The 41,646-nt window shown below is 70.2% G+C and carries 31 protein-coding genes, 3 pseudogenes and 1 riboswitch (1 of these 35 cut by a window edge); of the genes and pseudogenes, 16 read left to right on the top strand and 18 right to left on the bottom strand.

The genetic code is table 11. From position 1 onward, the window contains the following. The first annotated feature begins 256 nt into the window (after positions 1–256). From EAS64_RS28565 to EAS64_RS47215, 3 genes and pseudogenes are all read left to right on the top strand, one after another. A complete protein-coding gene (locus tag EAS64_RS28565; RefSeq protein ID WP_145857970.1) occupies positions 257–850 on the top strand; it encodes a CYTH domain-containing protein in 594 nt (197 codons plus the stop codon). A 169-nt stretch (positions 851–1,019) separates the two neighbouring features. Continuing rightward, positions 1,020–1,835, top strand: coding sequence for a response regulator transcription factor (locus EAS64_RS28560; protein WP_145857968.1), 816 nt, complete (start codon positions 1,020–1,022; stop codon positions 1,833–1,835). After that, positions 1,835–3,457 (top strand): annotated as a pseudogene (locus tag EAS64_RS47215) (sensor histidine kinase); the annotation flags it as partial. The gene EAS64_RS28560 and the pseudogene EAS64_RS47215, both read left to right, overlap by 1 nt. A 69-nt stretch (positions 3,458–3,526) precedes the next feature. Here EAS64_RS47215 and EAS64_RS46190 read toward each other — a convergent pair. After that, positions 3,527–5,101 (bottom strand): MFS transporter, encoded by a 1,575-nt coding sequence (locus EAS64_RS46190; RefSeq protein WP_246115889.1) that lies wholly within the window; start codon positions 5,099–5,101, stop codon positions 3,527–3,529. 93 nt (positions 5,102–5,194) lie between these two features. Here EAS64_RS46190 and EAS64_RS28545 point away from each other — a divergent pair, with 93 nt between their 5' ends. Together EAS64_RS28545 and EAS64_RS43875 are read left to right on the top strand one after the other, a co-directional pair. Further along, complete coding sequence (locus tag EAS64_RS28545; RefSeq protein WP_145857966.1) at positions 5,195–5,914, top strand: TetR/AcrR family transcriptional regulator; 720 nt, start codon at positions 5,195–5,197, stop codon at positions 5,912–5,914. A 429-nt stretch (positions 5,915–6,343) separates the two neighbouring features. Beyond that, entirely contained in the window at positions 6,344–6,514 is a 171-nt protein-coding gene (locus EAS64_RS43875) for a hypothetical protein (RefSeq protein WP_187366237.1), read from the top strand. Here the strand turns inward: EAS64_RS43875 and EAS64_RS28540 are convergent, their stop codons facing one another. The 4 genes from EAS64_RS28540 to EAS64_RS28525 form a co-directional block, all read right to left on the bottom strand. Then, positions 6,515–7,423: a helix-turn-helix domain-containing protein gene (locus tag EAS64_RS28540; protein ID WP_145857964.1), complete on the bottom strand. Its 909-nt coding sequence runs from the start codon at positions 7,421–7,423 to the stop codon at positions 6,515–6,517. 136 nt (positions 7,424–7,559) lie between these two features. Further along, positions 7,560–11,408 carry an ATP-dependent RNA helicase HrpA gene (hrpA, locus tag EAS64_RS28535; protein WP_145857963.1) on the bottom strand — a complete coding sequence of 1,283 codons (3,849 nt, stop codon included), beginning with the start codon at positions 11,406–11,408 and terminating at the stop codon, positions 7,560–7,562. Positions 11,409–11,573: 165 nt separating this feature from the next. Further along, on the bottom strand, positions 11,574–13,823 hold the full coding sequence (locus tag EAS64_RS28530; protein WP_145857961.1) for a glycoside hydrolase family 3 C-terminal domain-containing protein: 2,250 nt from the start codon (positions 13,821–13,823) through the stop codon (positions 11,574–11,576). A gap of 740 nt (positions 13,824–14,563) precedes the next feature. Continuing rightward, positions 14,564–15,322 carry a transposase family protein gene (locus EAS64_RS28525; protein WP_145857959.1) on the bottom strand — a complete coding sequence of 253 codons (759 nt, stop codon included), beginning with the start codon at positions 15,320–15,322 and terminating at the stop codon, positions 14,564–14,566. Positions 15,323–15,525: 203 nt separating this feature from the next. Here EAS64_RS28525 and EAS64_RS47645 point away from each other — a divergent pair. Then, a pseudogene (locus tag EAS64_RS47645) lies at positions 15,526–15,792 on the top strand (GntR family transcriptional regulator); the annotation flags it as partial. Positions 15,793–15,999: 207 nt separating this feature from the next. Here EAS64_RS47645 and EAS64_RS28515 read toward each other — a convergent pair. Continuing rightward, a complete protein-coding gene (locus EAS64_RS28515) occupies positions 16,000–17,910 on the bottom strand; it encodes an MFS transporter (RefSeq protein WP_246115888.1) in 1,911 nt (636 codons plus the stop codon). Between the two features lie 150 nt (positions 17,911–18,060). Continuing rightward, a riboswitch (M-box (ykoK) riboswitch) is annotated at positions 18,061–18,228 on the top strand. Between the two features lie 268 nt (positions 18,229–18,496). On the opposite strand from EAS64_RS28515, the gene EAS64_RS28510 reads away from it, so the two are divergent. Then, entirely contained in the window at positions 18,497–20,191 is a 1,695-nt protein-coding gene (locus tag EAS64_RS28510) for an NRAMP family divalent metal transporter (protein ID WP_187366236.1), read from the top strand. A gap of 33 nt (positions 20,192–20,224) precedes the next feature. Here the strand turns inward: EAS64_RS28510 and EAS64_RS28505 are convergent, their stop codons facing one another. Next, positions 20,225–21,145, bottom strand: a complete 921-nt coding sequence (locus EAS64_RS28505) for a hypothetical protein (protein WP_145857958.1) — start codon at positions 21,143–21,145, stop codon at positions 20,225–20,227. A 247-nt stretch (positions 21,146–21,392) separates the two neighbouring features. Between EAS64_RS28505 and EAS64_RS28500 the strand changes: the two genes are divergently transcribed. Continuing rightward, positions 21,393–22,034, top strand: a complete 642-nt coding sequence (locus EAS64_RS28500; RefSeq protein ID WP_222849677.1) for an HAD family hydrolase — start codon at positions 21,393–21,395, stop codon at positions 22,032–22,034. A 19-nt stretch (positions 22,035–22,053) separates the two neighbouring features. Here EAS64_RS28500 and EAS64_RS28495 read toward each other — a convergent pair whose 3' ends face one another. Further along, positions 22,054–22,887: a DMT family transporter gene (locus tag EAS64_RS28495; RefSeq protein ID WP_145857956.1), complete on the bottom strand. Its 834-nt coding sequence runs from the start codon at positions 22,885–22,887 to the stop codon at positions 22,054–22,056. A gap of 68 nt (positions 22,888–22,955) precedes the next feature. Here EAS64_RS28495 and pdxR point away from each other — a divergent pair, with 68 nt between their 5' ends. Then, positions 22,956–24,350, top strand: coding sequence for a MocR-like pyridoxine biosynthesis transcription factor PdxR (gene pdxR, locus EAS64_RS28490; RefSeq protein WP_145857954.1), 1,395 nt, complete (start codon positions 22,956–22,958; stop codon positions 24,348–24,350). A gap of 36 nt (positions 24,351–24,386) precedes the next feature. Here pdxR and EAS64_RS28485 read toward each other — a convergent pair whose 3' ends face one another. Continuing rightward, a complete protein-coding gene (locus EAS64_RS28485) occupies positions 24,387–25,559 on the bottom strand; it encodes a thiolase family protein (RefSeq protein WP_145857952.1) in 1,173 nt (390 codons plus the stop codon). A 174-nt stretch (positions 25,560–25,733) separates the two neighbouring features. On the opposite strand from EAS64_RS28485, the gene EAS64_RS28480 reads away from it, so the two are divergent. Further along, positions 25,734–28,304, top strand: a complete 2,571-nt coding sequence (locus EAS64_RS28480; protein ID WP_145857950.1) for a LuxR C-terminal-related transcriptional regulator — start codon at positions 25,734–25,736, stop codon at positions 28,302–28,304. Here the strand turns inward: EAS64_RS28480 and EAS64_RS28475 are convergent. Continuing rightward, positions 28,301–29,020, bottom strand: a complete 720-nt coding sequence (locus EAS64_RS28475; RefSeq protein ID WP_145857948.1) for a class III extradiol ring-cleavage dioxygenase family protein — start codon at positions 29,018–29,020, stop codon at positions 28,301–28,303. The two genes, EAS64_RS28480 and EAS64_RS28475, sit on opposite strands and share 4 nt — an antisense overlap. Next, positions 29,017–29,931, bottom strand: a complete 915-nt coding sequence (gene folP / locus EAS64_RS28470) for a dihydropteroate synthase (protein ID WP_145857946.1) — start codon at positions 29,929–29,931, stop codon at positions 29,017–29,019. The genes EAS64_RS28475 and folP overlap by 4 nt, the downstream gene beginning before the upstream one ends. A 201-nt stretch (positions 29,932–30,132) precedes the next feature. Between folP and EAS64_RS28465 the strand changes: the two genes are divergently transcribed. After that, positions 30,133–31,128, top strand: a complete 996-nt coding sequence (locus tag EAS64_RS28465; RefSeq protein ID WP_222849676.1) for a COG4705 family protein — start codon at positions 30,133–30,135, stop codon at positions 31,126–31,128. Here the strand turns inward: EAS64_RS28465 and glgX are convergent. After that, on the bottom strand, positions 31,125–33,224 hold the full coding sequence (gene glgX, locus EAS64_RS28460; protein WP_145857944.1) for a glycogen debranching protein GlgX: 2,100 nt from the start codon (positions 33,222–33,224) through the stop codon (positions 31,125–31,127). The two genes, EAS64_RS28465 and glgX, sit on opposite strands and share 4 nt — an antisense overlap. Before the next feature lie 64 nt (positions 33,225–33,288). Further along, positions 33,289–34,143 carry a helix-turn-helix domain-containing protein gene (locus EAS64_RS28455; protein ID WP_145857943.1) on the bottom strand — a complete coding sequence of 285 codons (855 nt, stop codon included), beginning with the start codon at positions 34,141–34,143 and terminating at the stop codon, positions 33,289–33,291. Between the two features lie 163 nt (positions 34,144–34,306). Here EAS64_RS28455 and EAS64_RS28450 point away from each other — a divergent pair, with 163 nt between their 5' ends. Continuing rightward, positions 34,307–35,179, top strand: a complete 873-nt coding sequence (locus EAS64_RS28450; protein ID WP_145857941.1) for an oxidoreductase — start codon at positions 34,307–34,309, stop codon at positions 35,177–35,179. Here the strand turns inward: EAS64_RS28450 and EAS64_RS28445 are convergent. Continuing rightward, complete coding sequence (locus tag EAS64_RS28445; protein ID WP_145857939.1) at positions 35,176–35,535, bottom strand: MmcQ/YjbR family DNA-binding protein; 360 nt, start codon at positions 35,533–35,535, stop codon at positions 35,176–35,178. The genes EAS64_RS28450 and EAS64_RS28445 overlap by 4 nt on opposite strands. Before the next feature lie 72 nt (positions 35,536–35,607). Here EAS64_RS28445 and EAS64_RS28440 point away from each other — a divergent pair, with 72 nt between their 5' ends. The 3 genes from EAS64_RS28440 to EAS64_RS28430 are packed head-to-tail and all read left to right on the top strand — an operon-like array spanning position 35,608 to position 37,019. Beyond that, positions 35,608–35,955: a TfoX/Sxy family protein gene (locus EAS64_RS28440; RefSeq protein WP_145857937.1), complete on the top strand. Its 348-nt coding sequence runs from the start codon at positions 35,608–35,610 to the stop codon at positions 35,953–35,955. Between the two features lie 14 nt (positions 35,956–35,969). Then, complete coding sequence (locus tag EAS64_RS28435) at positions 35,970–36,419, top strand: DUF3237 domain-containing protein (RefSeq protein ID WP_246115887.1); 450 nt, start codon at positions 35,970–35,972, stop codon at positions 36,417–36,419. Between the two features lie 9 nt (positions 36,420–36,428). Beyond that, entirely contained in the window at positions 36,429–37,019 is a 591-nt protein-coding gene (locus EAS64_RS28430; protein ID WP_222849675.1) for a hypothetical protein, read from the top strand. Between the two features lie 285 nt (positions 37,020–37,304). Here EAS64_RS28430 and EAS64_RS45095 read toward each other — a convergent pair. Next, positions 37,305–37,415 (bottom strand): annotated as a pseudogene (locus tag EAS64_RS45095) (SAM-dependent methyltransferase); the annotation flags it as partial. 139 nt (positions 37,416–37,554) lie between these two features. Between EAS64_RS45095 and EAS64_RS28420 the strand changes: the two are divergent. Then, positions 37,555–38,049, top strand: a complete 495-nt coding sequence (locus EAS64_RS28420; protein WP_145857933.1) for a hypothetical protein — start codon at positions 37,555–37,557, stop codon at positions 38,047–38,049. Between the two features lie 543 nt (positions 38,050–38,592). On the opposite strand, the gene EAS64_RS28415 is transcribed toward EAS64_RS28420, so the two are convergent. The 3 genes from EAS64_RS28415 to EAS64_RS28405 form a co-directional block, all read right to left on the bottom strand. Further along, positions 38,593–39,516, bottom strand: a complete 924-nt coding sequence (locus tag EAS64_RS28415; protein WP_145857932.1) for a DUF389 domain-containing protein — start codon at positions 39,514–39,516, stop codon at positions 38,593–38,595. Beyond that, the gene (locus EAS64_RS28410) at positions 39,516–40,964 is read right to left on the bottom strand and encodes a chloride channel protein (protein ID WP_145858099.1); all 1,449 of its coding nucleotides are present in this window, start codon (positions 40,962–40,964) and stop codon (positions 39,516–39,518) included. Before EAS64_RS28410 ends, EAS64_RS28415 begins: the two co-directional genes overlap by 1 nt. 87 nt (positions 40,965–41,051) lie before the next feature. Further along, positions 41,052–41,646: the 3' portion of a FadR/GntR family transcriptional regulator gene (locus EAS64_RS28405; RefSeq protein ID WP_145857930.1), read on the bottom strand. Its footprint extends 83 nt past the window's final position; 595 of the gene's 678 nt are visible here — the last part of the coding sequence; its start codon lies off the right edge, out of view; the stop codon is at positions 41,052–41,054.

Raw genomic sequence — 41,646 nt, 5'->3', positions numbered from 1 at the left:
CCCGCAGCAGACGCTGCCACCAGGTCAAGCAAACCGCAGGCTGGACCGTCACCCAGCCCAAGCCCGGCTGGCACCAGTGGACGACCCCGACCGGCCGCACCTACACCCAGGAACCCTGGCGCTACACGGCGTAAGGCGACGGCGTAAGGAGACGGCGCAGGGACAAGGCCCGGCGACGCAGTGTGGAGGCAGGCATGATGCCTCGAGCCTGCCGTCCCTAGACTTGAGCCATCTCTTGTCCCTGGAGGCGCACGCGATGACGGAACATCTGGAGATTGAGCAGAAGTTCGATGTGGACACCGGGTTCGAGCGGCCGTCTTTCGACGGCCTTGACGGGGTGAGCGCCGATCCGCCCGTGTTGTACCTGCTGTCCGCCACGTACTACGACACCGCGGACGGGCGGCTCGCGGCAAACAAGATCACGCTGCGGCGGCGGACCGGGGGCACGGACGAGGGCTGGCATCTCAAGCTGCCCGCCGGCGCCGGGGCCCGCCGCGAGATACGCGCGCCGCTTGCCGCGTCTGAGGAGGAGGTTCCCGATGAGCTCGCCTCACGGGTGGCCGAGGTCACCGAGGACCAGCCGATGAGTCCGATCGCCATCCTGGAGACCCAACGGACCGTGGTGACCCTCCGCGGCCGGGACGGGCAGACGGTCGCCGAGGTGGCCGACGACGTGGTGACCGCGCGGCGGCTGCCAGAGCGCGGCGAGCCGCTGCGGTGGCGGGAGATCGAGGTGGAGGTGCCGGCCGCCGATCCCCCGCTGCAGCGCGCCGCCGCCGACACACTGCTCGCGGCCGGCGCGCAGCCGGCCGGCCACGCTTCCAAGCTCGCCCGGGTGCTTAACGGCTGACTTTTCTCGTGTGTCACCTCTCTGATCTGGCCAAATGCCGGGCCTGCGGGCTCACAGCAGGAAAGGACCGTATTCTCAGAGGAAACCCATACGAAATTCTCGGGGTCGATCGTCGAGGTGCTTGCCATGCTGGGGGGAGTTGGTTTCCCCCGTCTACGAATGAGTGATCATGACGCCTGATGACTCGAGGGGCGCGCCGGACGGCGCCGTCTATCAGCAGGCCGCGGCGACAGCGACTGTCACGGCCACGCCCACGGCTGCGCCCGGACGCGGTGCGGGCACCACGCATGCGGACGGCACCGCGGTGCGGGTGCTGGTGGTTGACGACGAGCCGAGCCTCGCCGAACTGCTGTCCAGCGTCCTGCGCTACGAGGGCTGGTCCGTGCGGACCGCGGGCACCGGAGCCGAGGCGGTCAAGGCCGGCCGGGAGTTCCGGCCGGACGCGGTGGTGCTCGACATCATGCTTCCCGACTTCGACGGCATCGAGGTGATGCGGCGGCTGCGCGCCGAGATTCCCGGCGTCTGCGTGCTGTTCCTCACCGCCAGGGACGCGGTGGAGGACCGGGTCTCCGGGCTGACCGCGGGCGGCGACGACTACGTCACCAAGCCGTTCAGTCTCGAGGAGGTCCTGGCCAGGCTGCGGGGGCTACTGCGCCGGGCGAACCTGGCGCGGACGACAAGCGAGGGTGCGCTCATCGTCGCGGACCTGAGCATGGACGAGGACGCCCGCGAGGTTCGCCGCGGTGGCGAGCTGATCGACCTGACGGCGACCGAGTTCGAACTGCTCCGGTTCCTGATGCGCAACCCGCGCCGGGTGCTGTCCAAGGCGCAGATACTCGACCGGGTGTGGAACTACGACTTCGGCGGCCAGGCTCACGTGGTCGAGCTGTACATCAGCTACCTGCGCAAGAAGATCGACGCCGGCCGTGAGCCGCTCATCCATACCGTCCGCGGCGTCGGGTACGTGCTGAAGCCGGCGGGGTGATGACGTCGGCTAGCCGACTGCTCCCCCGCACGCTGCGGGGCCGGCTCATCGCCGGCCTTGTCGCGCTGCTCGCCATCGCCTCCGCATCGGTCGGCCTGGTCACCTACTTCGCCGTCCGCGGCGCGCTGACCCGCGAGATGGACAGGCAGCTGCAGACCGCGAGCACCCTGGCACGCAACTGCTGGGAGGGGCAGATCAACCATGGCGGCAACGGCCAGGACACAGAGCCTGATGGCGGGACGAGCCCCGGCACCGGGTCCGCCCCCGCGATCCCGGGGAATACCGCGGATTCAGGGAGCGGCGCCCCGTACGGCATCTCCAACAGCTGCCCAGGACTCGGCGAGAATACCTTCGTCGCCGTACTTGCCGACGGGCATTGGCACAGCTCCGCGGTGGGCGACTCGGACTTCGCCCTGTCGAGTGCCGACAAGGAACGCCTGGCCCAGATCCAGCCGTCGCCGCCGCCGGGCCCGGAGACGCCCGACGCGCCGACCACGACGCTCTACCTGAGCGGGCCCAATGGCACGTACGTGCTCACCGCGGTCCGCGACCCGGACGGTGACAAATCCGTCTACTACACCGGCCTGCCGCTGGCCGGAATGCACGACTTCCTCGGCGACGTCGCGCTTGCCGAGCTCGCCGTCTTCGGCGTGGTCCTGTTGCTGGCCGGCGTGCTCGGCACGCTGTGGGTCCGGTTCTCGCTGCGCCCGCTGCGCCGCGTGGCGACCACCGCGTCCCAGGTCGCCGAACTGCCGCTGGACTCAGGCGAGGTGTCGCTGCCCGCCGGGGTGCCAGACACCGACCCGGCCACCGAGACCGGCCAGGTTGGCATCGCGTTCAACCGGATGCTCGGGCACGTGGGCTCCGCGCTGAGGCGCCGGGCGGCGAGTGAGGCCCGGCTGCGCCGGTTCGCCGCCGACGCCAGCCACGAGCTGCGCACCCCGCTCGCCGCCATCCGCGGCTACGCGGAGCTTGCGCTGCTGCACCCCGGCGAGTCACCGGAAACGGTCACGCACGCGCTCGGCCGGGTGCTTTCCGAGTCGAAGCGGATGAGCGTTCTCGTCGACGACCTGCTGCTGCTCGCCCGCCTTGACGCAGGCCGCCCGCTCGACCGCGCACCGGTCGACATGACCCGGCTGGCCATCGAGGCGACAAGCGACGCCCAGGTCGCCCGGCCGGGACACCGCTGGCAGCTCGAACTGCCCGACGACTCCGTGCTCGTCCGCGGCGACGCGCACCGGCTGCATCAGGTCCTCGCCAACCTGCTGTCCAACGCCGGACGGCACACCCCGGAAGGCAGCACGGTCACCGTGCGGGTTAGCGAGACGCTGCCATGGACGCAGCCAAGCACTGTGCGGGGCGCCCCACCGACCTCGGTCAGCCGCGGCACGCTTCCGGCGACGCCGCGCCTTGTGCTCACCGTCACGGACAACGGCCCTGGCATACCCGCCGACCTGCTGCCCGAGCTTTTCGAGCGGTTCACCAGGGCCGACACGTCCCGGTCGCACGCCATCAACGCATCCTCCACCGGGCTCGGGCTGGCGATCGTGGACGCGGTGGTCGCTGCCCACCAGGGCTCGGTTGAGGTGACGAGCGAGCCCGGCATGACGCGGTTCACGATCGTGCTCCCGCAGCTCACCGAGGCCCGCCTCGCGGAACAGGGGCCCCGGCTTACCCCGGCGTCGTTACGGTTACTCCGGCGTCGGAACCGGCTCGGCCGACTCGGCGTCCGGTGCGGCTCCAGCCGTGGCGGGGGCCGCGCCGTCCTGCGTGTCGCGGGCCAGTGGCTGCAGCGGGCCCGGGCGCAGCAGGGCGCCCAGGATGACCGCGCCGGCGAGGAAGATGCCCATGCAGCACCAGAACACCGTGGTGTAGCCGTGGAGCACGCCCTGCGCCTGGACAATCGCGTTGGCGTGCTTGAGTGCCGCGTTGCTCGGCGCGCTGTGGACGAGGTGGCTCGCGATGTAGCTGGCCGTCGCGCTTGCCGCGATCGTGTTCAGCAGCGAGGTGCCGATCGCGCCGCCGAGCTGCTGCCCGGTGTTGACGGAGGCGGACGCCACGCCCGCGTCGCGCGGCGAGACGCCGTAGGTGCCGGTGTTCAACGCGGTGGAGAACATGAACCCCATGCCCACGCCGGTGATCATCAGCGGACCGAGGATGTCGCCGACGTAGTCGCCCTTGAGCCCGATGTGCGTCAGCCAGAACTGGGCGCCTGCTAGCAGCAGCATGCCCGCGATCACGATCGGCCGCGGGCCGACCCGCGGCAGCAGCACGATGTTGGACACGTTCGCCGAGACCGCGATGCAGACCACCATGGGCAGGAACGCCAGCCCGCTGACCACAGGCGAGTACCCGAGCGACACCTGCATGTAGTAGGTAAGGAACAGGAAGATGCCGAACATGCCCGCGCCGGTGATCAGGATCGCGAGATAGGCGCCGCCGCGGTTGCGGTCGAGCACCACCCGGGGCGGCAGCAGCGGATGGTCGGTACGGCCCTGCCAGACGGCGAAGGCGATGAGCAGCAGCACGCCCGCGATGAGGAAGCCCCAGCACGACGGGGTGGACCAGGAGTGCAGCGCCGCGTTGGAGAACCCGTAGACGAGGCAGAAGACGCCGGAGGAAACCATGACCACGCCCGGCACGTCGAGCCGCCCGCCGACGACGCGAGCCTGGGGCTTGAGCAGCAGCAACCCGCCGACGACCGCGGCGCCGGCGAAGACCAGGTTGATGTAAAGGCACCAGCGCCACGACAGGTACTCGGTCAGCACACCGCCGAGCAGCAGCCCGACCGCGCTGCCCGCGCCGGCGATCGCGCCGTAGATGCCGAACGCTTTGCCGCGCTCCTTCGAGTCGCTGAACGTCGTGGTCAGCAGGGAAAGGGCCGCGGGCGCCAGCATCGCGCCGAACACGCCCTGGCAAGCGCGCGCGGTGACCAGCATCGCGAAGCTCACCGATGCGCCACCGATGGCGGACGCGACGGCGAAGCCGATCAGGCCGGTGATGAACATCACCTTGCGGCCGATCAGGTCGGCCAACCGGCCGCAGAACAACAGCAGGCTGCCGAACGACAGCGCGTACGCCGTCACTATCCACTGCCGGTCCGCGTTGCTGAAGCCCAGTGCCTTCTGCGCCGACGGAAGTGCCAGGTTCATCACGGTCACGTCCAGCACGACCATGAGCTGCGCGAGCCCGATGACCACCAGGATCAGCCAGCGCCGCGGATCCGGCTCCGCGGCCTTTGGCATCGGGACGCTTGCCTCGGACATACCAACCGCCAATCTGGAGGATATGATTCCGGTTATTTGCCGAGGATAACACGAAGCGGAGGCGTCGCCTCCGATAGGGGTTACCCTATAGAGATGACGGTTCGAGCCGAAGAAACGTCAGGCGCAGGCGAGCGCCCGCCGCGCCTCGACGCGGACGTGCGCCCGCTCCGCCGCGATGCCGAGCGCAACAGGCAGCGCATCCTCACCGCGGCCGCCGAGGTGTTCACCGAACGCGGCCTCGACGCGAGCCTGGACGAGGTGGCACGCGCGGCCGGCGTCGGCGTCGGCACCGTCTACCGGCGCTTCCCCGACAAGGAGTCGCTCATCCGCGAGCTGTTCCGCGAGCGGATCGACGCCCTCGTCACGGTGGCGGAACAGTGCTGCACGGCCGCGGACCCATGGCAGGGCCTCGCCTCCTACCTCGAGTTCGCCGCCGCCGCCATGGCAGGGGACCTGGCGCTACGCCAGCTGATGATGTTCGGCACCTACGACCGCGACCAGGTGTGCTACGCACGGGACAGGATGCGCCCGGTGATCACCAGGCTGGTGCGGCGCGCGCAGGACTCGGGCGACCTGCGGACGGACTTCGAGGCGACGGACGTGAAGATGATCGCGTTCATGCTCGGCTCGGTCGCCGAGTACGCCGCCGCCGTCACCCCGCAGGTCTGGCGGCGCTACCTCGGCATGCTCCTGGACGGCCTCCGGCCGTCCAGGGACGCTGTCGCGGCGCTGCCGCAGCCCGCACCGAGCGCGGACGAGCTCGGCGAGCTGATGCGTCCGCGCGGTCAGCGCACTGCGCCCCGGCGCCCGTAGGCACTGCGCCCCGCCCTGCCCCCCAAGCGCACGTGCATCCGCACGAGATTTCCACCCGTGCATTGTCTGTTGCATTATCGGCGTGCACTAATGGTGTGCATAAGCATCAATTCAAGCCCTTCTGGGCGCCGATGCACGTGCATACGCACGATGGTAGCGCGCCCGTGCATCCAGCAATGCTCATTTGCTATTGAAAAGCGCGAAATCGGTTGCTAACCAAGGCTGCCGCACCCATCCTGACCTGTGTCTTTGACAATTTAGTCGCCTTTTCGATCATCGGGTGTACACAGCACGCCAGACACGCTATAGGCTTAACACATACGGACACCGGCACCGTCTGGCGTTTTCGCCAGAGGCGAATATGGTCCCCCGCCGACGGTGACGAGTTCTCGTCGAGTTCCCCCTACCTCGACCCTGGAGTTCTGGTCCATGACTTACGGCAACGGCGTGCGAGATGACACTCAGCAGCTGCGCGACATCCAAGACCTGATCGCCAAGCTCGAAGACGTCAACAGGAAACTCGCGCTCCCCGGCGGTGCGGTGTCGATGTCAGGGACCGTGCCCGGCGACGGGGTCCAGGCCGACGCGTCCGGCGCCTAGCTAGCCGTTGTACGAGACGGACCTCGACAGGGCGCGGATCAGCTGCGCCGAGCGCGACGGGGTGAGCGCCGCCGCACGGAGCCTGTCGAAGGCCCGCTGGTAGCGGACGAGCTCCTCCCGGCCCTGCAGGCTGATCCCGCCGGACAGCGCGGCCAGGTGAATGACCCCGATCTCCGGCGCCTCGGCGAACCGCAGCAACGTCATCGAACCGCACCCCGCGGCCGCCATCGCGCCGGCCGCGAACGGCAGCACCCGCAGCGAGACCTGGCAGCGTTCCGCCGCCGCGCCGCCCTCGGGCAGGCCGTCCGCATACCCGGTCGCGGCGATTGCCGCCAGCCTGCCGAGCTGCTCGCGCATCACCCGCGGCGCGCCGACCGTCTGCCGCAGCGCCCCCTCCGTGACCACGACGTCGAGGTCGGGTGCCCGCCCGGCCATCACGATCCGCTGCCTGTTGAGCTTGACCTCCATGGCGTGCGCCCGCTGCTCGTCGCTGCCGTAGCGGGCATCGGCGGCGGCCACCGCACGCATGTAATCCTGGGTCTGCAGCAGGTCGGGCACCTGGTTGGCCTCGTAGACCAGGATCTGCGTCGCGGCGATCTCCATGATCACGTAGTCCTGGCCGTCGGCGGTCAGCACGTCGCGATAGTCGAGCCACCAGCCACTCTCGCGGCCGCGGTGCGCGATGGCGAGCAGCGCCTGCTGCTCGGCGGCGGGCACGCTGTACTCGGCGAGCAGCTCGCGCAGCTCCTTCGGCCTGATGCCGCGCTCGCCCGTTTCGATCCTGCTGATCTTCGAGCGATCGCACTCAAGGATGCGTGCCGCCTCGTCCAGGTTCCAGCCGAGGTTCTCGCGGTACTCGCGCAGCGCCGAGCCGAGCAGCCGACGGCGGACGGGTGGGGTTCCGGTCATGGTGGCCTCCTCATGCGGGGAATGCGGGAAGCGCACTCACCGGCCGTTCGCAGGGGGATGCGACGGGTGAGAATGCTAGCTGAGGTTTACCATAGCACTTGGAGTAGTCCAAGGACGGGCGGCGCGCCGGCGGCCCCTAGCCCAGGTTGGCGATGGCGGTCAGGATGCGGCGCTCGGAGACCGGAACCGGGGTCCCCATGGTCTGCGCGAACAGGCTGACCCGCAGCTCCTCGATCTGCCAGCGGATCTCCCTGGCGGCGTCGGCGACCCTGGCCTCTGGCGGCAAGAGCGCCAGCGCGGCCGTGTATTCGTCCTGTATCCGGTGGACGACGGCCATCTGCTGCGCGTCTCGGCCCGCGTTGTCGTTGAGCTTGTCCAGCCGCTTGCCGACCGCCTTGACGTAGCGGGCGAGGGCCGGCAGCCGCGCGCTGCCCGCCGCGGTGAGGAATCCGGGTGCGATGAGGCCGCCGAGCTGTGCGCGGATGTCGGCGACAGCCGGCGCGAGGGCGGGGCTGCGCAGCGCGTCCAGGCGCATCCGCGCGTCGTGCGCGCCGCGCAGGATCTCTTCCGCCCCGGTGACGACCTCATAGGTGGCCGCGTGCAGCCGCGGCCTGACGTGCTCGGTGATCCTGGCGAACGCCTCGGCGTCCCAGGCGGGGCCGCCCGCCTCGGCGATCAGGCCGTCGACCGCGCAGCCGACGCAGTCGGCGAACAGGGCGGCGACGGAGCCGTGCGGGTTGTCGGACAGGACGAGCTTCTGCGCGGTAGTCAGCCGCTTGGCGACCTCGTTGGCGGGCGACTTGACGGCGAGCAGGACCAGGCGCCTGGTACCCGCGCGCATCGCGCGCGCCGCGGCGGCGGGGCTCTCGAACAGCCGGACGTCCACGGCGGCGCCCGCGTCGACGAGGGCGGGGTAGGCCTTGACCTCCCCGTCGGTGAACACCTTGGGCAGCGGGCCGAAGTTCCAGGCGGTGACGCCGGTCCTGGTGATGGCGGTGGCGCGGGCGGACAGGGTGGCGCGGACCTTGGGCCGCAGCTGGCGCTGCAGGGCGGCGAGGTCCTTGCCCGCGGCGACCACCTTGGTGCCGTCCAGTATGCGGAAGTTGAGCCGCAGGTGCGTCGGCAGCCGGTCCAGGTCGAAGGCGTCCGGCGGTATCTGGGCGCCGCGCAGCCGCAGCAGTTCGCGGGACATGACGTCCCTTATGTCGCCGTCGGGGACGGCTCCGTCCAGCTTGGCGAGGATCTCGCGGGCGACGTTGGGCGCCGGGACGAGCTCGCGGCGCAGGTTCTTCGGCAGTGAGCGGATCAGCTCGGTGACCAGTTCGAGCCGGAGCCCGGGCACCTGCCAGGAGAATTCCTCCGGGCGGGCCTGGTTGAGCGTCTTGAGCGGGATGTCGATGGTGACGCCGTCGGCGTCGCTGCCCGGCTGGAATTCGTAGGAGAGCGAAAGGCCACCCACACCGCCGCCGCCGAGTCCGGCCGAAGAGGACGTCGTCCACACCTCGGGGTAGTCGCCGGCGTCGAGTTCGTCGGCGGCGGCCGACAGCAGGTCGTCAAGGGTGAGGGTGAGCAGGTCTGGCGTCTCGTGCCGCTGCTTCTTCCACCAGGTGTCGAAGTGCCGGGCGGAAACCGCGTCGGCGGGCACCCGCGCGTCGTAGAAGGCGTAGAGCGCCTCCTCCCCCGCGACGAGGCCGCGGCGGCGGGCCCGCTGCTCGAGCGCGGCTGCCTGCTCGATGAGCGCGGTGTTGTCGCGGAAGAAGTGGTGCCTGGTCTGCCAGTCGCCCTCGACGAGCGCGTGCCTGATGAACAGCTCCCTGGCGAGCACCGGGTCGATGCGGTGCAGCAGCACGGTCCTGTCGGCGATGATCGGGATGCCGTACAGTGTGACCTTTTCCGTGGCCACGGCGGAGCCTGAATTGCGCGACCAGCGGGGCTCGCTGTAGGAGCGCTTGACCAGGTGGGCGGCGACCGGCTCGACCCATTCCGGTTCGATCGCGGCGACGGTCCGCGCCCACAGCCGGGAGGTTTCCACGAGCTCGGCGGCGACCAGCCAGTCCGGCGGCTTGCGGGCGAGCCCTGAGCCGGGGAACACGGCGAACTTGGTGCCGCGGGCACCGAGGTACTCGGTCAGCGGCCGCCGGCCGCGCTCAGCCGGGGCCGCGGCACCCGGCCGGGCACCCGGCGGCCTGGCTGGCGTGAGCAGCACCTTCATGCCTACGTGGGAGAGCAAGCCGGAGAGCAGTGCGGTGTGTACACGCACCCGTTCTGTTGATGATGTCTTAGTGTTGAGCCCGAGCTCGCGGGACAGCGCGGAGAGCTGCCCGTGCAGGTCCTGCCATTCGCGGACCCGCAGGTAGTTGAGGAACTCGGCGCGGCACAGGCGGCGGAAGGCGGAGCCGGAGAGCTCGCGCTGCTGCTCCGCGAGGTAGTCCCACAGCGCGACGTAGGCGAGGAAGTCGGACTCCGGCTGGGTGAAGCGGCGGTGCGCGGTGTCGGCTGCCTGCTGGTTGTCCGACGGGCGCTCGCGCGGGTCCTGGATGGACAGGGCGGCGGCGATGACAAGGATCTCGCGGGCGCAGCCCTGCTTGTCCGACTCGATGATCATCCGGGCGATGCGCGGGTCGACGGGCAGCCGGGCCATCTGGCGGCCGGTCTCGGTGAGCTTGTCGCTCGCGACCGCGTTGAGCTCCTCGAGGAGCTTGACGCCGTCGGTGATGGCCCGCGGGTCCGGGGGATCGACGAACGGGAACTTGCGGACGTCGCCGAGCCTGGCGGCCGCCATCTGCAGGATGACGCTGGCCAGGTTGGTGCGCTGGATCTCGGGGTCGGTGAACTCCGGCCGGGACTCGAAGTCCTCTTGCGAGTACAGGCGGATGCAGATGCCGTCGGCGACGCGGCCGCAGCGGCCCTTGCGCTGGTTGGCGCTGGCCTGCGAGATCGCCTCGATGGGCAGCCGCTGCACCTTGGTGCGCAGGCTGTAGCGGCTGATCCGCGCGGTGCCCGGGTCGATGACGTAGCGGATGCCAGGCACGGTCAGCGAGGTTTCCGCGACGTTGGTGGCGAGGACGACGCGGCGGCTGCTCATCGAGCGGCCCGCCGGCACCTCGAACACCCGGTGCTGCTCGGCGGACGACAGCCGCGAGTACAGCGGGAGGATCTCCAGGCCCGCGCGTCCCTTCAGCGCGTCGGCGGTGTCGCGGATCTCCTGCTCGCCGGAGAGGAAGACGAGGATGTCACCGGGGCCGTCGCGTTCGAGTTCGCCGATCGCGTCGGTGATGGCGGTGACCTGGTCCCTGTCCTCATCCCTGTCCGGGTCGCCGATCGGCCGGTAGCGGACCTCGACGGGGTAGGTGCGCCCGGAGACCTCGATGATCGGCGCGGGCTGCCCGGTCCGCGCGTCCTTGAAATGCTCGGCGAACCGCTCGGGGTCGATCGTCGCGGAGGTGATGATGACCTTGAGGTCGGGCCGGCGGGGCAGCAGTTGGCGCAGGTAGCCGAGTATGAAGTCGATGTTGAGGCTGCGCTCGTGCGCCTCGTCGATGATCAGGGTGTCGTACCTGGTGAGGTTCCTGTCGGTGCCGATCTCCGCGAGCAGGATGCCGTCGGTCATCAGCTTGACCGCGGTCGCGTCGCCGGACCGGTCGGTGAACCTGACCTTGTATCCCGCGACGTCGCCGAGCTTGGTGCCCAGTTCCTCGGCGATCCGCTCGGCGACCGTGCGGGCCGCGATCCGGCGCGGCTGGGTGTGCCCGATCTGCCCGGTGACGCCGCGGCCGAGCTCCAGGCAGATCTTGGGTATCTGCGTGGTCTTGCCCGAGCCGGTCTCGCCGGCCACGATCACGACCTGGTGATCCCTGATAGCCGCGGCGATGTCGTCCCTGCGCTGGCTGACCGGCAGCTCTTGCGGGTAGCCGATGGCAACGCCAGCGAGCGCGGCTTCGCGGGACGCGGCGCGCTGCTTAATTCTTGCGGAAGGACTGTTCACCGGCGGGAAAGACTAGACGATGGGGACCGGAGTATGCCAACGCTTTATCGGGGGGCCGTCATTCCCCCGGTCTTCGATAATGATCATCCAGAACGGGTTCGGCTGACTGTGACAGCGCCCCGTTCCCCCCTGGCGGCGGGAACGGGGCGCTGGGCTCTGCGTCGCTCAGTCGTTGGCGGCGGCGACCAGCTTCGCGATCGTCTCCGGGGTCAGCGGGCTGCCCTGGAAGTTGCCCATCCTGCTCAGCGGGGTGGCGCGCAGGAACATCATCATGGTCGGGTCGGCGAAGAAGGCCGCCATCGGGGAGTCCTCGCCCGCCAGCCCGCCGAACACCTGGCCGATCGCCTGCGCGCCGCGCGGGTCTTCCAGCCACTCGCCGAGCGTCGAGTCGGCGGTGAGCGGGATACGGATCTCGTCGCCCGCCACGGTGACGACGGCGGTTGCCCGCAGGTCGCGGGAAGAGGCGCCGACGTGGCAGTGGTACTCGCCGCCCTCGACGACCCAGCGGTCCAGCCGGATGTCCCAGTAGGCGAGGTCGTCGCGCGCGACGGTGAGCGTCACCTCGACGGTCTGGCCCGCCTCGATGTCCACGCTGGCGAACGCCTTCAGCTCGCGCCTGGCGCGGGTGACCGCCGAATCCGGCAGGCTCAGGTACAGCTGGACGACTTCCCTGCCGTCCCGCTCCCCTGTGTTGGTGACGGGGACGCGCACCTCCAGCCCGTGCTCGCCGCTGACGGCGCTTGCCTCGCCGTAGCCGAAGGTGGTGTAGGACAGGCCGAAGCCGAACGGGTAGGCCACCTCCAGCTCGCGCGAGTCGAAGCCGCGGTAGCCGACGTACAGGCCATCGCTGTACCTGACGTGCCCGTGCTCGCCTGGGAAGTCCAGGTAGGAGGGGTGGTCGGCGAGCTTCAGCGGTATCGTCTCGGCCAGCCGCCCGGACGGGTTGACCCGGCCGAACAGCACGTCGGCGATCGCGCCGCCGCCGGCCTGGCCGAGCAGCCAGCCCTCGATGAGCGCCGGCACCGCGGCGTCCCAGGGGGTGGTGGCGAGCACGGCGCCGTTGGACAGGATCACTACGGTGCGCGGGTTGGCCCGTGTCACCTGCTCGATGAGCGCCAGGTGGGCGGCGGGCAGGTCGATGCCGGTCCGGTCCGCGCCCTCCGTCTCATGCTCGCTGCCGACGAAGACCAGCGCGACATCGCTGTCGCCGGCCAGCGCCGCGGCCTGCGCGAGCAGGTCCTGGTCCTGGCCTGCCTCCGCCGCGTCGCCCAGCCCGTCGCTCACCGTGTAGCCGGGCGCGAACCTGACGGTCGCCGACGTCGACGCGGTGATCTCGTCAAGCGCGTTGTCCAGCCGGGTCGGGTTCATCAGGGAACTGCCGCCGCCCTGGTAACGCGGGGTGCGGGCGAACTCGCCGAGCACCGCGATGGACCCCGCGGCTGCCGGGTCGAGCGGCAGCAGGCCGCGCTCGTCACCTGGCAGGGCGTCGTTCTTCAGCAGCACGATGGCGCGTCCGGCGATCTCCCTGGCCAGGGCGTGGTGCGCGTCCCTGTCGTAGCTGAACGGCCGCCGCGCGGCCGCCTTGTCGACGAGCGCGGCGACCCGGGCGGCGTTGCGCGCGAGCAGCACCTTGTCGAGTCCGCCGTCGTCGACGGCAGACTCCAGCGCCTTGTCTCCGCCGTTGTCAGGTCCCGGCATGGTGAGGTCGAGTCCGGCCGCGACGGCGGCGACCCGGTCCGCGACGGCGCCCCAGTCGGACATGATCACGCCCTCGTAGCCCCATTCGTCGCGGAGCACCTGGGTGAGCAGCCAGGGGTCCTGGCTCGCGTACACGCCGTTGATCTTGTTGTACGCGCACATCATGGTCCACGGCCTGGCCTGGGTGACCACCCGGTGGAAGGCGCGCAGGTACATCTCGCGCAGGGTGCGCTCGTCGACGTCCGCGCTGATCCGCATCCGGTCGGTCTCCTGGTTGTTGACCGCGAAGTGCTTGACCGTCGCCCCGACGTCGTGGCTCTGCAGGCCGAGCACCCACTGGGTGGCGAGCACCCCAGCCAGCAGCGGGTCCTCGGAGAAGTACTCGAAGTTGCGGCCGCCGAGCGGGCTGCGCTTGAGGTTGATGCCGGGGCCGAGGAGCACGGCGACGTCCATCGAGCGGCATTCCTCGCCAAGGGCCTCGCCCATCCGCCACAGCAGAACCGGGTCCCAGGTCGACGCGGTGGCGACGGCCGGCGGGAAGCACGTGGCCGGCTGGCCCCTGAGCATGTCGGCGGGGTTCGCCGTCAGCCGGACGCCGTGCGGTCCGTCGGTCACGGTGATGGCGGGAATGCCCGCGGACTCGACCGGCGTGGTGTGCCACGCGTCGCGTCCGCTGGTGAGTGCCGCCTGCTCGGCGACGGAGAGCTCGGGCGCCATGGCCTGGTTTCCTTCCCCTGCGCTGCTTTTTTTACAGCGTGAATTTAGGAAGGATTATCCCGAACGAACGGGTCTGGCTCAACCCCTGGGGGACCTTGTCACGAGGCGGTGCACGACATGCGGGAGCCCGCCGCGCCGGAGTGCTCCCCTCCGGCGCGGCGGGCTCCCGCCGACCGCCGGCGCCCCCGTTTTTAGCTGCCGACGGTCCCAGCCGCCTCGCCTAGCGGCCCAAGGCGAGGCGGCTAAGAATCCGCTTCACAAATTGAGTTTCATGATTATTGCCGCGATACCGAACATTCGTTTGCAGCGGAGACGCGGCAATCCGCGGCCCCCATTGGCCCCACCTGCGCCGCGCAATTGCATGTCCCGCAGTTCCGTCTCGCCGCCGTCGCCGACGGTGGCTAACGCCGCGGGACCCGTCGATGCAGGGCAAACCGTTGCGCGGCGCGGGTGTGCACGTACGCTCGGGTTACGGTACGCTTCCGGGAAACTTGACTGTTGTGGCGTCCACACGCTGGAATAAAGGATTGACCAATTTAATGTCGAGGAGATTCTTGCGCCTCATCGACCGTTCGCCTGCACGCTATGGCGGTTATTGTGCGCGAAAAGCCGGAATGGAAATTGGCTTGCTTTTGACTGGCTAGGCGTGGCCACACGATACGTAGCTGAATGGATTGAATTCGTATACCTACCGTGCCGACCCTACGATACTCAGCACCTGTGAGCCCATTCCAACCTGGTTAGGCGCCGTGGAGTTGCAATGCGTGGATGGCCTTGGCGAGTTTCCCGGCGCGCCAGGGGCAGCAGCGGAGCTTCGCGAGGATCTTCCATGCCTTGAGCTGGGCGTTCGCTCGTTCGCCGGGGGCGCGGAGCCTGGCGTGGGCCCGGTTGGCTTCTTTCTGGGATTCCGGTTTGTTCCGGCCCTTGTACGGGACCTTTGCCCAGGTGGAGCCCTGATATCCCTTGTCCGCGAGGGTGACCAGCCCGGCTTTCTCTAGCTCGTTCAGCACGCCCCATATCCACTCGGCCTTCTTGTCGTGGACCGAGCCGGGCAGCGCACCGGAGACCCACAGGACCTCGCCGTCAGGACTGGCGATGACCTGCAGGTTCATGCCGTGCTTTTTGTGCTTGCCGGAGTAGAACGGCTTGTCCGCGGCGACCCGGTCTATCGGGATGAGGGTTCCGTCGAGGATGACGTAGGCGTGACCTGCCCTTTTGGCGTCCCGGACCGCTTTCCTCAGTTTCGGGGCGCGGGCCGCGAGCAGTTCCACGGTCTCGTTGACGTACCGCCAGGCCGTGGTCCTGCCGACCCCGAACCCGGCCGCGAGGTGCTCGAACGTCTCGCCTTTGCGCAGGTGAGCGAGCACGAGCAGGGCCTGCTGCCCAGGGCTGAGCTTCCGCCACCGCGACCCGACGGCCTTCAGGTGCCGGCGGATCAGCCCGGCCGCGTAGTTCAGGGTCCGGGACGACAACGGCAGCGCGGCACGGTAGAACAGCATGTGAAGCCCCTGGGGGTGATGAGTCGTTCTTGGTCGATTGCCTCATCTACCAGGGGCTTCGCCGTGTCCGCCGGCGAACCGTGACCCTGTGGCCACAGTGCCGTCGCCGCGAGACGACAACGTTATCATCACTCAAAGTGATTCATTGTTTACAAGCAAGTTGGAATGGGCTCTGTCTAGCTGTCTAGTCACCTCAGCAAGTAATGCATCGTGTTTCCTCTGGAGTCGCAGTGGCCAATAGCCCGGACCGCGGGCCGAACGCGCGCATCGACTACGACTCTGGTGAACGCGTCTACCTGCAACTCACGCGCATTATCCGCGACATGATCATTAGCGGGGAGCTGCCCGTTGGGGCGCAAGTTCCTAGCGGGGCGCAGATGAAACGCGAATGGGGCGTGAACCGGCTCACCGGCGCGATGGCCGTGGAGGAACTGCGCAAGGCGGGCCTGGTCGTGACCAGGCCGGGCGTCGGCACCTTCGTCGCCTCCACTCCGGCGAAGCAGGTGATCGACCTGCGCCGCGGTGACCGGGTGGTGTCCCGGATGCCGACCGAGGAGGAACGGGAACGGCTGAGCACCGGGTACCTGACCCCGGTGCTCGTCATCACTCGCGCCGACGGGCAGGTCGAGCCGTACAACGCGGCCGTCACCGTCGTGCGGTCGCAAGGATTAGGGCGCTTACCGCTCCCGGCGGAAGCGGGTGGCGGGCTGGGGCGAAGCATGACCCCGTTCGGCGTCCTCGATCTCCTCGGCGACGGCGACCCGCGGCTGGGCGGCTGCCTCAGCCGCCACATCGGCCTCCGCCTCAATGAGATCGGCGGCAATGGCCACCGAAGCGATGTCGGCGGGGGTTACGTCGCCCGCCGTGGCGAGCACCGCCTCGCCGTGCAGCTCGTCGTGCACGTACCGCTTGCCGCGCAGCAGCGAGGCGACCGCCGCGATCAGGCAGGCCACGATCGAGAAGTCGAACGCGATCTGCAGGCCGGTCTGGAACGGGCCGCTGATCAGGCTGGGGAAGAACGAGTGCCCGGTCAGGTAGGCGGCGCTTTGCGCGGGGAGCTTGGTGAGCGCCGAGCCGAGCAGCATCCGGATCGGGTTGTAGCCGAGCAGGGCGGCGAACATGACCGCGGTGGGGGGCAGGTGCGACAGCCGGGTCGCGTCCGCGACGGGGACGCCCTGCGCGGTGAGGCCGTTGTACAGGTGCGACGGCAGGGACGAGGACAGGCCGAGGATGATCAGGCTGAAGAAGATGCCGATCGACAGCACCATGGCCGAGTTCTGGAAGGTCGCGGACATGCCGGCCCCGACGCCGCGCTGGTCGGCTGGCAGCGAGTTCATGATGCCTGCCCTGTTCGGCGAGGCGAACAGGCCCATGCCGATGCCGTTGAGCAGCAGGATCGCGGCGAACTGCCAGTAGGTGAAGTCGACGGGCAGCATCTCGAGCAGGCCGAACGACAGCGCGGCGAGCAGCATGCCGCCGGTGGCGAACGGGCGGGCGCCGAAGCGGTCGGACAGGTAACCGGACACCGGGCCCGCCAGCAGGAAGCCGATGGTCAGCGGCAGCATCGCGATGCCCGCCCACAGCGGGGTGTCCTCGAAGCTGTAGCCGTGGATCGGCAGGTAGATGCCCTGCAGCCAGATGATCAGGATGAACATCAGGCCGCCGCGGCCCAGGCTGGACAGCAGCGAGGCGAGGTTGCCCGCGGTGAAGGCGCGGATGCGGAAGAGGCTGAGCCGGAACATCGGCTCGGCGACTCTCGTCTCGATCCAGCAGAAGATGGCGAGCACGACCAGGCCGCCGCCGATCAGCGAGATCACCAGCGGGCTCGTCCAGCCCATGACGTGGCTGCCGTAGGGCTGGATGCCGTAGGTGATGCCGACGAGGACCGCGATGAGGCCGGCGGCGAAGGTCAGGTTGCCGCCCAGGTCGAGCTTGGCGGGCTTACGGACGCCGAGTTCCCTGAGCTTGAGGTAGGACCAGACGGTGCCGAGAATGCCGAACGGCACGGAGACGAGGAACACCCAGCGCCAGTCGACCGGGCCGAGCACGCCGCCGAGCACCAGGCCGAGGAAGCTGCCGGCGATCCCGGCGACCTGGTTGAGTCCGAGTGCCATGCCGCGCTGGTTGGCTGGGAACGCGTCGGTGAGGATCGCGCTTGAGTTGGCGAACAGCATCGCGCCGCCGATGCCCTGCAGGATCCGCATGATGATCAGGTACCAGCCGGCCCCCGTGCCCTGCAGCCAGCTGACCGACAGCAGGACGGAGAACAGCGAGAAGATCGCGAATCCCATGTTGAACATGCGGACGCGGCCGAACATGTCGCCGAGCCGGCCGAAGCTCACCACGAGCACCGCGGTGACGACCATGAAGCCCATCATCATCCACAGCAGGATGGTGGTGTTGCCAGGCGCGAGGGGGTTGATGCCGATGCCGCGGAAGATGTCGGGCAGCGCGATCAGCACGATCGAGGAGTTGATGGTGACCATCAGCACGCCGAGCGTGGTGTTGGACAGCGCGATCCACTTGTAGCGGGAGCCCACGGCCGGACTTGACGCGGCCGGGCTCAGTGCGGCGGATGGGGCGGGCACAGCGGTTCCTCCGTAGCGAGGCAGACCTGGGCGCGGCAAGCCAGGTTAGTTGCTTGATGCGAACTAATTATACGCCGTCGTTATTCCCTGTGCCAGCCGGGATGGTTTGACATTAGGGAATCGAACCGGGCATTCTTGGGTTCGTCAGACTAGACACCTCGTTCGGTGAGGCGTCTTCACGGACACAGGCCACTGATCCCAACCGTCGAGAGACGCTCCGGATCAGGACACCTCTCCCCGGCCTAAGGGGTGAGGCCAAGTGGCTGCGCAGCATCGCTACGCCGTGGAGTGCCAAAGCTCTTACGAGAGAGGTGGCCTCTCGCGCCGCGGCTTGAGCCGCAACCGGAGCGTGCCCCTCGGCTGGGATCGTGTGTGAAGGCGCGCACAAGCGCCGCGGACGAAGGGAGGCGTGAAATGGACTCTGATAGTCCGGGCCGAAGTCGGCCCCTTCCCGCCGCTGTCCCTGTTCGTCCAGGCACACGTTGACGTAACGCGCGGTTCCCTTTTCCAGGCCGGGTCTCCCCTGGCCTGCGCAGGCGTGTGCCTCAGTCCCGCTTGAGTGCCAAGCGCGAAAGAGGTGATCCCAGTGACTGCTGTTGAGTTCGAGGCTTCGGGTGCTGGCCGTTCGGCTGTGCTCGACGAGGCGCACGTCGGTGACATCCGCGGCGCCCTCGGCACGATCAGGCTTGACGACCACGGTGCCCGCACGACCCTGTCGGCGAAGTTCAAGACGCTGCTCGCGGTCGTCGGCCCCGGCCTGATCGTGATGGTCGGCGATAACGACGCCGGCGCGTTCTCCACCTACGGGCAGGCGGGCCAGGTCTACGGGACGAAGCTGCTCTGGACGCTGCTGCTGCTCATCCCCGTGCTGTACGTGAACCAGGAGATGGTGCTCCGCCTCGGCGCGGTGACCGGGGTCGGGCACGCGCGGCTGATCCTGTCGCGGTTCGGCAAGTTCTGGGGGACGTTCGAGGTCATCGATCTGTTCCTGCTCAACGGGCTGACCATCGTCACCGAGTTCATCGGGATCACCCTGGCGGCCGGGTACCTCGGCGTGCCCAAGGTCCTCGCCGTGATCCTCGCCGCGGTAATCATCATCGCGACGGCGTTCACCGGCTCGTTCCGCGCTTTCGAGCGGATCGCGATGTTCTTCTGCATCGGATCGCTGCTGCTCATTCCGCTGTTCCTGATGGCCCACCCGTCGGGCGCCTCGATGGCGGACGGATTCGCCACGCCCGACCTGCCGGCCGGCGCGAGTGGTGGCATGGCGGCGGTGATGCTGCTCGTGATCGGGATCGTCGGCACCACGATCGCGCCGTGGCAGCTGTTCTTCCAGCAGTCCTACGTGATCGACAAGCGGATCACGCCGCGCTTCATGAAGTACGAGAAGGCCGACCTGTGGATCGGCATCGTCATCGTGGTCGTCGGGGCCGCCGCGCTGATGGGCACCACCGCCGTCGCATTCGCGCACTCCGATGCCGCCTTCACCGACTCCGCCGGGCTCGCCCGCGGCATCACCGCCTACGCGGGGCACGTGGCGGGCGCGCTGTTCGCGGTCGCGCTGCTCGACGCGGCCGTCATCGGGGCGTTCGCCGTCTCGCTGTCGTCGGCCTACGCGATCGGCGACGTGCTCGGCATGAAGCACTCGCTGCACCGCGGCGTGGGGCAGGCGAAGGGGTTCTACGCGCTTTACGCGGCGCTCGTCGGCGGCGCGGCTGCCATCGTGCTGATCCCCGGCTCGCCGCTCGGCCTGATCACCGAGGGCGTCCAGGTGCTGGCCGGCGTGCTGCTGCCCGCCGCGACGGTGTTCCTGCTGATGCTGTGCAACGACAAGGCGGTCCTCGGCCCGTGGGTGAACACGGCGAAGACCAACGCGTTCACCGGCGGGGTGATCGCGGTGCTGATCACGCTGTCGGTGGTGCTCACCGCCTCGGTGATGTTCCCCGCGATCACCGCCGGCCAGATCTTCACCATCATGGGCGGGTGCGCCGTGCTGGCGGTCGCCGTCGGCGGCTTCGCGGTGGTCCGCGGACGGCGGGCGGTCCGCGGACGGCGGGCGGCGGCAATCGAGGCCGAGATCGCCGAGGAGGTCGATGCCGCGACGGACACCGCGCTCGGCCCGGTGGACAGGCTGTCGTGGCGGATGCCGCCGGTGAGCGAACTGTCGGCGCCCGCCATCACCGGCGCACGCCGGATCGGCCTGATCGGGCTGCGCGCCTACCTCGCCGTGGCCATGGTCATGGTCATCGTCAAGATCGTCATGCTGGCCATCGGTCACTGACGATCACCGGGACACCGGGCCAGGGGCGCCTGGTCAGGATTGGAAGCTGCCCGGGGCCAGCGGCCGCCCGTCGGACACGCTAAGGACGACGCGATGGCCGAGCGGCCTGGCCAGTTCTACCGGCACGGATTCCAGTTCCAGCACCGCCGCGCAGGGCGCGTTGGGGTGCGGGTCATAGGTCCAGCCCCCGACGACGACCGAGGTCGACGTCTCGTAGACCAGCGCGCCGCTCTTGGTGTCGCACGGCGACTTGCCGACGAGCACGTGGATCTGCCGCCCGTCGGCGGAAACTGTTCCGAGGACCGCGCCGGTGAAGCCGTCGAGTCCGTCGCCGGTAAGTCCTTTCAGGCTGGCGGGCTGCGTGTGGTAGCTGCCAGGGGCGAGGGCGGCCACCGTGATTGGCGACGGGATCGACGGCACCGTGAACGTCCACGCCGGGACGCTGGCCTTGCCCCGGCTGGTTCCGATAGTGACGGTGGCCGGCGCGGCACCGGTGACGACAAGCGACGGCGGACAGGGCTGGCCCTGACAAGGCTGCTCCGTCGCGATCTTGCGGTAGGCCTGCGCCGCGGTGAGCAGCGGCACCGTGGCCGTCGCCCCGCCGGGCCAGCGGACCTTGCCCGTCAGCGGCGTCGTCGGCAGGTGCCCGGCGAGAGCGAACCGCCCATCGAGGAACGCCATCTTCTGATCACCCGTGGCGAAATCCTTGGCGCCGGGGATGACCAGCTCATCCGGGGCGATGGTGAGCACGAGCCCTGTCAGCCATTCCTTCGCGAGCCCCGCCTTGTCCCACGCCGCGGCGACCAGCTTCGCCCTTTTGTCGAACGCCGGCACGTTGCCTCCCGGCTTGGCGGTCGCCGTCGACCCGGCCGTGGCACCGCCCCCGGCTGCCGATCCGGTCCCGGACGCGGAACCGCTCCGGGAAGCGCAGCCGCTCGCAAGCGCGGTTACCATCCCCGCTAGCGCGAGGCCCGTCGCAAGCCGACGCCATCCGTGCATCACTGCCTCCAGTCCGATCCCGCCGCTACTCCATTTCGACGCCGCACGGGACCGGATGGTTCCGGCCATCGCTTCCCGGTGGTCCCGCAAGGGCGCCAGTGCGAGGCGGGGCCGAGGCCGTGATCGTAGTAATAGGACGTAGCCCCGGGAGGAGAGCGGAAACGAGTGGACGTCGCGGTTGCCTGCCGGTCATCATCGTCGCGTGGGTGACGGTTGGCTCGGCGAGCCTGAGTGGCGGATTCGGCACGTACTATTCGACGCCGACGGGGTGCTGCAGGACATGCCGGGCGGATGGGAGGCCGCAGCCGAGCCGTACCTGGGCGAGCGGACGATGGAGTTCCTCTACCGCCTTTATAAGGAGGAACTCCCGAGTCTGGCCGGGCAGGGTGACTTCCTGCCGCTCGTCGCGGCCGCGCTGACTGACTTCGGGGTGACAGCGCCGCTCGATGAGGTCTACTCGGCGATCTGGCTGCGAATTAAGCCTGTCGAACAGTCATTCGCCATCGTGCGCGACCTGCGCCGCAACGGGTACGGCGTCCACCTCGGCACGAACCAGGAGCGCAACCGCGCGGCCCACATGCGTGCGAAGCTTGGGTACGACGCGCTTTTCGATGTCAGCTGCTATTCGTGGGAGTTCGGTGCGCGCAAGCCGGACCTCGCGTTCTTCGCCGAGGCGGCCCGCAGGATCGGCGTGGGCCCGGCGGCCATCTTGTTCATCGATGACAGCGCGAGCAATGTCGCCGGCGCCCGCGACGCCGGCTTCGCCGCCGAACAATGGGCACTCGCAGACGGCCACGATGCCCTGCATGCTCTTCTCGCCAAGTACGGTGTGGCCGCTACCTGATTTCGCTGAAGCGGTCGGGCTAGAGGGCTATGGCGGTGACGGCCAGGGCGCAGAGGCCGAGGCCGAAGCGCTGGAAGGGGCTGAAGCGCTCGTGCAGCAGCACGCGGGCCAGCAGGACCGTGAAGCCCGGGTAGAGGGAGACAAGGACGGCGGCGACGGCCAGCATGCTGAAGTGGGTGGCGTAGAAGTAGGCCAGGGTGGCTGCCTGGCCGGTAGCGCCGGCGAGCACGGGCAGGATCGTGGCGCGAAGCGGGACGCGCAGCGACGGGCGGGACTTGACGACGAGCGGCACGGTGACCAGCAGCATGCCCGCCTGCTCGGTCGCGACGGGCCATAGGCCGTCGCCGTGGCCGGCCTGGGCGAGGCCGATGAACAGGATGCCGAAGGCGAGTCCGGCGGCAAGGCCCTCTGGCAGGCCCGCGGCGAGCTTGCCGCGGACCGAGCCGGATGCCGCCACGAGCGTGATGGCGGGCAGCGCGACCGCCACGCCCGCCAGGGACAGCAGGCCGGGGCGCTCGCCGAGCGCGATGCCGGCCAGGACGGGGACCACGGCCGCGCCAACGGCGGACACCGGACCGACCACGCTCAGCTGACCGCGGGCCATCCCCCGGTAGAGCACCAGGGTGCCTGCCCCGCCGGCCACGCCGCTTACCAGGCCCCAGGCGACCGCCCGGACGGTGGGTCCGGGGCCGCCGTACGCGAGCAGCATGACCGCGGCGAGCACGGTGGCGGCGGCCGAGTCGATGACGGTGACCCGCACTTCACCGATCCGGCGCGAGGCCACTGCCCCGACGAAGTCGGAGGTGCCGTACAGCAGGGCGGCGGCCAGGCCGAGCACGATTCCCATGATCATCCCTCGCTTTCTTGGTGGGCACGACTCAACCCTGACGGAAATCGGTCCTGGTGATAAGGTCCAGTTCAGTGGCTGAATCAAGGACCAATTCCGAGCTGCTCGTCGCGCTCAGGCACGACGAGCGGGAACCGCTGCACCGGCAGATCGAGGCGTCGATCCGGGACGCGATCCGCGCCGGGCGGCTGTCACGCGGCTCCGCGATGCCGCCGACGCGGGTGCTCGCCGCCGACCTTGGCGTCTCCCGCGGCGTGGTGGTCGAGGCGTACCAGCAGCTCACGGCCGAGGGCTACCTGGCCAGCCAGGCCGGCGGCTACACTCGGGTGGCGGCCGGGCCGCCGCCGGCGGCCGCCGCGCCGCGCGGGCCGCGCGCCCCCAGGCCGGACATCGACCTCAGCTACGGCCGCGCCGACGTGTCGAGCTTTCCCAGGGCCGCGTGGCTGCGGTCCATCCGCACGGCGCTGACCGACGCGCCCAACGAGGTGTTCGGCTACCTGACCGGGCGCGGCGTGCCGCAGTTGCGCGGCGCGATGGCGGAGTACCTGAACCGGGTCCGCGGCACCATCGCCGACCCGGAGCAGATGGTGATCTGCACCGGGTACGCGCAAGGCATGTCGCTGCTGATGGGAGTGCTCGCCGCGGCGGGCACCCGGCGGATCGCGCTCGAGGATCCGTCCTCCATGGACGACGCGCTGCCCGCCGCGCGGGCGGCGGGCATCGACGTGGCCGGCATCCCCGTCGACGACGAGGGCATCCGGGTTGACCTGCTGCGGGAAAGCGGCGCCGACGCGGTCATCGTGACACCGGCGCACCAGTGGCCCACCGGGTCCGTGCTGTCGGCGCGGAACCGGGCCGCGCTGATCGGCTGGGCCACCGAACGCGGCGCGGTCATCGTCGAGGACGACTACGACGCCGAGTACCGCTACGACAGGACGCCGGTCGGCGCACTGCAGGGCCTGGCACCGGACCACGTCGTCTACGCCGGCTCGGCGAGCAAGACGCTGGCCCCCGGGCTGCGGCTCGGCTGGCTCGTGCTGCCCAGCCGGCTGACCGAGCCGGTGGCCGCGGCGAAGATCTCGGCGGATCGCGGCTCACCAGCCCTTGAACAGATGGCGCTCGCCAACTTCGTCACGCGCGGCGAACTCGACAGGCACCTGCGGCGGATGCGCCCGGTGTACCGGCGCCGCCGCGACGCGCTGCTCGCGGCCCTCGCCAGAGACCTGCCCTGGGCGCAGCCGGCCGGCGTATCGGCGGGGCTGCACCTCGTCGCCTGGCTGCCGCCGGGGCTTGACGAGGCGGCGCTGGCGGAGGCCGCCCTGCGGGCCGGGGTGGCGCTGGACACGGTGGGGCCGTACCGCATCTCGAATCCCGGGCCTGGCGGGCTGATCTTCGGGTACGCGACGGTCACCGAACGGGCCATCGCGGACGGTGTGGGACGGCTGGCCCGGGCCATCAGGAATCTCTGACCCGAGCCGCCGCTTCTTGCTGTTATCCCGGCGCGATTAGAGCAGTTCGAGGATGGTGGCGTTGGCCTGGCCGCCGCCCTCGCACATGGTCTGCAGGCCGTAGCGGATGCCGTTGTCGCGCATGTGGTGGACCATCGTGGTCATCAGCCGGGCGCCGCTGCCGCCGAGCGGGTGGCCGAGCGCGATCGCGCCGCCGTTGGGGTTGAGCTTGGCCGGGTCGGCGCCGATGTCGGACAGCCAGGCGAGCGGCACGGGCGCGAACGCCTCGTTGACCTCGAAGGTGCCGATGTCGGAGAGGCTAAGGCCGCTCTTGTCCAGGGCCTTGCGGGTCGCCGGGATCGGGGCGGTCAGCATGATGACCGGGTCGTCGGCGGCGAGTACGGCGGTGTGGATGCGGGCGATCGGGGTCAGGCCCAGCCTGGCCGCGTTCTCGCTGGTCGTCATCAGCAGCGCGGCGGCGCCGTCGCTGATCTGCGAGCTGTTGCCCGCGTGGATCACGCCGTCGGGGCGGAAGGCCGGCTTGAGCTTGGCCATGCTCTCAAGCGTGCCGCCGCGGCGGACGCCCTCGTCGGTGTCGACGACGGTGCCGTCCTCCAGCTTCACCGGGGCGATCTGGCCGGCGAACCTGCCCTCGTCGATCGCGGCGGCCGCCTTGGCGTGCGAGCCGAGCGAGAACTCGTCGAGCTGCTCGCGGGACAGGCCCCAGCGCTCGGCGATCATCTCGGCGCCGACCCCCTGATTCGGCGCGACACCGCCGAAGACGGTCCGCAGGCTGGCGCCCGACGGGTTCGGCCACGAGGCGCGGTCCGGCCCGAGTGCGCCGAGCGATGAGCCCATCGGCACCCGGGTCATCGACTCGACTCCGCCCGCGACCACCAGGTCGTACTGGCCGCTGATCAGGCCGGCGGCGGCGAAGTGCACCGACTGCTGGCTGGAACCGCACTGCCGGTCAACCGTGACGCCAGACACGGACTGCGGCCAGCCGGCGGTGAGCACCGTGTTGCGGGCAATGTCGAAGGTCTGCTCGCCCACCTGGCTGACGCAGCCCCAGATCACGTCGTCCACCTCGGCAGGGTCGGCGAGGCCGGCCCGCTCGGCCAGGGCATTGAGCACGTGCGCCGACAGGTCCACCGGATGGACGGTGGCGAGGGCGCCGTTCCGTTTTCCTACAGGGCTCCGAACCGCTGCCACGATCACCGCGTCACGCATCGCGCCGCCTCCTTTAAGCATCGTCGTACTCTACTTCCCTACCATGTCAGGCTCTATTTTGCCCATGTCTGGGCGGTTCGGTTAGCCTCCGCGCGACAAGCCACGCACCGCGATGTATGTGCATGCACGGTGACCCGGTGTTATGGTGGCGGCGTCCCTATCCGAGAGGTAACCATGGCGGACGTCGTCCTCCGCGGCCCGGTCACGGGCCCTCGACGGCTCGGCCAGCTGCCCGCGGAGGCCTCAAGCTTCGTCGGCCGCGCCGCCGAGCTCGCCGGGATCGCCGCGCTGCTCGGCAGCGCGCGCATGGTGACGGTCACCGGGACAGCGGGCGTCGGCAAGACGCGGGTCAGCCTGCGCGCCGCGACCGCGGCCGCCGACCAGTTCCCCGACGGCGCCTGGCTCGTGGACCTCGGCACGGTCACCGACCCCGGGCTGCTCACGGCCAGCGTCGCCGTCGCGCTCGGGCTGCCGCAGACCGACGAGACGGCGCTGCACGCCAAGCTGCGCGGCAGACGGCTGCTGCTCATCCTCGACACCTGCGAGCACCTGGTCGATGAGTGCGCCGCGTTCGCCGACGCGTTGCTGCGCGCGGCCCCGGGCGTGACCCTGCTGGCGACCAGCCGCCAGCCGCTCGACGCCCAGGGAGAGCACACCTTTCCCGTGCTGCCGCTGTCCGCCGAGTCCGACGCCACCGAACTGTTCGCGCAGCGCGCGGCCGCGGTGGTGCCCGGCTTTGCCGTGACGCCGCGCAACCGGCACGACGTGGTCCGGCTCTGCCGCCTGCTCGACGGCATACCGCTGGCGATCGAGCTGGCCGCGGTGCGGCTGCGCGCGCTGCCGCTGCCCGAACTGGTCAGCCAGCTTGAGTCGGGCATGGGGACGCTCGCACTCAGCCGCCGTGGCTCGAGCCCGCGGCACCAGACGCTGCGTGCCGCGGTGCAGTGGAGCTACGACCGGTGCACCGAGGCGGAGCGGGCGCTGTGGGAGCGGCTGTCGGTGTTCGGCGGAAGCTTCGACGCGGCGGGCGCCGAGCAGGTGTGCGCGGGCGGCCCGCTGGCCCGCGAGCAGGTGATCCACACGCTGATCGGCCTCGTCGACAAGTCCGTGCTGCGCAGGGATGACGCGGCACCGGCCCGCTACCTGCTTCCCGGCGCGGCGCGCGAGTTCGGCACCGAACGGCTCGCCGCTGCGGATGAACGAGAGCGGTACCTGAACCGGCTGACCCGGTACTGCCTCGCCGCGGCCAGGCGGCTCGACGAGCCGCTGCGCGCGGTCGGCGGCGGGGACCAGGTGGCGGCGGTCCGCGGGCTGCGCGCTGAGCACGCGAACCTGATGGCCGCGCTCGACTTCGCGCTCGGCCCCGACGAGACGCCCGCGGAGGTGGTACCGCCCGCGGCGGCCGCGCCCGCCGACGTGGTGCGGCGGCGGCTCGGTGTCGAGCTCGCCGTGCGACTGACCGGCTACTGGATGATCTCCGGCCTGCTCGAGGACGGCGGCCGCTGGCTGGGGCGTGCCGCGGACGCGCTACCTCAGACAGTGCCGGAACGGATGCGTGCCCTCGCCGCCCGCGGCCGCCTCGCCACCTTCCGCGGCGACCTGACCGGCGCCATCGCCGACATCCGCGAGTCGATCAGGCTGGCAGGGCAGGACGATGGCCCGGGACTCGACACGGGCCGCGGTTACCTGTACCTGAACCTGGCGCTCACCCTCGACGGGCGGTTCGACGAGGCGCAGCAGGCCGGGGAGATGGCGCGGGAGCTGCTGAATGAGCCCGACGAGCGCTTTTTCTCGGGGGGGTCTGGGGGGGTCGTCCCCCCGAGGCGAACAGGGAGTTTTTTCTCGGGGGGGTCTGGGGGGGTCGTCCCCCCGAGGCGAACAGGGAGTTTTTTCTCGGGGGGGTCTGGGGGGGTCGTCCCCCCGAGGCGAGCAAGCCTTATCGGGCTCGAGGCGCAGCTCGGCTACGGGCACCAGCTGGCCGGCCAGGCTGCCGAGGCCCTCGCCTGCTGCGACCGGGGTCTGGCGATGCTCGCGGGCGACGACAGCGAGCGGTGGGTCAGCGGCTACCTGCACCTCGTCGCCGGGCTCGCCGAGGCGCAGCTGCCCGGCCGGGAGCGGACGTCGGGCACGTCGCTGAGCCAGGCGCTGACCGGCGCGCACGAACTCGGCGACATCGTCGGGATGGCGTACGCGATCGAGGCGATCGGCTGGCAGGCGGCGCGGCGCGGACGGCACGAGCGGTCCGCGTGGCTGCTCGGCGCCGCCGACCGGCTGTGGGCGAAAATCGGCTGCAGGCTCAGCGGCAGCGTCCTCGCCGAGCAGTCCCGGCAGCGCGCCGTCCAGGCGGCCCGCGAGGCGCTCGGCGAGCGGCGGTATTCGGCCGCACGCTCGCACGGCGGCGCGCTCGACCTCGCCGCGGTGGTGGTGGGCGCCGCCGACCAGGCCTTCGATCCGCGGGTCCAGCGCGACGGCGATCCCGGCGACGGCAGCCATGGCAATGCGGGCTCCGGGGCGGGACCGCAGGCGGCCGGACCGGCGGCGGTGCTAACGAGGCGGGAGCGGGAGATCGCCGAGCTGGTGGCTACCGGCCTGTCCAACCGCGAGGTCGCCGGCCGGCTGTTCATCTCCAAGCGGACCGTCGACGCGCATGTCGAGCACATCTTCGGCAAGCTGGGGATCTCCTCGCGGGTCCAGCTCACTGTCCTGATCGCCAGCCCCGGGCAGGCCATCGCCACGGTGGACTAGCGCGGCGTGAGCACCGCTACCAGGTAGGCCACGCCGAGCGGCGCCTCGGCGTACAGGACATCGCCGTGCAGGCCGCCGGGTGTCGCGCCCTCGGCGGTGAGGGCGCCGGCCAGCACCTGCCAGGCGGCGCGGCCGTCGGCCATCAGGTCCGCGGCAAGCTCAGGGTCGAGCGCCGCGAGGGCGGCGGCCTCGCCGTCGCGGACCGCCCGCGTCACCGACTCGTCAAACGGCGCGGCCCGCTCGTCCAGGTAGCCAGGCGCGGACACCGAGCGCCGCGCGCTGCCGTCGCCCACCGCGAGCAGCGCGACCCGGCGCGCGGACGCGGCGATCTGGCGGCCGAGGCGCAGGCAGGTCTCGGCCGACGCGGACACGCCGATGCCGCGGAACGAGCGCGGCCCCGCGTAGCCGACCTGGTCGAGCAGTCGCGCGCCGATGCCAAGCGACAGCGGCAGCACGGGCTCGTCACCGCCTGGGTGCAGAGCAGGCGCGTAGGCCGAGAGGTCGAGGCGGCCGCGGTGCCCGAAGTCTGCCGTTATCGCGGCGGGTCCTGTCACCACGACGATGTCCGGCGCGGCGGCGAGCAGCGCGTTGAGTGCTGCCGCGCAGGCGTCGCGCAGTTCTGACAGCGGCCCGACATCGCCGGCCAGCCCGGCCCGGCCAGTCAGCTCCCTGGCGAGCAGCGGCGGCGACGGGCAGATCGCGGCGCTGACGATCACGCGAGTCCTCGCAGGGTACGGGCGGGCGGGCGGTCGCCCTTGATCGACGCGACCATGTCCAGGGCCTGCCTGGTCGCGCGCACGTCGTGCGCGCGGAAGATCCGGGCGCCGAGCCAGGCGCCGACCGACGTCACCGCCAGCGTGCCCGCGAGCCGCCCGTCGATGGGGGCGTCCAGGGTCTCGCCGATGAAATCCTTGTGCGACGCCGACAGCAGCACTGGCCAGCCGGTGGCGGTCAGCTCGCCGAGGCGGCGGCTGAGCTCGAGTGACTGCCAGGTGTTCTTGCCGAAGTCGTGCGTGGGGTCGATGACGATCGCATCGGGGTCGACCCCCGCGTCGAGCGCCCGCCGCGCCAGCCAAAGCACCCGGGCGCTGACGTCGGCGATGACGTCTTCGTAGGCGGGCCGGTGCGGCCGGGTGCGCGGTGTCAGCGTGCCGACATGCGAGCACACCAGGCCCGCGCCCGACTCGGCGGCGGCCTCGGCCAGCCCGCTGTCCCAGGCGGACCAGGTGTCGTTGACCAGGTTCGCGCCCGCCGCGCACATCGCCCTGGCCGGCTCCGCCCGCCAGGTGTCCACGCTGATCACCAGGTCGGGGTAGGCGGCACGTACCCGCTCGACGAACGGCACCACGCGGCGAATCTCCTCGGCCACGGTCACTTCGGGCCCGGGCTTGGCGGGCACGCCGCCGACGTCGAGAATGTCGGCGCCCTCGGCGACCACGGCGTGCACGCGGTCGAGCGCGGCGTCGGCGTCCCAGGTCAGGCCGGGCCGGTAAAAGGAGTCCGGTGTCCGGTTGACGATCGCCATCACCAGCGGCTGCCCGGGCGCGAATTCGCGCGTGCCAAGCCGCAGCGGCCCCGGCGTCCGGGCCGGCGCACAAGCGCTGTCAGCCGCGGCGTCGACGTCCATGAGCACGGAGTCTACCGGTGAGTATGTGGGGTCGCCGCGCCGCGCGTGCCTTGCCATTCCTTAAGCGATTCATGGTGAACTCAGAGGCGGAGCAGGCACCCGTTCGGGATATCTGGGGTGTTCGCCTGTGACATCCTTGCGGCCATGGTGGGACGGCAGCGGCATGCGCGAGGACGGGGCACTCAGGCCGGGAACGGTCCGGTGGGGCCGATCAAGGTCCCGGCGGTCAAACCGTACTTCTGGGCGGTGAAGCTGCTGACCACCGCCATGGGCGAGGCGGTCTCCGACTATCTGGTGAACGACGTCAACAAGTACCTCGCGGTGGTCGTGGGGTTCGTGGTGTTCGTGGCCGCGATCGTCTGGCAGTTCCGCACGCCCGTCTACCGGACCTGGCCGTATTGGTCCGCGGTGGCGATGGTGGCGGTGTTCGGCACGATGTGCGCCGACGTGATGCACATCGTGCTCGGCCTCCCCTACACGGTGTCCACCTCGTTCTACGCCGTCTGCCTGGCGGTGACGTTCGTCGTCTGGTACCGCTCCGAGGGAACGCTGGACATCCACTCGATCGTGACGCGGCGCCGCGAAGTGTTCTACTGGCTGGCGGTGATCTTCACCTTCGCGATGGGCACCGCGCTCGGCGACCTCAGCGCGCACACGCTGCACCTGGGATACCTCTCCTCAGCGCTCCTGTTCACCGCGCTGATCTGCGTGCCGCTGATCGCGTGGCGGCTCGGCGCCAACCCGGTGCTGACGTTCTGGGTGGCATACGTGCTGACCCGGCCGGTCGGCGCGTCGTTCGCGGACTTCTTCGGCATGCCCAAGAACATCAGCGGCATGGGGCTCGGTCACGGAGCCGTTTCTGTGGTGACGATCATCGCGGTCGTGGCGTCCTTCATGTACCTGTCGCGGTCCGGAATCGACCGGCCGGAGACGGAGTCGCCCGCCGTCCCCGCCGCCCCGGCCGGCTACGGCCAGCCGCATTACGCACAGCCGCAGTACGCACAGCCGCAGCAGCACAACGGGTACGGGCAGCCGGCGTATGCGCCGCAGCACGCGCAGCCACCGCAGTACCACGACCCGCGACAGGGCCAGGGCCAGCCGCCGCAGTACCGTGACCCCCGGCAGCCCGACCCGCGCCACGCCCAGGACCCGGGTTACCCCGACCAGTGGCAGGGCGACCAGCGGGATTACCGCTAGTTCACGCGGCGCAGCACCTGGACGCCGCGGCCAGCGACGGTGACCTTGGAGCCGGCCGCGCGCGGCCTGCGGACGCCCTGGTCGGCGACGGTGGTCAGCTCAGCCTGCCAGCGGCGGCCCCACTTCCTGCTTGGCAGCGCGAAGGTGACATCCTCGTGGTGCGCGTTGAACAGCAGCAGGAAGCTGTCGTCGTGCAGGCGGCGGCCGCGCCGGTCCGGGTCGGGCAGCGCGTCGCCGTTGAGGAAGACGCCGAGCGACTTGGCGAAGCCCGCCTGCCAGTCGTCGTCGGTCATCTCCTTGCCGTCCGGGCGGAACCACCCGATGTCGGACAGCTCGCCGCTGAAGATCGGCTCGCCCTCGAAGAACCGGCGCCGCTTGAACACCGGGTGGTCGTTGCGGAACCGGACGACTTCGGCGCAGAACGCGAGAAACTCCTGGTCCGCGCGCTTCCAGTCCAGCCAGGACAGTTCATTGTCCTGGCAGTAGGCGTTGTTGTTGCCCTTCTGCGAGTGGCCGATCTCGTCGCCGTGCCTGATCATCGGCACGCCCTGGCTGAGCAGCAGGGTGGTCATCAGCGCCCGGCGTCGCCTGTCGCGGATCTTGAGCACCTCCGGGTCCCTGGTTGGACCCTCGGCGCCGCTGTTCCACGAGCGGTTGTCGTCGGTGCCGTCGTAGTTGTCCTCGCCGTTGGCCTTGTTGTGCTTGCGGTCGTAGGAGACGAGGTCGGCCAGGGTGAAGCCGTCGTGCGCCGTGACGAAGTTGACGCTGGCGTAGGGGCGCCTGCCGGTCCTGCCGTACAGGTCGGAGCTGCCGGTCAGCCGGTAGGCGAAGTCCGCGAGTGTGCGGTCGTGGCCCCGCCAGTAGTCGCGGACCGTGTCCCGGTAGCGGCCGTTCCACTCCGACCACAGGGTCGGGAAGTTGCCGACCTGGTAGCCGCCCTCGCCGAGGTCCCACGGCTCGGCGATCAGCTTGACCTGGCTCACCACCGGGTCCACCTGGATCAGGTCGAAGAACGCGGACAGCCGGTCGACCTCGTGGAACTGCCTGGCCAGGCTGGCGGCGAGGTCGAAGCGGAAGCCGTCCACGTGCATCTCGCTGACCCAGTAGCGCAGCGAGTCGATGATGAGCTGCAGCACGTGCGGGTGGCGCATGTTCAGCGAGTTGCCGGTGCCCGTGGTGTCGAAGTAGTACCTGCCGCCGTCGGCGAGCCGGTAGTAGGCCGGGTTGTCGATGCCGCGGAAGGACAGGGTCGGGCCGAGCTGGTTCCCCTCGGCGGTGTGGTTGTACACCACGTCGAGAATGACCTCGATTCCGGCCTGATGCATGGTCTTGACCAGGTACTTGAACTCGGAGACGACCTGTTCGACCCCCCACGCCGAGTAGTCCACGTGCGGGGCGAAGAAGCCGATCGAGTTGTAGCCCCAGTAGTTGCGCAGGCCCTTGTCGGTCAGCGCGTGGTCCTGGACGAAGTGATGCACGGGCATCAGCTCGACGGCGGTGACGCCGAGGCGGGTCAGGTGCTCGATGACCGCCGGGTGCGCCATGCCCGCGTACGTGCCGCGCAGGTGCTCTGGCACCTCGGGATGGCGCATGGTGAGCCCCTTGACGTGGCACTCGTACAGCACGGTCTCGTGCCACGGGGTGCGCAGCGGGCGGTCGTCGCCCCATTCGAACCAGGGGCTGGTGACCACGGAGCGCGGCACGTAGGGCGCGCTGTCCGCGTCGTGCCGCTGCCTGTCGTCGCCGCCGAGCGGATAACCGTACACGTCGGGATCCCAGGTGACCTCGCCGTCGATCGCCCTGGCGTACGGGTCGACAAGCAGCTTCGTCTCGTTGCAGCGCAGGCCGATCTCTGGGTAATGCGGCCCGTGCACCCGGTAGCCGTAGCGCTGCCCAGGGCCAATCCCGGGCAGGAACGAGTGCCAGACGTAGCCGTCCACCTCGGTCAGCTCATGCCGCTGCTCCTTGCCGCTCTCGTCGAACAAGCACAGCTCGACGCGGTCCGCCACCTCGGAGAACAGCGCGAAGTTGGTGCCGACGCCGTCGTAGCTGGCACCGAGGGGGTAGGGATGACCTGGCCACATTTCGGGCTTCATGGAGTTTCCCCTGCCCCGAGTTCATGAAATAGCACGTTCCAGGCACAGATGTTTTCTGTGTTGCTCAGGAACCCTGGGCAGTTCCCCGTGGCGCGTGATGCCGAGGCTCGGGGCGCGCCGTGAGGCGAGCGAGGGCGAGGGCGCTTTCCGAGCCGGGCTCGGCGTGGTAGATGACCAGGAGCTGGCCGCCCGAGTTGCCGATGGGCAGCTTTTCGCGACGGAGTTCGAGCAGTCCGACCTCGGGATGACGCATCCGGGCCGCACCCCCCGCGAGCGCCTTGACGTCGTGCCTGGCCCACAACTTCCTGAAGGCGTCGCTCGCCAGGGAGAGCTCGCCAACCAACTGGGCGACCTGCGGATCGTCGTTGTCGGTGCCGATCGAGGCGCGGAACGAGGCGACAAGGCCGGCGATCGCGCGCTCCCAGTCGGGATACATGTCGCGCTCGGCCGGGTCGAGGAACATCGAGCGGAGCCGGTTCTCCCCCGGCCGGATGCCCGGCGACAGGGCGGTGGCCAGCTCGTTGGCGGCAAGCACGTCGAACATGCGGCTTTCCACGAAGGCAGGCAGGTTCAGCGCCGCGAGCAGCTGGCGGATGCCGGGCAGCACTGGCTGCTGGCGCGGCCTGCGCCGTGGCCTGGCCGGGCGGGCCACGGCGAGGCCAAGCAGGTACTGGGTCGCCGTCGCGTCAAGACCGAATACCCGCGCCAGGGACTCGAGCACCTGCGGCGACGGGTTGCGGTCCCGGCCCTGCTCCAGGCGAAGGTAGTAGTCGGCGCTGATCCCGGCGAGGGTCGCCACCTCCTCGCGGCGCAGGCCCGGCGTGCGGCGCACCCCGGCCACGCGCAGCCCCACGTCCCTCGGGTCCACAAGTTCGCGGCGGGCCCGCAGGTACTCACCGAGCGTGTTGGCTGCTGTCACGGTTTCCACTGTAGGCACCGGGTAACGAAACAGCCTGGTCCTGTCGCCCCCAGGATGACCAGGACACTGCCTGCCGGGCCCGGCACGGGGCACTGTGGAGGACGGGCTCGCGGCGGACTGCCGGCGGGATCTTCATAAATAAGGCGAAATGGGGACATCGGGAATGACTTCCGGCAAAGCGCTGCCCGGCGGCAGCTTCCAGCTCGGGGAGCTGACGGTCGGCCGTGTCGGCTTCGGTGCGATGCGGCTGTCCGGTCCAGGGATCTTCGGCCCGCCCGCCGACACCGACGAGGCGCTCGCGGTGCTGCGCGAGGCGCTCGCGCTCGGCATCAACCACATCGACACCGCCGACTTCTACGGCCCGCACGTCACGAACGAGCTGATCCATCAGGCGCTCGCCCCGTACCCGGACGACCTGCGCATCGTGACCAAGGTCGGCGCCGTCCGCGACGACACCGGCGCCTGGGTGCACGCGTGCTCGCCACAGCAGCTGCGCGAGCAGGTGCACGGCAACCTGCACACGCTCAAGGTCGACGCGCTCGACGTGGTCAACCTGCGGGTCGGCGGCGGGTCCGACGGTCACTCGGCGGTGCCCGGGTCGATCGCGGAACAGTTCGGCGCGCTCGCCGAGCTGCGCGAGCAAGGGCTGATCAGGCACCTGGGGCTGTCCACCGTTGACGCGGAGCAGCTCGCCGAGGCGCGGGCTATCGCGCCCGTGGTGTGCGTGCAGAACTTCTACAACATCGCCCAGCGCGGCGACGACCCGCTGGTTGAGCTGACCGCACGGCAGGGCATCGCGTACGTGCCGTACTTCCCGCTCGGCGGATTCACGCCGCTGCAGTCGGACACCCTCGGGGCGGTCGCGGCACGGCTCGGCGCCGCGCCGATGGCGGTCGCGCTCGCCTGGCTGCTGCGGCGCTCGCCGAACATCCTGCTCATCCCCGGCACGTCGTCGGTGGCCCACCTGCGGGAGAACGTGGCGGGCGCGTCGCTGGCGCTTGACGCGGCGACGATCGCGGAACTCGACGCGATCTAGACCGGGCGGTCCTTCTTGGGCAGCTTGCTGACCACCATCGCGTAGGAGGCGTCGACGGCCTCGAGGATCTCGTCGTCGGGGATGGCGGCGCCGATGGTGAGGGTGTTCCAGCCGGAGCGGCCGATGTAGGGCATGACCGCGGCGTCGCCTGGGTAGCGGTGCAGCCATTCGTCGGCCGCCTCCCTGGTGGCGGCGCACTTGAGGCCGACGCCGAGCGCCACCCCGCCGGGGCCGACCGCGCGCAGGAAGGCGAAGATCTTCGGGCCGACCTTGGTCACCACGCCGTCGTCCCAGGGCTCGTCCGCCCAGGCGCCTGGCTTGGCCAGGCAGTAGTCGCGCAGCTCGTCCCACATCATGCCGCCATCGTAGGGCTGCGCCACGGCTGATTGTCAGGGTCGATTCACCGGTAGGGCGGTACGATCGGCCGCATGGCCTATGACGAAGCCCTGGCCGGCCGGATCAGGGACCTGATCGGCCCCGACCCGGAGCTGACCGAGAAGAAGATGTTCGGCGGCCTCGCGTTCCTCATCCGCGGTCACATGGCGATCAGCGCGAGCGGCCAGGGCGGCGCGCTCGTCCATGCCGATCCGGCTCGGTCGGATGAGCTGACCGCCGGCGGCAAGGCGACCGTCGCGGTGATGCAGGGCCGGGAGATGCCCGGCTGGCTGCGGGTCGCCGCGGAACAGCTGGCCACCGACGACGATCTCGCGCCGTGGGTGGAGATCGGCCTCGGCTACGCCCGTTCGCTGCCCCCCAAGCAGCCCTCGAAGCGGTGACTGCCCTGGCGCCCGTGCCGGGACTCGAGCCCGCCTTCGAGGTGGACGCGTTGCTCGGACCGCTGGAGGACCACGGCGTCACGCGCGCGGGACACCGGCGGGTGGTGCCGATCGCAAGCGGACGGATCACCGGCATGTTCGACGCCGAGATCCTGCCGGGCGGCGCCGACTGGCAGGTCGTCCGGTCCGACGGGTCGATCGAGATCGACACGCGCTACTCGGCGAGGACACCGGACGGCGAGTACGTGCACCTGCGGACGTCCGGGGTGCGCAGCGGGCCGCCGGCCGTGCTCGAGGCGCTGCTGCGCGGCGAGACGGTCGATCCCGCTGAGTACTACTTCCGGGTGGCGGTGCACCTGGAGACGTCTGCGCCGCGGCTCGCGGCCCTTGAGCGCTCGCTGTTCGTCGCGTCCGCGATCCGCGAGGCGAACCGGGTCGCGTACACCGCGTACCGGGTCACCTGAGAGGCGTTCATGGCGGATAGGCCGCAGACCGGCGACAACGACGGCGCGTACCAGAGTTTCCTCGCGATCAGAATGGAGCATGGGCTGGAAGCCGCAGAGCTCGATGAGCTGCGGGCACGCCTCGGGGACGAGCAGGTGGATCTCATGCTCCGCGCGCGGGAAGTGGCGCTTCATCCCAGGCCGCTGTCTCAGCCGGAACGCATGGACTTCGATGCGGTCATGAACCCGGTGCTCGCCGACCTGCAGGCGGCCGGCGCGATCGTGCCCGAGGTCCGCTACGAGGCATGGGAAGACCACCCCGACTGCGTGTTCGCCTTCATCGGATCGCCCGGCGAGACAGCCGGCAGCCAGGGCGTGCGGGTGGAACGCTCCGGCCGGGCCGGGCTACGGCTGACGGAACTGGCCGAGCAGGTGCAGGGGTGGGAGGTCGAGGCGCTCGCCGAGGCGGGACGCCCAGCCACCTGGCCGGAGTGCCCCGAGCATCCCGGCTCGCATCCGCTCGAGCCTTGCGCCGAGTCCGCGGAGCGCGCCATCTGGCGCTGCCCGCGGTCGCACCGGGTGGTCTGCACGATCGGCGAGCTTGGCGGTTCCAGCCGGTAATGACCGCCCCGGGCACTACGAATCAGCGGCTCCGGGGCTGTGTTTTATTACCGTGGGCCGTTCGCTGCGATATTCGCCGCGGATGGTCATCAGGAATGCAAAGGCGACCGGCGTTTTCATCTTTGCTTACTAGGGCGTGGTGCATATCGGGCATAACGGTCGTGATCATGGTCGCCGGTTAAGCAGAGATGGAAAAGTGGTAGCCGGTTAAGCAAAGAGCGTCGCCGGATGCGCGCGAAGCGGTCGGTCCGGCCCTGGCACGTGTGCACAACCCGGCTTGCTATGGTCGTAGTCCACGTACACCACCCGGGACTCCGGCGCGACCGCCTGGGCGACCCGGTGGGTGTTGCCCGCGGTCGGGATGCCGGTGCCGATGTCGAGGAACTGCCCTATCCCGCCTCGGCCGCCGCCGGGTCGGACGCGTAGTTCTCCTTGCCGCCCAGGAACTCCGCATCCGTCACGACAGCGGTGGTACATTACCGTTTACCGCAGACGGGAAACGGAATCCGGGGGCCTCGTGCAAGATCAAGCCTGGGTGCGCAAGCCTCCAGAGGACGGGACAAAATTCGACAGGGATAACCTGCTGTCCCTGCTAAGCGTCTATACCACTCAGTTCGCGTCATACACCACTCTGTTGTGGCAGGTGCCGGCCTTGGGCCTCGCCGCCCAGGCCTTTCTCATGACGATCGTCCTTGGCTCACATGACAACACCAGTGACGGCGCGAAATACGCCGCGGGGATACTTTCCATCGTTGTCGCGGGCGCGTCGATCAGGCTGATGCATTCACAACGCGGGCGGGCCATCAACCAAAGCGAACTCGCGAAGCGGGTTTCCAGGAATCTCGCGCTGAACGAACTGCTCGGCACGCTCCACATCAATGACGCCGCGCCCCAATCGACCAGCCCGGAGGACGTATGGGACGTGAACCACTGGACTTACGGCCTCTGGCTAACGTGCATGGCCCTGTTCGTCGGCGTCGACCTCGCGGTCATCGCGTCGATCGCGGCCGGCACCGGCTGGTTCACGTGAGATCGGCCGCGCGGCAGGCATGATTCGGGTCCGCTGCCGGGGTAACCGCAGATTCGGGCGCGCCTGGCGGGGTGCGTACCCGGAGATCAACCGTGCGCACAACCCGACCTGTAACGGTCCACGATCAGCCAAAATGACGTGATTGGGCGTGGATAAAAAATGGCCCACAATCTCGCGGCTTTGGACCATCGCGCTGTTGCGGGCTCGCACCGGATCGCTATCGGCAATCCTCAGGTCGGGGTTGACTGGCCGGCGCGCCCTGGACGGGCGCGGTCCCCCGCCTGGCGTGTGGCGTGACTGGAAAGTGCGGGAAGGGTGGTGCTGGAGTCACCGCGCGGCGTGCCTGGCGGGACGGGGTGCGCGGGTGCGGGCTGCTGGGGCTGCCCGCCGTGGTGCCGGCACGAGAGGCCCGCAGTCAGTCCTGTCGCTGCTGGTCGTGTCGGGGACTCGTGCGGCACGCCGATTCGCCGTTCCTGTTCCCCGCTCTCATGCCCGACAAGGTCGACGCGCTGGTTATCTTCGGCGCCACCGGTGACCTGGCCGTCATGGGGCAGGCGGGGCGCCGAAGCGATGCCAGATGACGCGCTGCGCGCTGAGGCCGCCGGCGCCGACCACGATGAGCAGTCCGGCGTTGAGTAGCAGCTGAAGGGCCGAGCCGCCGGCCTCGCGCCAGGCGCCGAAGGCGACGGACACGCCGATGTCGGCGGCCGCGGGGATCGTGGTCACCGAGATGAACACCCCGATCAGCGCGCCGGCCCGCGCCTGGGTCAGCGAGAGCACGCCCACGATCCCGGCCAGGATCGCGACCACCACAGAGAACGCGTTCGGGCTGTTGATCAGGGCGGAGACGGGCCGGACGCCGTCCAGGAATAGCGCAGGGGCCTCGCCCGCCGCGCGCACGGCGGCGGCGAACGCGAGGGTTAGCACGATCGCGGCGGTGAACCCGAGCACCAGGGCGAGCAGACCGTCGCGCACGGCGCCGCGGTCTTTCCTGCTGATGCCGAGCGCGACGGCAATGATCGCGCTGTACTCGGGGCCGACGACCATGGCGCCGACGATGAGGATCTGCGAGTTGGTCAAGATGCCCACCGCGCCGATCAGCCCGGCGATGGCAAGCAGCAGGTAGAAGCTCGGCGAGTACACCGCGCCGCGGTGGATGATGGCCTCCACCATCTCCCAGACGGGTGCGGTCTCCCGCGCCCCGGACCTGCGCTGCGCCGGGGCAATGAGGGTGGCGTCTACCTGCTGCACGGTGATCCCGCCGTCGCGGTCGAGGCCGAGACCGCGCAGCGCGCCGAACACCGGGTTGGCCGCGTTGTCGTGCACGTCGAACAGGACCGAGTCGCCGTCAGGCCGGCGGGCGTTCCCCTCGTGCACGATCACGTTCTGCACGCCGGGCAGGCCGGCCAGCGTGTCGAGCAGGCGGCCGGTGCGACCGTGCGGCGCGACGACGCGGACGTGCAGCATCAGTCGCGCGGGCGCGTACCGGGACCGGGGGCCGAGGCGGGACCCGCGGGGGGCGGACCCTGGGAGGGTGGGCCCTGGGAGGGTGGGCCCGCCTGGGGTGGCACCGCAGAGGCGGCACCCGGCGCAGCGGCGGCGGCCGGATCCGTATGCCCGGCCGGTTCCGCCTCAGGCTGCGCGGGCGGCTGGATCCTGGCCACCGTGACGTAGGCGACCACCACGGCGACGATCACCAGCGGCATCACCCTGAGGCCGTCGGAGAACAGCAGAACGGTGGCGAGCAGCACCGAGGTGAGCGGCAGGCCGAGCATCACCACGGACATGGCCCCGATGCCCATGGCCACGCCGGCGACAAGCGCCAGGCCAGGCAGGTGTGACATGAGTATGCCGCCGGCCGCGCCGACAAACAGCGCGGGGAAGGTCGGCCCGCCGCGGAAGCTGCTCAGCGACACGCCGTAGGCCAGGGCCTTGCAGGCGAGCAGCAGCGCCAGGGCGCCGACGCTGTAGGAGGCACTGTTGGCGATCAGCGGTCCGAGCGCGCTCTGCCCGGAGAACAGGACTTCGGATGAGGCCTTCCCTGTTCCCTCGGCATAGGCGATCGCCAGACCGGCGACGATCAGGCCGGCTACGACTGCCGCGAGCGGCGGCCGCCGGATGGAGTACGGCTGGAGTAGCAGCCCGAGCCACCGGATGCCGGAGCCAAGCAGCGCGGCGGCAACCCCGATGACCAGGGCCCAGCCGAACTCGCCGATCGTGGGCTCGCCGAAGGGCGGCAGCCCGGGGATGGCGAGGGAAAATGTGCCGAGCCCGGTCCACGCGTTAAGACCAACGAACACGAGCGAGCCGACGCCCGCCGCGAGCAGGCCGGGCACCAGCACGACCCCCATCATCGGACCGCCGAGCCCGGACGCCTCCATCAGCAGGAACGCGCCAAGGATGGGCGACCCGAACAGCGTGCTGATCGCGGCGAAGCTGCCCGCCGAGGCGAGCTCCGCCACGCCCTGGGCGGGCATGTTGCGGCGGGCGGCGCGCAGGGCCAGCACAACGAGCCCGCCGCCGATCGCGATCAGCGGCGCCTCGGGTCCGAGCACCGCGCCGAAGCACAGCGTCGCCAGCGCGGCGAGGATGATGCCGGGCAGGTCGGCGGGCGTCGGGGGCTTGTGGACCTTGAATCCCTCGGCGGGCCTGGCGCCGCCGGTGCCCGGCAGGTAGCGGATAGCGAGCCCGGTCAGCAGGCCCCCCACGGCCAGGACGGGCAGCGGCCACCACCACGGCTCGCCGCGGAAGCCGAGGCCGTGCGGCAGATGGATGAAGATCTCCGGCTGGAGGTAGTTGACAAGTGCCAGGAAGCCGTAGGCGGCGGCAGAGACCGGGGCGCCGAGGATCGCGGCGACGACGAGCAAGCGCAGGTAGGCGCGACTGCGCAGCAGCGCGCGCGGGTCTGAGGGCATCGCCACGCGCTCATCGTGACCCGTCGCCTGCCGCGGCGGGTCACCTGCCGTGGGTGATTCCCGCCGATGGGCTTCAGCTGGCGCGCGTCAGGTGGCGAGGGTTGTCCGCAGCCAGGTCTCGATGCCCGAGATGTGCACGGTTGCCCAGGATCGCGCCAGGTCGGCGTCGCCCGCCAGGATGGCCTGGTAGATGGCTCGATGTTCGGCCAGCGTGCGTTCCTGTGCCCGGGGCTGCGTCATGCCGCGCCACACCCGGGCCCGGACCGTCGGCAGCGACATGTTGTCGACGAGCGACGCAAGCACCGTGTTGCCCGAGCCCAGCGCGATCTCCTTGTGGAATTCGAGGTCAGTCGCGACGAAATCGTCGACCGGGGAGTCAACGGTGACGGCGTCGAGGACCTTGCCGAGCGCGTCCTTCTGCGCCTGCGTCATCCGCAGCGCCGCCAGCCCGGTGGCCGCGGGCTCGAGGATGCGGCGCACCTCGAGGAACTCAAGCACGGTGTCGTCGCGGTGGAAATCCACGATGAAGCTCAGCGCCTCGAGCAGGAGCGAGGGCGCCAGGCTTGTCGCGTACGTCCCGTCGCCCTGCCTGACGTCGAGCACGTTGATCAGGCTCAGTGCCTTGACCGCCTCGCGCAGCGAATTGCGGGACAATCCGAGTTCCGCCGCCAGGTCGGCCTCA

The sequence above is a fragment of the Trebonia kvetii genome (assembly GCF_007827045.1).
Taxonomy (GTDB): Bacteria; Actinomycetota; Actinomycetes; order Streptosporangiales; family Streptosporangiaceae; genus Trebonia; species Trebonia kvetii.
Note: the sequence above shows the minus strand (reverse complement) of the source record. Positions and strands in the feature narration are given on the sequence as shown.

Bases quoted from the DNA above. Each gene is read 5' to 3' on its own strand.
- EAS64_RS28565 (WP_145857970.1), top strand. From the start codon at position 257: ATGACGGAACATCTGGAGATTGAGCAGAAGTTCGATGTGGACACCGGG.
- EAS64_RS28560 (WP_145857968.1), top strand. From the start codon at position 1,020: ATGACGCCTGATGACTCGAGGGGCGCGCCGGACGGCGCCGTCTATCAG.
- EAS64_RS46190 (WP_246115889.1), bottom strand. From the start codon at position 5,101: ATGTCCGAGGCAAGCGTCCCGATGCCAAAGGCCGCGGAGCCGGATCCG.
- EAS64_RS28545 (WP_145857966.1), top strand. From the start codon at position 5,195: ATGACGGTTCGAGCCGAAGAAACGTCAGGCGCAGGCGAGCGCCCGCCG.
- EAS64_RS43875 (WP_187366237.1), top strand. From the start codon at position 6,344: ATGACTTACGGCAACGGCGTGCGAGATGACACTCAGCAGCTGCGCGAC.
- EAS64_RS28540 (WP_145857964.1), bottom strand. From the start codon at position 7,423: ATGACCGGAACCCCACCCGTCCGCCGTCGGCTGCTCGGCTCGGCGCTG.
- EAS64_RS28530 (WP_145857961.1), bottom strand. From the start codon at position 13,823: ATGGCGCCCGAGCTCTCCGTCGCCGAGCAGGCGGCACTCACCAGCGGA.
- EAS64_RS28525 (WP_145857959.1), bottom strand. From the start codon at position 15,322: ATGCTGTTCTACCGTGCCGCGCTGCCGTTGTCGTCCCGGACCCTGAAC.
- EAS64_RS28505 (WP_145857958.1), bottom strand. From the start codon at position 21,145: ATGGTAACCGCGCTTGCGAGCGGCTGCGCTTCCCGGAGCGGTTCCGCG.
- EAS64_RS28495 (WP_145857956.1), bottom strand. From the start codon at position 22,887: ATGATCATGGGAATCGTGCTCGGCCTGGCCGCCGCCCTGCTGTACGGC.
- EAS64_RS28485 (WP_145857952.1), bottom strand. From the start codon at position 25,559: ATGCGTGACGCGGTGATCGTGGCAGCGGTTCGGAGCCCTGTAGGAAAA.
- EAS64_RS28480 (WP_145857950.1), top strand. From the start codon at position 25,734: ATGGCGGACGTCGTCCTCCGCGGCCCGGTCACGGGCCCTCGACGGCTC.
- folP (WP_145857946.1), bottom strand. From the start codon at position 29,931: ATGGACGTCGACGCCGCGGCTGACAGCGCTTGTGCGCCGGCCCGGACG.
- glgX (WP_145857944.1), bottom strand. From the start codon at position 33,224: ATGAAGCCCGAAATGTGGCCAGGTCATCCCTACCCCCTCGGTGCCAGC.
- EAS64_RS28450 (WP_145857941.1), top strand. From the start codon at position 34,307: ATGACTTCCGGCAAAGCGCTGCCCGGCGGCAGCTTCCAGCTCGGGGAG.
- EAS64_RS28445 (WP_145857939.1), bottom strand. From the start codon at position 35,535: ATGATGTGGGACGAGCTGCGCGACTACTGCCTGGCCAAGCCAGGCGCC.
- EAS64_RS28440 (WP_145857937.1), top strand. From the start codon at position 35,608: ATGGCCTATGACGAAGCCCTGGCCGGCCGGATCAGGGACCTGATCGGC.
- EAS64_RS28430 (WP_222849675.1), top strand. From the start codon at position 36,429: ATGGCGGATAGGCCGCAGACCGGCGACAACGACGGCGCGTACCAGAGT.
- EAS64_RS28415 (WP_145857932.1), bottom strand. From the start codon at position 39,516: ATGCTGCACGTCCGCGTCGTCGCGCCGCACGGTCGCACCGGCCGCCTG.
- EAS64_RS28410 (WP_145858099.1), bottom strand. From the start codon at position 40,964: ATGCCCTCAGACCCGCGCGCGCTGCTGCGCAGTCGCGCCTACCTGCGC.